Source organism: Nesterenkonia sp. NBAIMH1, assembly GCF_007922635.1.
Lineage (GTDB): Bacteria > Actinomycetota > Actinomycetes > Actinomycetales > Micrococcaceae > Nesterenkonia > Nesterenkonia pannonica.
In genome coordinates this window covers 2,210,709-2,266,889 of sequence record NZ_CP042335.1, presented here as the reverse complement: position 1 = coordinate 2,266,889, position 56,181 = coordinate 2,210,709, and the positions used below count along the sequence as shown (strand labels likewise).

55 protein-coding genes, 5 tRNA genes and 1 riboswitch (2 of these 61 running past the window's edge) are annotated in these 56,181 nt (G+C 67.2%); of the genes, 15 read left to right on the top strand and 45 right to left on the bottom strand.

The genetic code is table 11. The features are described 5' to 3' along the window. From FS388_RS10890 to FS388_RS10795, 20 genes are all read right to left on the bottom strand, one after another. Positions 1-1,376: the 5' portion of a glutamate synthase subunit beta gene (locus FS388_RS10890; protein ID WP_146341433.1), read on the bottom strand. 88 nt of this gene lie to the left of the window's left edge; only the first 1,376 of its 1,464 coding nucleotides appear in the window; its start codon is at positions 1,374-1,376; its stop codon lies off the left edge, out of view. Then, positions 1,369-5,970 carry a glutamate synthase large subunit gene (gene gltB / locus FS388_RS10885; protein WP_146341432.1) on the bottom strand — a complete coding sequence of 1,534 codons (4,602 nt, stop codon included), beginning with the start codon at positions 5,968-5,970 and terminating at the stop codon, positions 1,369-1,371. Before gltB ends, FS388_RS10890 begins: the two co-directional genes overlap by 8 nt. A 217-nt stretch (positions 5,971-6,187) precedes the next feature. Then, positions 6,188-7,213: a prolipoprotein diacylglyceryl transferase gene (lgt, locus tag FS388_RS10880; RefSeq protein ID WP_146341431.1), complete on the bottom strand. Its 1,026-nt coding sequence runs from the start codon at positions 7,211-7,213 to the stop codon at positions 6,188-6,190. 13 nt (positions 7,214-7,226) lie between these two features. Further along, positions 7,227-8,003 carry a tryptophan synthase subunit alpha gene (gene trpA, locus FS388_RS10875; protein ID WP_146341430.1) on the bottom strand — a complete coding sequence of 259 codons (777 nt, stop codon included), beginning with the start codon at positions 8,001-8,003 and terminating at the stop codon, positions 7,227-7,229. Continuing rightward, positions 8,000-9,304 (bottom strand): tryptophan synthase subunit beta, encoded by a 1,305-nt coding sequence (trpB, locus tag FS388_RS10870; protein ID WP_146341429.1) that lies wholly within the window; start codon positions 9,302-9,304, stop codon positions 8,000-8,002. Before trpB ends, trpA begins: the two co-directional genes overlap by 4 nt. Beyond that, complete coding sequence (gene trpC / locus FS388_RS10865; protein ID WP_146341428.1) at positions 9,305-10,120, bottom strand: indole-3-glycerol phosphate synthase TrpC; 816 nt, start codon at positions 10,118-10,120, stop codon at positions 9,305-9,307. Between the two features lie 20 nt (positions 10,121-10,140). After that, positions 10,141-10,515 (bottom strand): HGxxPAAW family protein, encoded by a 375-nt coding sequence (locus FS388_RS13145; protein WP_210410191.1) that lies wholly within the window; start codon positions 10,513-10,515, stop codon positions 10,141-10,143. Positions 10,516-10,607: 92 nt separating this feature from the next. Then, the gene (locus tag FS388_RS10855; protein WP_146341427.1) at positions 10,608-11,243 is read right to left on the bottom strand and encodes a Trp biosynthesis-associated membrane protein; all 636 of its coding nucleotides are present in this window, start codon (positions 11,241-11,243) and stop codon (positions 10,608-10,610) included. Beyond that, positions 11,240-12,799, bottom strand: a complete 1,560-nt coding sequence (locus FS388_RS10850) for an anthranilate synthase component I (protein ID WP_146341426.1) — start codon at positions 12,797-12,799, stop codon at positions 11,240-11,242. Before FS388_RS10850 ends, FS388_RS10855 begins: the two co-directional genes overlap by 4 nt. Then, a complete protein-coding gene (hisI, locus tag FS388_RS10845; RefSeq protein ID WP_146341425.1) occupies positions 12,796-13,164 on the bottom strand; it encodes a phosphoribosyl-AMP cyclohydrolase in 369 nt (122 codons plus the stop codon). Before hisI ends, FS388_RS10850 begins: the two co-directional genes overlap by 4 nt. Positions 13,165-13,172: 8 nt before the next feature. Further along, on the bottom strand, positions 13,173-13,937 hold the full coding sequence (gene hisF / locus FS388_RS10840; protein WP_146341424.1) for an imidazole glycerol phosphate synthase subunit HisF: 765 nt from the start codon (positions 13,935-13,937) through the stop codon (positions 13,173-13,175). A 15-nt stretch (positions 13,938-13,952) separates the two neighbouring features. Beyond that, positions 13,953-14,819, bottom strand: coding sequence for an ATP phosphoribosyltransferase (gene hisG, locus FS388_RS10835; protein ID WP_146341423.1), 867 nt, complete (start codon positions 14,817-14,819; stop codon positions 13,953-13,955). A 33-nt stretch (positions 14,820-14,852) separates the two neighbouring features. Continuing rightward, complete coding sequence (locus FS388_RS10830) at positions 14,853-15,116, bottom strand: phosphoribosyl-ATP diphosphatase (protein ID WP_146341422.1); 264 nt, start codon at positions 15,114-15,116, stop codon at positions 14,853-14,855. Positions 15,117-15,145: 29 nt separating this feature from the next. Next, on the bottom strand, positions 15,146-15,646 hold the full coding sequence (ribH, locus tag FS388_RS10825) for a 6,7-dimethyl-8-ribityllumazine synthase (protein WP_146341421.1): 501 nt from the start codon (positions 15,644-15,646) through the stop codon (positions 15,146-15,148). Between the two features lie 3 nt (positions 15,647-15,649). Further along, positions 15,650-17,650 carry a 3,4-dihydroxy-2-butanone-4-phosphate synthase gene (gene ribB / locus FS388_RS10820; protein WP_146341420.1) on the bottom strand — a complete coding sequence of 667 codons (2,001 nt, stop codon included), beginning with the start codon at positions 17,648-17,650 and terminating at the stop codon, positions 15,650-15,652. Next, a complete protein-coding gene (gene ribD / locus FS388_RS10815; protein WP_246836197.1) occupies positions 17,651-18,763 on the bottom strand; it encodes a bifunctional diaminohydroxyphosphoribosylaminopyrimidine deaminase/5-amino-6-(5-phosphoribosylamino)uracil reductase RibD in 1,113 nt (370 codons plus the stop codon). Continuing rightward, a riboswitch (FMN riboswitch) is annotated at positions 18,754-18,876 on the bottom strand. It overlaps the preceding gene by 10 nt. A 70-nt stretch (positions 18,877-18,946) precedes the next feature. Next, positions 18,947-19,020: transfer RNA gene (locus FS388_RS10810), tRNA-Gly, on the bottom strand. 32 nt (positions 19,021-19,052) lie between these two features. Continuing rightward, positions 19,053-19,124, bottom strand: a tRNA-Val gene (locus FS388_RS10805). Between the two features lie 32 nt (positions 19,125-19,156). Then, positions 19,157-19,227 (bottom strand) — tRNA-Cys (locus FS388_RS10800). Positions 19,228-19,357: 130 nt separating this feature from the next. Further along, positions 19,358-19,431: transfer RNA gene (locus FS388_RS10795), tRNA-Gly, on the bottom strand. A gap of 123 nt (positions 19,432-19,554) precedes the next feature. On the opposite strand from FS388_RS10795, the gene FS388_RS10790 reads away from it, so the two are divergent. Both FS388_RS10790 and FS388_RS10785 read left to right on the top strand, forming a co-directional pair. After that, on the top strand, positions 19,555-20,448 hold the full coding sequence (locus tag FS388_RS10790) for a cytochrome (protein WP_146341419.1): 894 nt from the start codon (positions 19,555-19,557) through the stop codon (positions 20,446-20,448). Between the two features lie 32 nt (positions 20,449-20,480). Continuing rightward, positions 20,481-20,717, top strand: a complete 237-nt coding sequence (locus FS388_RS10785; RefSeq protein ID WP_146341418.1) for an NINE protein — start codon at positions 20,481-20,483, stop codon at positions 20,715-20,717. A 56-nt stretch (positions 20,718-20,773) separates the two neighbouring features. On the opposite strand, the gene FS388_RS10780 is transcribed toward FS388_RS10785, so the two are convergent. Continuing rightward, positions 20,774-21,460, bottom strand: a complete 687-nt coding sequence (locus FS388_RS10780) for a response regulator transcription factor (protein ID WP_256369550.1) — start codon at positions 21,458-21,460, stop codon at positions 20,774-20,776. Here FS388_RS10780 and FS388_RS10775 point away from each other — a divergent pair. Both FS388_RS10775 and FS388_RS10770 read left to right on the top strand, forming a co-directional pair. Next, positions 21,450-22,763: a histidine kinase gene (locus FS388_RS10775; RefSeq protein WP_168198691.1), complete on the top strand. Its 1,314-nt coding sequence runs from the start codon at positions 21,450-21,452 to the stop codon at positions 22,761-22,763. The genes FS388_RS10780 and FS388_RS10775 overlap by 11 nt on opposite strands. Positions 22,764-22,825: 62 nt before the next feature. Then, the gene (locus FS388_RS10770; RefSeq protein WP_146341416.1) at positions 22,826-23,968 is read left to right on the top strand and encodes an acyl-CoA desaturase; all 1,143 of its coding nucleotides are present in this window, start codon (positions 22,826-22,828) and stop codon (positions 23,966-23,968) included. A gap of 25 nt (positions 23,969-23,993) precedes the next feature. Here the strand turns inward: FS388_RS10770 and FS388_RS10765 are convergent, their stop codons facing one another. Then, complete coding sequence (locus FS388_RS10765) at positions 23,994-24,797, bottom strand: methyltransferase domain-containing protein (RefSeq protein WP_146341415.1); 804 nt, start codon at positions 24,795-24,797, stop codon at positions 23,994-23,996. An 83-nt stretch (positions 24,798-24,880) separates the two neighbouring features. Here FS388_RS10765 and FS388_RS10760 point away from each other — a divergent pair, with 83 nt between their 5' ends. Further along, complete coding sequence (locus FS388_RS10760; RefSeq protein ID WP_146341414.1) at positions 24,881-25,426, top strand: hypothetical protein; 546 nt, start codon at positions 24,881-24,883, stop codon at positions 25,424-25,426. Here FS388_RS10760 and FS388_RS10755 read toward each other — a convergent pair. Together FS388_RS10755 and glpX are read right to left on the bottom strand one after the other, a co-directional pair. Beyond that, entirely contained in the window at positions 25,417-26,109 is a 693-nt protein-coding gene (locus FS388_RS10755) for a YoaK family protein (protein WP_246836196.1), read from the bottom strand. The genes FS388_RS10760 and FS388_RS10755 overlap by 10 nt on opposite strands. A 36-nt stretch (positions 26,110-26,145) precedes the next feature. Continuing rightward, positions 26,146-27,189, bottom strand: a complete 1,044-nt coding sequence (glpX, locus tag FS388_RS10750; protein ID WP_146341413.1) for a class II fructose-bisphosphatase — start codon at positions 27,187-27,189, stop codon at positions 26,146-26,148. 99 nt (positions 27,190-27,288) lie between these two features. On the opposite strand from glpX, the gene FS388_RS10745 reads away from it, so the two are divergent. Both FS388_RS10745 and FS388_RS10740 read left to right on the top strand, forming a co-directional pair. Continuing rightward, positions 27,289-27,972: a DUF4245 domain-containing protein gene (locus FS388_RS10745; protein ID WP_168198690.1), complete on the top strand. Its 684-nt coding sequence runs from the start codon at positions 27,289-27,291 to the stop codon at positions 27,970-27,972. After that, positions 27,965-28,582: a carbonic anhydrase gene (locus FS388_RS10740; RefSeq protein WP_146341411.1), complete on the top strand. Its 618-nt coding sequence runs from the start codon at positions 27,965-27,967 to the stop codon at positions 28,580-28,582. Before FS388_RS10745 ends, FS388_RS10740 begins: the two co-directional genes overlap by 8 nt. Before the next feature lie 34 nt (positions 28,583-28,616). On the opposite strand, the gene FS388_RS10735 is transcribed toward FS388_RS10740, so the two are convergent. After that, on the bottom strand, positions 28,617-29,081 hold the full coding sequence (locus FS388_RS10735) for an acyl-CoA thioesterase (RefSeq protein WP_210410190.1): 465 nt from the start codon (positions 29,079-29,081) through the stop codon (positions 28,617-28,619). 56 nt (positions 29,082-29,137) lie between these two features. On the opposite strand from FS388_RS10735, the gene FS388_RS10730 reads away from it, so the two are divergent. Both FS388_RS10730 and FS388_RS10725 read left to right on the top strand, forming a co-directional pair. Next, positions 29,138-29,647, top strand: a complete 510-nt coding sequence (locus FS388_RS10730; protein WP_168198689.1) for a prepilin peptidase — start codon at positions 29,138-29,140, stop codon at positions 29,645-29,647. Positions 29,648-29,651: 4 nt separating this feature from the next. Continuing rightward, positions 29,652-30,149 carry an NUDIX domain-containing protein gene (locus FS388_RS10725; RefSeq protein WP_146341408.1) on the top strand — a complete coding sequence of 166 codons (498 nt, stop codon included), beginning with the start codon at positions 29,652-29,654 and terminating at the stop codon, positions 30,147-30,149. Here the strand turns inward: FS388_RS10725 and FS388_RS10720 are convergent, their stop codons facing one another. Then, complete coding sequence (locus tag FS388_RS10720) at positions 30,150-31,559, bottom strand: class II fumarate hydratase (RefSeq protein ID WP_146341407.1); 1,410 nt, start codon at positions 31,557-31,559, stop codon at positions 30,150-30,152. A 173-nt stretch (positions 31,560-31,732) separates the two neighbouring features. Between FS388_RS10720 and FS388_RS10715 the strand changes: the two genes are divergently transcribed. Beyond that, the gene (locus FS388_RS10715) at positions 31,733-32,449 is read left to right on the top strand and encodes a rhomboid family intramembrane serine protease (protein WP_146341406.1); all 717 of its coding nucleotides are present in this window, start codon (positions 31,733-31,735) and stop codon (positions 32,447-32,449) included. Positions 32,450-32,470: 21 nt separating this feature from the next. On the opposite strand, the gene FS388_RS10710 is transcribed toward FS388_RS10715, so the two are convergent. Next, entirely contained in the window at positions 32,471-33,832 is a 1,362-nt protein-coding gene (locus FS388_RS10710; RefSeq protein WP_146341405.1) for a PhoH family protein, read from the bottom strand. 244 nt (positions 33,833-34,076) lie between these two features. Continuing rightward, complete coding sequence (gene uppS / locus FS388_RS10705) at positions 34,077-34,913, bottom strand: polyprenyl diphosphate synthase (protein WP_246836195.1); 837 nt, start codon at positions 34,911-34,913, stop codon at positions 34,077-34,079. An 84-nt stretch (positions 34,914-34,997) separates the two neighbouring features. On the opposite strand from uppS, the gene FS388_RS10700 reads away from it, so the two are divergent. After that, the gene (locus tag FS388_RS10700; protein ID WP_146341404.1) at positions 34,998-35,714 is read left to right on the top strand and encodes a hemolysin III family protein; all 717 of its coding nucleotides are present in this window, start codon (positions 34,998-35,000) and stop codon (positions 35,712-35,714) included. Between the two features lie 15 nt (positions 35,715-35,729). Here FS388_RS10700 and FS388_RS10695 read toward each other — a convergent pair whose 3' ends face one another. From FS388_RS10695 to mca, 3 genes are read right to left on the bottom strand one after another with little or no spacing between them, the layout of a single operon-like run. Then, complete coding sequence (locus FS388_RS10695; protein ID WP_146341403.1) at positions 35,730-37,865, bottom strand: thioredoxin domain-containing protein; 2,136 nt, start codon at positions 37,863-37,865, stop codon at positions 35,730-35,732. 31 nt (positions 37,866-37,896) lie between these two features. Then, positions 37,897-38,295 (bottom strand): hypothetical protein, encoded by a 399-nt coding sequence (locus FS388_RS10690; RefSeq protein WP_146341402.1) that lies wholly within the window; start codon positions 38,293-38,295, stop codon positions 37,897-37,899. Positions 38,296-38,329: 34 nt separating this feature from the next. Next, positions 38,330-39,325 (bottom strand): mycothiol conjugate amidase Mca, encoded by a 996-nt coding sequence (mca, locus tag FS388_RS10685; protein ID WP_146341401.1) that lies wholly within the window; start codon positions 39,323-39,325, stop codon positions 38,330-38,332. A gap of 19 nt (positions 39,326-39,344) precedes the next feature. On the opposite strand from mca, the gene FS388_RS10680 reads away from it, so the two are divergent. Together FS388_RS10680 and greA are read left to right on the top strand one after the other, a co-directional pair. Beyond that, complete coding sequence (locus tag FS388_RS10680) at positions 39,345-39,800, top strand: DUF4307 domain-containing protein (RefSeq protein WP_146341400.1); 456 nt, start codon at positions 39,345-39,347, stop codon at positions 39,798-39,800. Positions 39,801-39,850: 50 nt separating this feature from the next. Then, positions 39,851-40,354 carry a transcription elongation factor GreA gene (gene greA, locus FS388_RS10675; protein WP_146341399.1) on the top strand — a complete coding sequence of 168 codons (504 nt, stop codon included), beginning with the start codon at positions 39,851-39,853 and terminating at the stop codon, positions 40,352-40,354. 78 nt (positions 40,355-40,432) lie between these two features. On the opposite strand, the gene ilvA is transcribed toward greA, so the two are convergent. The 3 genes from ilvA to FS388_RS10660 all read right to left on the bottom strand — a co-directional run bounded on the left by ilvA (position 40,433) and on the right by FS388_RS10660 (position 44,254). Continuing rightward, the gene (ilvA, locus tag FS388_RS10670; RefSeq protein ID WP_146341398.1) at positions 40,433-41,722 is read right to left on the bottom strand and encodes a threonine ammonia-lyase; all 1,290 of its coding nucleotides are present in this window, start codon (positions 41,720-41,722) and stop codon (positions 40,433-40,435) included. Beyond that, positions 41,719-43,245 carry an AI-2E family transporter gene (locus tag FS388_RS10665; RefSeq protein WP_146341397.1) on the bottom strand — a complete coding sequence of 509 codons (1,527 nt, stop codon included), beginning with the start codon at positions 43,243-43,245 and terminating at the stop codon, positions 41,719-41,721. Before FS388_RS10665 ends, ilvA begins: the two co-directional genes overlap by 4 nt. 103 nt (positions 43,246-43,348) lie before the next feature. After that, complete coding sequence (locus FS388_RS10660) at positions 43,349-44,254, bottom strand: Bax inhibitor-1/YccA family protein (RefSeq protein ID WP_146341396.1); 906 nt, start codon at positions 44,252-44,254, stop codon at positions 43,349-43,351. 217 nt (positions 44,255-44,471) lie between these two features. Here FS388_RS10660 and FS388_RS10655 point away from each other — a divergent pair, with 217 nt between their 5' ends. Continuing rightward, the gene (locus FS388_RS10655) at positions 44,472-45,311 is read left to right on the top strand and encodes an aldo/keto reductase (protein WP_146341395.1); all 840 of its coding nucleotides are present in this window, start codon (positions 44,472-44,474) and stop codon (positions 45,309-45,311) included. A 56-nt stretch (positions 45,312-45,367) separates the two neighbouring features. Here the strand turns inward: FS388_RS10655 and FS388_RS10650 are convergent. The 9 genes from FS388_RS10650 to FS388_RS10605 all read right to left on the bottom strand — a co-directional run bounded on the left by FS388_RS10650 (position 45,368) and on the right by FS388_RS10605 (position 53,699). Further along, positions 45,368-45,441: transfer RNA gene (locus FS388_RS10650), tRNA-Leu, on the bottom strand. Between the two features lie 54 nt (positions 45,442-45,495). Next, complete coding sequence (locus FS388_RS10645) at positions 45,496-46,872, bottom strand: NAD(P)/FAD-dependent oxidoreductase (protein ID WP_146341394.1); 1,377 nt, start codon at positions 46,870-46,872, stop codon at positions 45,496-45,498. Between the two features lie 54 nt (positions 46,873-46,926). After that, positions 46,927-48,411, bottom strand: coding sequence for a S8 family serine peptidase (locus FS388_RS10640; protein ID WP_246836194.1), 1,485 nt, complete (start codon positions 48,409-48,411; stop codon positions 46,927-46,929). Continuing rightward, complete coding sequence (locus tag FS388_RS10630) at positions 48,408-49,430, bottom strand: Ppx/GppA phosphatase family protein (protein ID WP_146341393.1); 1,023 nt, start codon at positions 49,428-49,430, stop codon at positions 48,408-48,410. The genes FS388_RS10640 and FS388_RS10630 overlap by 4 nt, the downstream gene beginning before the upstream one ends. Before the next feature lie 2 nt (positions 49,431-49,432). Further along, positions 49,433-50,047 (bottom strand): DUF501 domain-containing protein, encoded by a 615-nt coding sequence (locus FS388_RS10625; RefSeq protein ID WP_210410189.1) that lies wholly within the window; start codon positions 50,045-50,047, stop codon positions 49,433-49,435. A 29-nt stretch (positions 50,048-50,076) separates the two neighbouring features. Continuing rightward, positions 50,077-50,691, bottom strand: a complete 615-nt coding sequence (locus tag FS388_RS10620) for a septum formation initiator family protein (RefSeq protein WP_146341391.1) — start codon at positions 50,689-50,691, stop codon at positions 50,077-50,079. Between the two features lie 184 nt (positions 50,692-50,875). Continuing rightward, complete coding sequence (gene eno / locus FS388_RS10615; RefSeq protein ID WP_146341390.1) at positions 50,876-52,156, bottom strand: phosphopyruvate hydratase; 1,281 nt, start codon at positions 52,154-52,156, stop codon at positions 50,876-50,878. 2 nt (positions 52,157-52,158) lie between these two features. Further along, the gene (locus tag FS388_RS10610) at positions 52,159-52,545 is read right to left on the bottom strand and encodes a MazG nucleotide pyrophosphohydrolase domain-containing protein (RefSeq protein WP_246836193.1); all 387 of its coding nucleotides are present in this window, start codon (positions 52,543-52,545) and stop codon (positions 52,159-52,161) included. Between the two features lie 11 nt (positions 52,546-52,556). Further along, the gene (locus FS388_RS10605; protein WP_146341388.1) at positions 52,557-53,699 is read right to left on the bottom strand and encodes an adenosine deaminase; all 1,143 of its coding nucleotides are present in this window, start codon (positions 53,697-53,699) and stop codon (positions 52,557-52,559) included. A gap of 60 nt (positions 53,700-53,759) precedes the next feature. Here FS388_RS10605 and FS388_RS10600 point away from each other — a divergent pair, with 60 nt between their 5' ends. After that, complete coding sequence (locus FS388_RS10600; RefSeq protein ID WP_246836192.1) at positions 53,760-55,238, top strand: NCS2 family permease; 1,479 nt, start codon at positions 53,760-53,762, stop codon at positions 55,236-55,238. 6 nt (positions 55,239-55,244) lie between these two features. Here the strand turns inward: FS388_RS10600 and FS388_RS10595 are convergent, their stop codons facing one another. After that, the gene (locus tag FS388_RS10595; RefSeq protein ID WP_146341387.1) at positions 55,245-55,958 is read right to left on the bottom strand and encodes a DedA family protein; all 714 of its coding nucleotides are present in this window, start codon (positions 55,956-55,958) and stop codon (positions 55,245-55,247) included. Between the two features lie 13 nt (positions 55,959-55,971). Then, positions 55,972-56,181 carry the final stretch of a thymidine phosphorylase gene (locus FS388_RS10590; protein ID WP_146341386.1) on the bottom strand. Its footprint extends 1,107 nt past the window's final position, so 210 of the gene's 1,317 nt are visible here — the last part of the coding sequence; its start codon lies off the right edge, out of view; its stop codon occupies positions 55,972-55,974.

Below are 56,181 nucleotides of genomic sequence, written 5' to 3'. Positions count from 1 at the left end.
GCCGCACGGCCCTCTGCGATCGCCCAGACCACCAGAGAGGCGCCCCGGCCAGCATCGCCGACGGTGAAGATTCCCTCGACATTGGTCTGGTAGTCCTCTGTGCGGCCGACCGCCCCGCGAGAGGTGAACTCCATGCCCACCTGGCTGTCCAGGGTCTCCTGCTCGGCGCCCGTGAAGCCCAGTGCGAGGAAGACAAGATCCGCTGGGATCTCACGCTCGGTTCCGGGCTTGGGACCGCGGGAGCCGTCCTCGCGGTACTCCGTCTCAGCGACCTTCAGTGCGCGCACATTGCCGTTCTCGTCACCGCTGAACTCGACCGTGGACGCGAGCCACTGCACCTCGCCGCCCTCCTCGTGGGCACTGGACATCTCGAAGATGCGCGGATCCATGGGCCACGGCTCGTGGCCCGGGCGCTCCCGAGGCAGCTCCTTGCCGATGGCCAGGGTCGTCACCGATTTGGCGCCGTGTCGGTGTGCGGTGCCGATGCAGTCCGCTCCGGTGTCTCCGCCGCCGAGAATGACGACGTGCTTGCCGTCGGCCCGGATCTGGTCCGGAACCTCGTCGCCGGCCACGGCCTTGTTCGACTGCACCAGGTAGTCCATGGCGAAGTGGATGCCGCCCAGGCTCCGTCCGGGCACTGGGAGATCGCGCGGAACCATAGCCCCCGTCGCCACGACGACCGCGTCGTAGGACTCACGCAGCGCGGCCCAGGTGATGTCCGCGCCGATCTCTGTCGAGGGGTAGAACCGGGTGCCTTCGGCCTCCATCTGCTCGATGCGGAAGTCGACGAGGTGCTTCTCCATCTTGAAGTCAGGAATTCCGTAGCGGAGCAGGCCGCCGACACGGTCATCCCGCTCGTAGACGGCGACGGTGTGTCCGGCGCGTGTCAGCTGCTGGGCTGCGGCCAGCCCAGCCGGTCCGGAGCCGACGACAGCGACGGTCTTGCCGGTGAGCCGGGAAGGCACCACGGGCTCCACGTAGCCGCGCTCGAGGGCGGTGTCGGCGATCTCAACCTCGGACTGCTTGATCGTCACAGCCGGCTGGTTGATTCCCAGCACGCAGGAGGTCTCGCAGGGCGCCGGGCAGATACGGCCTGTGAACTCCGGGAAGTTGTTCGTCATGTGAAGCCGCGCCGAGGCCTCCTCCCACTGGTCCCTCCACACGAGGTCATTCCAGTCAGGGATGAGGTTGCCCAGGGGGCAGCCCGTGTGGCAGAAGGGAATTCCGCAGTCCATGCACCTGGATGCTTGCGTCTGCGTGGTGCTCTTGTCTTGGCGCTCATAGACCTCGTTGAAGTCCATGATGCGCACCGGCACCGGCCGGGAGGGCCGGCCTTCACGCTCGGGGTATTTCAGGAATCCGCGCGGATCAGCCACGGGTCACCTCCAGAATCTTCTGCCATGCGGCGTCGCCATTGGGGTCCAGTCCCTCATCGAGGGCATCCGCCCGGGCGCGCAGCACAGCGTCGTAGTCGCGGGGCAGGATCTTGGTCATACGGTCGAGCGTGGCCTCAGGCGTCTCCAGCAGCCGCTCGGCGAGCGACGAGCCGGTCTCCTCCTGGTGCCGCCGAAGGAGGTCCAGCACAATCTGCTTGTCCTCCTCGTCGAGCTCGCTGAGCAGCAGCGCTTCGGTCCGGATGGCCTGGTCGTTGAGCCTGCCGCGGTCGAAGTCGAGGATGTACGCCGTTCCCCCTGACATTCCCGCACCGAAGTTGCGCCCGGTCGGGCCGAGGATCAGCGCCTGTCCCCCGGTCATGTACTCGCACCCGTGGTCGCCGATGCCCTCGACGACGGCGGTGGCTCCGGAGTTCCTGACCAGGAACCGTTCCCCGACCTGGCCGCGCAGGAACATCTCGCCCTGGGTGGCCCCGTAGCCGATGACGTTGCCCGCGACCGTGTTCTCCTCGGCCACGAAGGGCGCGCTGGGGTGCGGGTGAATGATGATTCGGCCGCCCGAGAGGCCCTTGCCCACATAGTCGTTGGAGTCGCCGGTGAGCCTCAGCGTGATGCCGTGCGGCAGGAACGCGCCCAAGGACTGGCCCGCCTCTCCGTGCAGGTCGACTTGGATCGTGTTGTGGTCCAGCGTCGAGAGGCCCAGTGCCTTGGTCACTTCGTGGCCGAGCATGGTGCCCACAGCCCGATCAGTGTTGACCACACGAGACTCGATGCGCACCTGCTCACCCTGGTGAATGGCTGCCTGTGCCTTCTCGATCAGTGCGACGTCGAAGTGCTTCTCCAGACCGTGGTCCTGCTCAGAGGTGCGCCGCAGCATGCCCGCGGTCTTCTCCTCGTGCGGGTCCCAGCCTGTCAGCACTGAGGTGAGGTCGAGGCCCTCCGACTTCCAGTGGCGCTTGGCGTCGTCCATGTCGAGCCGGTCGATCTGTCCGATGGCCTCGTCCAGGGTCCGGAAGCCGAGCTCGGCCAGGTATTCCCGGACTTCCTGGGCGATGAATTCGAAGAAGTTCACCACGTGGTCGGCTTTGCCGGTGTACCGCTCTCGAAGCACCGGGTTCTGAGTCGCGACGCCCACCGGGCAGGTGTCCAGGTGGCAGACGCGCATCATGATGCACCCTGAGACGACCAGCGGCGCGGTGGCGAAGCCGTACTCCTCGGCGCCCAGAAGCGCGGCGATGACGACGTCCCTTCCGCTCTTCATCTGGCCGTCGACCTGCACGGTGATGCGTTCACGCAGACCGTTGAGCATCAGTGTCTGCTGCGCCTCGGCCAGACCGAGCTCCCATGGGGTGCCGGCGTGCTTGAGCGAATTCAGCGGGGAGGCGCCCGTGCCGCCGTCGTGCCCTGAGATCAGCACGACGTCGGCGCTTGCCTTGGCCACACCCGCCGCCACCGTGCCCACACCGTGCAGGGAGACGAGCTTGACGTTGACCCTCGCCGCAGTGTTGGCCCGCTTGAGGTCGTAGATCAGCTGCTTGAGGTCTTCGATCGAGTAGATGTCGTGGTGCGGCGGGGGCGAGACCAAGGAGACGCCAGGGGTTGAGTGGCGGGTCTCGGCCACCCAGGGGTACACCTTCTTGCCCATGAGCTGGCCGCCCTCGCCGGGCTTGGCGCCCTGAGCCATCTTGATCTGCAGGTCATCGGCGTGGGTCAGGTACTGGCTGGTCACGCCGAAGCGGCCGGAGGCGATCTGCTTGATGGCGCTGCGCCGCTCAGGGTCGATGAGGCGCTGCGGGTGCTCCCCGCCCTCGCCGGTGTTCGAGCGCCCGCCGAGGCGGTTCATTGCGATGGCGAGGGTCTCGTGCGCCTCCTGGGAGATCGAGCCGTAGCTCATCGCGCCTGTGTTGAAGCGCTTGACGATCTCGCTGACCGGCTCGACTTCGCTGATCGGTATGGAGCGCCCGTTCTCCTTGAACCTGAAGAGCCCGCGCAGCGTCATCAGAGCTTCCGACTGGTCGTCCACTGCCTTGGTGTACTGCTTGAAGATGTCGTACCGGCGGGTGCGCGAGGCGTGCTGCAGCCGGAATACCGTCTCAGGGTTGAACAGGTGAGGGGGGCCGTCGCGCCGCCACTGGTACTCGCCGCCGACTTCAAGCTCTGAGCCGCGGCCCAAGTCGTTGCCGTCCTGCGGGTACGCGAGTGCGTGCCGGTCCTGCGTCTCCCGCGAGATGACGTCGAGGCCCACACCGCCCATGAGGGAGTCGGTTCCGGAGAAGTACTGGTCGACCAGCCGCTGCGACAGGCCCACGGCCTCGAAGGTCTGAGCCCCGCAGTAGGACGCGACGGTGGAGATGCCCATCTTGGACATGATCTTCAGAACACCCTTGCCCAGGGCGGTGATCAGGTTCTTGACCGCCTGCTGCTCATCGACGTTGGTGATCTCGCCGCGATGCACCATGTCCTCAGCGGACTCCATGGCCAGGTAGGGGTTGACGGCCGCCGCGCCGTAGCCGATCAGCAGCGCCACGTGGTGAGTCTCGCGGACATCTCCGGCCTCGACGATCATGCTCGCCCGCGTTCTGTTCGCGGACTTGAGCAGGTGGTGATGCACCGCAGAGGTCAGCAGCAGAGACGGGATCGGAGCCCACTGGGCGTTGGAGTCGCGGTCGGACAGGACGATGTAGTTCACGCCGCGATTGACGGCCGCAGAGACCTTTTCGCAGATCTCGCGAATGCGCTGGCGGAACTCCTCCTCAGTGGAGCCCACGCGGAAGAGCCCGCGAATCTTCAGCGCCACCTTCTGGCCTTCGCCGTTGCGGATGTTGGCGATCTTCGCCAGCTGATCATTGTCGATGACGGGGAAGTCCAGCTTCACCTGCTGGTGCCGCACATGCTCTGAGCTCAGCACGTTGCCGTTGGGGCCGATGTATACGCCCAGTGAGGTGACGAGCTCCTCGCGAATCGCGTCAAGGGGCGGGTTGGTGACCTGCGCGAATGCCTGCACGAAGTAGTCGAACAGCAGCCTGGGACGGTCTGCCAGGACGGCGATGGGAGTGTCCGTGCCCATCGCGCCCAACGGCTCAGCACCCGTGGAGGCCATCGGGCCGACCAGCGTCTTGAGCTCCTCGTGCGTATAGCCGAAGGTCTGCTGCCGCAGCCGGACCGAGCCCGAGGGATGCTTCACGTGCAGCCGCTCGGGAAGGTCCTTCAGCTCGACGAGGTTCTCGGCGACCCAGTCCTCCCACGGCCGGCCTGAGGCCAGATCCTGCTTGATCTCCTCGTCCTCAATGATGCGGCCCTCGGCCGTATCGGCGAGGAACATCATCCCGGGGGCGACGCGGCCCTTGCGGACCACGCGTGCCGGATCGAGGTCCATCACGCCGACCTCGGAGGAGAGGACGACGAGACCGTCGTCGGTGACCCAGTAGCGCGCCGGGCGCAGGCCGTTGCGGTCCAGGACGGCGCCCAGCTGATTGCCGTCCGTGAAGGCCATGGCGGCCGGGCCGTCCCAGGCCTCCATGAGCATCGCGTGGTACTCGTAGAACGCGCGGAGCTTGGGATCCATGGAGGCATGGTTCTCCCACGCTTCCGGAATCATCATCCGCATAGCCTGCGAAAGCGGCCGCCCGGACAGCATGAGCATCTCGGCAGCCTCGTCGAAGCTGGTCGAGTCGGATGCTCCCGGCGTGCAGATGGGAAAGAGGTACTCGGGGTCGTCCCCGAGGAGCTCTGAGGACATCATGGACTGGCGTGCTCGCATCCAGTTCCGGTTGCCCTCAACAGTGTTGATCTCACCGTTGTGCGCCACCTGCCGCAGCGGCTGGGCCAGCGGCCACGAGGGGAAGGTGTTGGTGGAGAAGCGGGAGTGCACGATGCCGAGCGTCGACGTGTACCGCTCGTCGGAGAGGTCAGGGTAGAAGGGCTCGAGCTGAGCTGTGGTCAGCATCCCCTTGTACGTGATGGTCTTCGAGCTCAGCGAGGCGAAATAGACGCCGAGCCTGTTCTGCGCACGCTTGCGCAGCCTCCAGGCCCGCTGGTCCAGGCTGCCCGCAGCGGAGCTCGCATACTCCTCCGAGTCTTCGGGCGCCACAGTGACGAAGGCCTGCTTGAAGTAGGGCATGGCCGCGCGAGACATCGAGCCGATCATGGAATCGTCGATCGGAACATCGCGCCAGCCCAGGAACGTCAGGCCCTGCTCCGCAGCCATCTCCTCGAATGCGGCGGTGACCTGATTGCGCTCGGCCTCATCCTGGGGCAGAAAGGCGGTGCCTGCGGCGTAGTCGCCCTGCTGGGGAAGGTTGAAGTCCACCACTGCGCGGAACAGCTCATCCGGAATCTGAGTCAGAATTCCCGCCCCGTCTCCCGTGCCCACGTCGCCTCCGACGGCACCGCGGTGCTCAACGCAGCGCAGAGCGTAGAGCGCGTGGTCGACGATGTCGTGCCCCGGAGTGCCCCGCAGGGTCGCCACCGCGGCCATTCCGCAGTTCTCATGCTCGTTGGCAGGGTCGTAGAGGCCCTGCTTCTCAGGGAATGCGGCGAAGCGTTCAAATGGGCTGATGACCTGCGGTGCGGACATGATCAGTTCCTTCCTCCACTCAGGGGGAGACCTTCGCGCGCTCAGCACGCATGACGGGAGTCAGGCGCTGGGGGTGGGCGCGCTCGGCATGGATGCACTCGGGGTGCGTGCCTCGGAAAGGATTGGGTGCGACCCGATCCGGGGCGTTCGTAGAAGCCTGACCCTCGAGGGCTATCAGGCCTATTTTCCGCTCGAGGGTCGAGCGGCGCAAATTGCGTTACGTTCGGGGCGGACCGTCAGTGGGCTCCGGCGATGGGTCCTCAGCCTCGGTCGACCCCTCATCGGGCTCAGGCTCCCCCTGAGCCGGGACGGTCGCGAGCTGCTGCTGATCGCCGTCCGAACGCATACGCGAGTCGGGACGGTATCCCTGGAGCTGCTCGTCGAGCTGCTCGTCGGTCCGGGGACGTTTGGTCCAGAGCCAGATCATGGCGGCCACGGCCGCGATGAACAGCACAAAGACGATGATCTGGTTGAGCCGCCAGTCGAGACCGATCTCGGAGAGGGGGTACTGGGTGGATTTGGTGGCCTCATCGATGCGCAGGGATTCGATCCAGAACCGGCCCAGCGAGTAGTACGCCACGTAGGTCAGGGCCACGATCCCCGGCCGGAAGCGGAAGCGTCGATAGAGCCACAGAAGGGCGACGAAGCCGATGAGGTTCCACACTGATTCGTAGAGGAATGTGGGGTGGAAAAGCGTGTCCTCAGTGGTGCCTCTCGGCGCCTGCGAGGCCTGGTCCAGGTCGATGCGCAGGCCCCAGGGAAGGTTGGTGGCACGGCCGAAGAGCTCCTGGTTGAACCAGTTGCCCCAGCGGCCCACTGCCTGTGCCAGGATGACGCCCGGCACGACGGCGTCCGCGAGTGCTGGAAACTTCATTCCGTGCCGGCGGCAGGCGATGTAGACCCCCAGAGCGCCGAAGATGACAGCCCCGATGATCGAGAGGCCGCCCTCCCACACCCGGAAGGCTCGCATGGGGTCTCCATCCGGTCCGAAGTAGGGATCGGGGGAGCTCACCACGTGGTAGAGCCTTGCGCCGATGATGCCGAGCACCACGGCCCACAGGGTGGCGCTCATCACGTCCTCAGGGTCTCCCCCGCGCGACTTCCAGAGCTTGGAGGCCACGACGACGGCGAGGATGCCGCCCAGCACGATGCAGAGTGCGTACATTGCGATCTCGAACGGGCCTGGGAGGTCCAATGTTCGGAGCGGCGGCGGCGGAAAGCCAGAGGCGAGCGTTGCAGTCACGGCGGTCACGCTATCAGGCACGACCGCTCAGCTCGGCGGCCAGACCGCTGAGAGCCGGAACCCCGCCGTCGCGCAGGGCCGCGACCAGAGCGGTGCCGACGATCACGCCGTCGGCGTAGCGGCCGATCTCCTCGACATGGGCGCGCGTGGAGACGCCCAGGCCCACGCAGACCCGCGAGGCGCCTGCCGCCTTCGAGGCCCGCACCACGCGGGCTGCGGCGTCCGATACGGCGGTTCGCTTGCCGGTCACACCCATGAGGGAGACGCCGTAGACGAATCCGCGCGAGCTCTCCGCGATGGACCGGTGCCTCTCCTCAGTGGAGGTCGGTGCTGCCAGGAAGATCCGGTCAAGATCGTACTTCTCCGCCGCCGCGATCCAGTCGGATGCTTCGTCGGGGATGAGGTCGGGGGTGATAGCCCCCGCTCCGCCTGCCTCCGCAAGTCGTCTGGCGAAGGTCTCGGCCCCCATCCGATCGATCACGTTGTAGTAGGTCATCACGACCACGGCGGCGTCCGTCGCCTCTGTCACGGCTTTGACCACCTCGAACACCTCGTCGAGGCGGAATCCTCGACCCAGCACCTCCGTGGTGGCCTGCTGAATGACCGGCCCGTCCATGACGGGGTCCGAATAGGGGATGCCGATCTCGACGACATCGGCGCCGTTCTCGGCCAGAGCGATGGCGGCAGCGATGGATGTGTCGCGATCGGGGTAGCCCGCAGGCAGGTATCCGATGAACGCCGCTCCTTTGCGCTCCTTGGCCCTGTCGATGGCTGCTGCAGTGATGCTCACGCTTCGACCCCCTCGTCCGGCGCCTTCGCACCGGAATCGTCGGCGACCGGGTCGTTCTCCTGGCCAGGCAGCATTCTGAACCACTCCGCGGCCGTTGCGACGTCCTTGTCGCCGCGACCGGAGAGGTTCACCATGATGATGCGGCCGGCTCCCTCATCACCCCAGGAGGCCGAGAGCCTGGCGGCGCCCGCGAGTCCGTGGGCCGTCTCGATGGCAGGAATGATGCCCTCTGTCCGGCAGAGCAGCTGGAAAGCATTCATGCATTCGGTGTCGGTCACCGGCTCGTAGGAGACGCGCCCGGCGTCGGCCAGGTAGGCGTGCTCAGGTCCGACCGACGGATAGTCGAGGCCCGCAGAGATGGAGTGTGAGTCGACCGTCTGCCCATCCTCGTCCTGCATGAGGTAGGAGCGCGCCCCGTGAAGCACGCCCGAGCGTCCCAGGGTGATGGAGCTGGCGTGCCGGCCTGTCTCCACGCCGTCGCCGCCGGCCTCGAAGCCGTACAGCGCCACTGACTCGTCGTCGAGGAAGCCGTGGAAGAGCCCGATGGCGTTGGACCCTCCGCCCACGCACGCCGCCACGGCGTCCGGGAGCCGACCTGTCTGCTCGAGGATCTGCTCTCGAGCCTCATCTCCGATGACCTGGTGGAAGAAGCGCACCAGCTCAGGGAAGGGATGGGGGCCGGCCACGGTGCCCAGGACGTAGTGCGTCTCGTCCACACTGGCCACCCAGTCGCGCAGGGCCTCGTTGATGGCATCCTTCAGCGTCTTGGCTCCGGCCTCGACAGGAACCACCTCAGCTCCGAGAAGGTTCATCCGCGCCACATTGAGCGCCTGCCGGCGCGTGTCCTCCGCACCCATGTAGACGACGCACTCCATGCCCATGAGGGCAGCGGCGGTCGCTGTGGCGACGCCGTGCTGGCCCGCTCCCGTCTCCGCGATCAGTCGGGTCTTGCCGAGCCGCTTGGCGAGCAGGGCCTGACCCAGAACGTTGTTGATCTTGTGGGATCCCGTGTGGTTGAGATCCTCGCGCTTGAGAAAGATGCGCGCGCGCCCTGCGGCTGCCGCGAAGCGAGTCGCCTCGGTGAGCAGGCTGGGTCGTCCGGTGTAGTCGCGGCACAGACGCTGGTACTCGGCCGTGAAGTCCGGGTCCGCCTTGGCGCTGCGAAAGGCAGCCTCCAACTCGTCCAGGGCCGCGACCAGGGACTCCGGCATCCAGCGTCCGCCGTAGGCTCCGAAGTACGGCCCCTCGGCGTCGCGGTAGCGCTGCTGAGCGGGAGCATCGTGCGATTTCTGCTCAGTCATTTACAGACCCTCCTTGGCACTGCTGTATCGGCGGTATTCACGCACGGCTGCTTCGGGGTCCCCGTGCTTGACCAGGGCTTCCCCGACGAGCACCGCATCAGCGCCCTGCTGTGCGTAGCTGCGCACCATGCCCGGCCCATCGACTCCCGACTCCGCGACCCGCACGGCGTCATCAGGCAGGTGCGCGGCCATGTCGTCGTAGTGCGCCGGGTTGACCTCAAGAGTCTTCAGGTTGCGCGTATTGATGCCTACGATGCCGGCCCCGGCATCCACGGCTCGGTGTATCTCAGCCTCCGTGTGCGCCTCGACGAGAGCGTCCATGCCCAGCTCGCGCGTCAGGGACAGATAGTCGCGGAGCTGATAGTCGTCCAGAGCCGCGACGATCAGCAGCACGAGGTCTGCGCCGTGGGCCCGAGCCTCGTGGAACTGATACTCGTCGACCATGAAGTCCTTGCGCAGCACAGGGATGCTCACAGCGCGGCGAACGGCGTCGAGATCCTCGAGGCTGCCGCTGAAACGGCGACGCTCGGTCAGCACCGAGATGACGCTGGCTCCGCCGGCGGCGTAGGAGCGTGCCAGCCTCGCGGGATCCGGGATGCCGGACAGGCTGCCCTTGGACGGGGACTTGCGCTTGACCTCGGCGATGATCTTCACGCCGTCCTCGTCGTCGCGTCCTCCGGCCAGGGCCTCACGCACGTTCAGCGCTGGCTCCGTGTCGGCCAGGCGGGCCGTGATCTCACGTGGGGGCACGGCTGCACGACGGTCCGCGAGATCCTCGCGGACGCCCTCAATGATCTGTTCGAGAATGTTCGGCATTCAGAAACCGGCAGCCCTGCTCAGCTGGTGCCGCTGCCCGGCTGCCGAGCCTCGGCGCCGCGCGTACGGTCCGGCTGCGCCGGCCCCTGGTGGCTGCGCGGGTCCGCACCGCGATTCAGGACCGCCTTGGTGTCCAGCTCGACGCCGTACCCCATCTTCTTCATGACGATGCCGGCGATGATGGCCAGGGGCAGGATGGCGACGCCGATCCAGATGAGCACCTCGACCCAGATGATCATTCCGACGCCGATGATCACGGATCCGAGGATGACGCCCAGAACGAGCGTCCACGCAGCGGGGGTGGACCCGTGGCCGATGTGATCGTGGTGGATGAACTCGTCGTCCGCCACGGGCTCCTGCTCAACATCACGGACCTTGGTGCTGGTGCTCGCCATAAGAATCTCCTCTGCGCTGCTCTTCCGGTCGCCGCCTCTGCGGGGCGTCACTGGTTCTAGGTGTCCATTCTGCCATGGGAGGGCAGTTCGGCTCAGTCGCGTCCCTCGGTGGGATCATCGCCCTGCGACAGTCCATCCCACAGATCGAACTCGTCCGGCTCGTCGGCCGATGCGCCGTCCACGGCGCCGGTGCGGCTGTACTTCTTCGACGCCTTGGCGTCCTGCCATCGGTGCGCGACCATGAGCAGCGCCGCTCCGGAGATGAGCATCAGGCCCGCGCCCGCTGCGGCCGCATAGGCGGCGACGCCGACGCCGTAGCTCTCGGCCGGCTCCGTCGTACCGGTCGTCTCTCCCAGCGCGACCATCGAGGCTCCCGCGGGATCGGCGATGACGCCCACCACCTGCACCAGTGCCAGCAGACCCGCGCCCACCAGCACAGCGCCCACCGCATAGCGGAGCACCCTGCGCGCGATCGATACAGCCACGGCCGCGGCGAGCCCCACCAGCGCCATCGCTGTCACGAGGTCAGAGATCTCGGTGCCGGGAATCTCGACCTGGGCCACCGGGGCAGTGTCTCCCAGGCCCTCCGCCAGCACCCACGTCTGGGTGGTGGCGGCGAACAGTATGCCGCTGGCCACCAGCGCCGCCAGCACCAGGGTTCGCCTCTGCAGACCGGGCGCGCGCCGGTTTGCGCCTCCCTGGTCGGCGCTCTCCGGGATCGCGGTCATAGGGTGCGCAGCCTGTCAGCCGCGAGAACCGCACGCAGCGGGGCTGCCGCCTTGTTCACCGTCTCTATCCGCTCTGCGTCGAAGTCGGAGTCGGCGACGATTCCGCCGCCGGCCTGCACGTAGGCGGTTCCGCCGGAGAGGACCGCGGATCTGATCGCGATGGCACCGTCCATGCGACCGGAGAGGTCGAAGTAGCCGACCACTCCCCCGTATACGCCCCGGCGCGTGGGCTCCCACTCATCGAGCAGCTGGAGAGCCCGAGGCTTAGGGGCGCCGGACAGGGTTCCGGCAGGGAAGGTCGCGGCGAGAACGTCGAAGGGCTCAGCCCCGTCTGCGACCCTGCCCTGCACATGGCTTGTCAGGTGCATCACGTGGCTGAAGTGCTCCACCGACATGAACCGTGTGACCTCGACCGATCCCGGCTCGCACACTTTGGCGAGATCGTTGCGCGCCAGGTCAACGAGCATGATGTGCTCGGCGCGCTCCTTCTCATCGGCCAGCAGGTCCTCGGCCAGCTCCCTGTCCTCGGCCGGAGTGGCCCCGCGCGGCCGTGTGCCGGCAATCGGGTGCGAGACGGCGATCCCGTCCTCCACGGTGACGAGCGCCTCAGGGGAGGCGCCGACCACCTGGTAGGGCTCGCCGTCGGGGGTCTCGAAGCTCATGAGATACATGTAGGGGCTCGGGTTGAGCAGACGGAGCATCCTGTAGATGCTCAGAGCATCGACGCTCGTGTCCACCTCGAACCTCCTGGAGACGACGATCTGGAAGACCTCGCCGTCCACGATGGCCTGCTTGGCCCTGCGCAGGCAGTCCATGTATTCGGACTCGTCCCAGGTATGGCGGACTCGGCTGTGCAGCTCGGCCTCCACTGCCGCGGACCAGTCGGGCTCAGCCGCTGTGAGCTCAGGGGCCACGGGACGGCTGAGATCGTCGCGCATGCGGCGCAGACGGTCTGCGGCATCCTCGTACGCCCTCTCCGCGCCCTCGGAGCGACCGTCGCCGTTGATGGCATTGGCGATGAGCGTGACCGTGCCGCTGCGATTGTCATGGACGGCCAGGTCCGACACAAGATTCATGGCCATCTCGGGGAGCCCCAAGCCCTCCGCAGGCGGGTGCGGGAGGCGCTCCCAATGGCGGACCACGTCCCACCCGATGTAGCCGACGAGCCCCGAGCTCAGGTGAGGGAGGGCTGCTGTGCGGGCGCGCCCGCTGTCGCCCGCAAGGAACCGCAGCGTGTCCCGCAGGACGTCGGCGCTGTTTCCTTGAGACGGCGTTCCGGCCGGAGGGGTGCCCAGCCAATGCGCGGCCCCGTCCTTCTCCGTCAGGACTGCGGCGGAGCGGGCGCCGATGAAGCTGTAGCGGTCCCATGCCGCGCCTGGTGCTGCCGACTCCATGAGGAACGTGCCGGCTCCGCCGTCGGGCGCCAGCGTCCGGTGAATGCTGAGGGGAGTGTGCCCGTCGGCCAGCACGGTCATCGTCACCGGGATGACGCGGTGCTCGGAAGCCAGGTCCAGGAACTCTTCGCGCGCGGGCGCGACAGTGCCCAAGTCCCTCATTCGGCCTCCTCCATCGGTGCCAGCGGCAGCTCTCGACCCGCAAAGCACGTAGGCTCCCCGGTGTGGCAGGCGGGTCCCGTCTGGTCGACGATGAGCAGCACCGTATCGCCGTCGCAGTCGATGCTCACCGAGCGGACGTGCTGGACGTTCCCGGACGTCTCGCCCTTCACCCACAGCTCAGCGCGCGAGCGCGAATAGTAGGTTCCGCGGCGCGTAGCCAGCGTCGCGGCCAGCGCCTCCTCGTTCATCCAGGCGAGCATAAGGACAGCTCCGGAGTCAGCATCCTGGGCCACAGCGGGCACCAGCCCTGCCTCATTGAAGGCGAGCTTCCCGGAAATGTCGGCCGCAGGAGTGGTCTGGCTCATCAGGGGGATCACCTTACCGGGTAGCCGGCGGCTCGGATGGCGTCCTTGACCCGCGCGAACATGTCCGTGGGGCCGAAGTGGAACACGGAAGCCGCCAGGACGGCGTCGGCCCCGGCATCGATCGCAGCAGGGAAGTGCTCCGGGACGCCGGCGCCTCCGGAGGCGATCAGGGGCACGCGGGTCACCGCACGGACAGCAGCGATCATCTCAGTGTCGAAGCCGTCCTGCGTGCCGTCAGCATCGATCGAGTTGAGCAGGATCTCACCCACCCCGCGCTCGGAGGCCTCTCTGGCCCAGTCGAGCGCGTCGATGCCGGTTCCGCGTCGGCCTCCGTGCGTGGTGACCTCATAGCCCGACTCCGTGGCGCCGGTGCGCTTGGCATCCAGCGACAGGACCAGCACCTGGTTTCCGAACCTGGCGACGATGTCGTTGATGACAGCCGGCCGCGCGACGGCCGCAGTGTTGATGCTGGCTTTGTCGGCCCCTGACTTGAGGAGCGTGTCCACATCCTCGGGGCTGCGGACTCCCCCACCGACCGTGAGAGGGATGAAGACCTCCGAGGCCGTCCGCGACACCACGTCGTACGTGGTTCCGCGATCGTCGCTGGAGGCGGTGACGTCCAGAAAGGTCAGCTCATCGGCGCCGGCGCGGTTGTATCGGTGAGCGAGCTCGACCGGGTCCCCGGCATCGCGGAGATTCTCGAAGTTCACGCCCTTGACGACCCGTCCGGCGTCGACGTCAAGGCACGGAATGACCCGAACTGCTAGCGACATCTGGGGATCCTCCTCCTACACCCGGCAGGCGTGGATGGTCGTGACGAGGATCGCCCTGGCGCCCAGGTCGTAGAGCTCATCCATCAGCTGATTGGTCTGCTGAGCAGGCACCATGGACCGCACTGCCACCCAGTTCTCGTCCGCCAGGGGCGAGATCGTAGGCGATTCCAGGCCCGGCGTGATGGCTGCCGCAGACTCGAGGTGCTCGCGCCTGATGTCGTAATCCATCATCACGTACTGCCTGGCGGTCAGCACGCCCTTGATGCGGCGAATGAGCCGATCCGCGCCGTTGCCGTCACCCACTGCCGTCCGCTCCCCCGACGCAGAGATCAGGATGGCCTCCGACTCCAGAATGGCCTCCCCGAAAGTCTCCATGCCTGCAGCCTTGAGAGTGTTGCCGGTCTCCACCACATCTGCGATCGCATCCGCGACGCCGAGGCTCACGGCGGACTCGACAGCGCCGTCCAGATGAACCACGTCGACATCCTCGATGCCCTGCTCCTCCAGCCACGAGGAGAGCAGCCCGTCATAGGTGGTGGCGACGCGCTTGCCCCGCAGCTCGGAGGCCGAGGAGAAGATGCCGCGCGGGGCGGCGAGGCGGAAGGACGCTCGGCCGAAGCCCAATCCCATGGCCTCCTCAGCCCCGTGGCCCACTCGGGCATCGGCGAAGAGGTCACGCCCGGTCAGGCCGAGATCAATGATCCCCTGCCCGACGAACACGGCGACATCCTTGGGCCTGAGGTAGAAGAACTCGACTCCATTGGCCTCATCGATCAGCCGGAGCTCTTTGCGGTCCCGGCGCTGGAGATACCCCGCCTCGGACAGCATGGACATGGCAGCTTCAGACAGGGCGCCCTTGTTGGGCACAGCAACGCGCAGCATGGTTCTAGGGGTTCCTCGTCACGATCGGTAGGGTCACAGGAAGCGGTAGACGTCCGCAGGCGTCAGACCTTTGGCAAGCATCATCACCTGCAGATGGTAGAGCAGCTGAGAGATCTCCTCGGCCGCCTCATCGCGGGACTGATGCTCGGCGGCCATCCAGACCTCCGCTGCCTCTTCCACGACTTTCTTGCCGATCTGATGCACCCCAGCATCCAAGGCTTCGACAGTGCCGGAGCCCGCGGGCCGCTCCTCCGCCTTGGCCGCCAGCTCGGCGAAGAGTTCGTCGAAAGTTTTCACCTGACCACCCTACCTTCCGCGCCTGCCGCCTACTTCTTCAGCTTGCTGATCTCCAGGGCCGCAGCCACGGCCGCATGGGCGCTGGAGCTGCCGACGTCCTCCTTGGAGCCGGACAGACCGGCCCGGGCGAGCGCCTGCTCCTCGGTGTCCACCGTCAGCACGCCGAAGCCGATCGGCTTCCCCGTGGAGATCGACAGGCGCGCCAAGCCGTCGGTCGCAGCCTGGCACACGTAGTCGAAGTGAGGAGTCTCACCGCGGATCACGACGCCCAGGGCGACGATGACGTCGAAGTTCTTGGTGGCGTGGGCAGCGACCACCGGCAGCTCGTAGGAGCCGGCGACCCTCAGCAGCGTGTAGTCGTCCAGACCCACGCTGTTCAGGTAGCGGTCCGCCCCGCCGACCAGGCCGTCCATCACCTGCTGGTGCCACTGCGCCGCCACCACAGCGACTTTGAGTTTGAGCTTCTTGGCGGCCTTGGCGATCTCTTTGAGCTCGTCCTGGTCAACCTGCGGGACACCTGCTCCGCTCATGCTCTAAGCCTCCTCGGCACTCGTCAGACTCGTCTTCTCCAGGCTCTCATTCTGCTCATTGAGCTGCAGATGATCCAGCATATGCGCCATGCGGTCGCGCTTGGTGCGCAGGTAGCGCTCGTTGTGCTCCTGGACGATGCCCGCCGAAGGAACCTGCTCCACGTCGAGCCCGGTCGCGGACAGCGCCTGCACCTTTGCGGGATTGTTGGTGAGGAGCCTCAGACGTCTGATGCCCGCGGAGTGCAGAATCGCAGCGGCGCCCGTGAAGTCCCTCAGCTCCGCGGCAAGGCCGAGCATCTCGTTGGCCTCAACGGTGTCCGCGCCCTGCTCCTGGAGCTTGTAGGCGCGCATCTTGTTGGCCAGGCCTATGCCTCGCCCCTCGTGCCCCCTGAGGTACAGCAGATGACCGCCGTCACGCTCCAGCTCCTCGAGGGCCGCAGCGAGCTGCGTTCCGCAGTCGCACCGGTGGGAGTGCAGGACGTCGCCGGTGACGCACTCGGAGTGGAGCCTGACCATCGGGTTCTTCGTGTCCGCGGCATCCGCCGAGAGCAGCATGTGCTCGTGGCCCGTCGCGTGCTCCGTCCACACCTGGGCGGTGAAGATGCCGAAGTCCGTGGGCAGCATCACCTGCGGCCCCGAGCTGACAAGGCCTGCTGCGGTCTCCGCAGGGGCGTCCCACGCTGCCGCGTGAAGCTCCCGAACAGCATGGGGAGAGGCCGTGCCCCCTCGGTATTCGATGAGGTCAGCGATGCTGATCAGGGCAAGCCCGTGCTCGTCGGCGAACTCCCGCAGCGCGGGCAGGCGCATCATGGAGCCGTCGTCATGCACCATTTCCGCGATGAGCCCCACCTCTGCATGCCCGGAGAGCCTGCACAGATCGACGGTCGCCTCAGTGTGCCCCTCCCGGCCCAGCACGCCCTGGGCATGTGCCACGAGCGGAAACATGTGCCCCGGCCGCGTGAGGTCGGAGGCGGTCGTCTCAGGGCTCGCGAGCGCCCGCGCGGTGATCGCCCGGTCCTCTGCGCTGATCCCGGTGGAGACGACTCCGGCAGCGTCGCAGCTGACGGTGTAGGCGGTTCCCTTCGGGTCAGTGTTCTCCGCGACCATCGGCGGAAGCGCCAGGTGACGGGCGCGCTCGGCCGACATCGGGGCGCAGACGACGCCGGAGGTGTGGCGAACGATGAAGCCCAGCACCTCCGCGGTGGCAGCGGAGGCAGGGAGGACGAGGTCGCCCTCGTTCTCCCGATCAGCATCGTCCACCACGACGACTGGGCGCCCGGCCGAGAGCTCGTTGAGAGCCACCTCCACCCGGTCCAGAACCGGGCCGGGAGTGTCAGGCTGGCGCACGGCGGGGATGCCCGCGAGGCCGAGCGGCTCACGCTCGGCGGGTGCTGCGGAGTCGAACGCAAGCATCCGGCGCACATACTTGGCGAGGACGTCCACCTCAATATTCACGCTGCTGCTCAGCTGCAGGAGCCCGAGGGTGGTCTCTGCCAAGGTGGTGGGAATGAGGCCGACTTCGAACCACGTCTGGCCCATCGCCTCATCGCTGCCCACCGCTGTGACGGTCAGGGAGACGCCGTCGATGGCGACTGAGCCCTTCTCTGCAAGGTACGGCGCGAGCTTTGCCGGCACAGCGAAGCGGTGGCGGCCGTCGTTGCTGTCGCGTTCGGTGAGAGTCCCCACGCCGTCCACGTGACCCTGGACCACGTGTCCGTCCAGCCTGGCCTCTGCCGGCAGGCAGCGCTCAAGGTTGACGCGGTCACCCGGCCCGGACTCCCCGAAGGTCGACCGCTTGAGGGTCTCGGGGATCAGCTCGACGGCCAGGGCGTCAGCGGTGATGTCCACGGCGGAGACGCACACGCCGTTGACTGCGATGGAACCGCCCAGAGGCAGGTCTGCTACGTGCCCGGGGGCTTCGATGACGAGGCGCTCAACGCCTCTGACGGGCTCGGGCGTCCGCTCAAGGACGGTTCCGAGGCCGGTGATGATGCCGGTGAACAACTACTGGGCTCCCTTCGGGGTGAGGTGAAGGCAGACGTCGTCCCCCATCACAGTGACGGGGCCCCCATCTGCGGGGTCGAGGCCGTATCGGGGCGCATCCGTCAAGGTCTCAACGCCGATGCTGCCGAGGGTGTTCCGGGCCGAGCCGTCCTGTCCGGTGCCGATGAGCACGGGTGCCACGTAGGCGAAGATCTCGTCGACGAGATCTGCGGCGACGAACGCCGAGAGCACGGACTGGCCGCCCTCGACCAGGACATGCCGCACTGGAAAGCCGTTGTGCTGGGCCGACGCCAGAGTCAGGAGCGCCTCGAAGGGGTCCCTGGTGCGCAGCTGGGCCCACCCGTCGCCTTCGGGACGCCCCTGTGTGAGCTTGGCACCCGGCGCCAGTTCGCGGCGGCCCATGACGCAGCGCAGAGGCTGGGTCTCAGCGAGTTCTCCGTCCGGCGTGCGCGCCGTCAGCCTCGGATCGTCGACCTGAGCAGTGTTGGTTCCGACCAGAATGGCATCGATGCGCTGTCTGATGGTGTGCGTGTGCGTACGGGATTCGGGCCCGGTGATCCATTGGCTCGTGCCGTCCGCAGCGGCGATGCGCGCATCCAGGGACTGCGCGAGGTGCACCGTGACGAACGGCCTCCCCTGCTTCTGGGCTGCGGTCCATCGGTGGTTGAGCGCCTCGGCGTCAGCGGCCATCACGCCCGCGACGACGCTGACCCCGGCCTCGGTGAGAATATCTGCGCCGCCTGTGTTGGCGGTGGGGTCCTTCGCCCCGTACACCAGCTGACCGATGCCGACCTCGTGGATCAGCTGGGTGCACGCTGGTGTTCGGCCGTAATTGCGGCAGGGCTCCAGGGTGCTGTAGAGCGTCGTTCCGCTGAAGTCGCTGATTCCGCTGCTCTGTGCCCTGGCGATGCAGTCCCGTTCAGCATGCAGACTGCCGGCGCCTCGGTGGTGGCCTACGGACAGCACCGCTCCTCTGCTGTCCGTCAGCACAGCTCCTACAAGCGGGTTCGCTCCTCGATGGCCCTGCAGGGCGGCGTCGAGCGCCTGCTGCATGAAGGGCTCGTGGGCGTGGTGCGGGGCGGTGCCCAATGCGCGCATCTCCTTCTGTGCCACTCCCATCCAGACTCTGACTGTCGGTGCTGGAGTTTCACCAGCTCAGCCTCCTGGACAGGAGGGTCGCGGACTGTCACCGCCGGTTCGGACTTTCACCGATCCCGTAGCACGTGGGGACTATCCTGCCACAGACGCAGCGAAGCCCCGAAGTCGGGGACTTCGGGGCTTCGCCTCTCTTCGCAGAGCGGATGACGAGATTCGAACTCGCGACCCTCACCATGGCAAGGTGATGCTCTAGCCAGCTGAGCTACATCCGCATCATGCGGCTCGAGGCCTTAGCCTCGTGCCGTGCGCGATACTGGGATCGAACCAGTGACCTCTTCCGTGTCAGGGAAGCGCGCTACCGCTGCGCCAATCGCGCCTTCATCAGGCTGAGCCAGTGTACTAGCTCCGAGGTGGGGACGGGAATCGAACCCGCATTGACGGTTTTGCAGACCGTTGCCTAACCACTCGGCCACCCCACCCTGCTTCGGGTGTGGGACGCCCGTCCCAACCCAGTGGACTCTCACTCCCACCGGGCCGCGGAGACAAGCCCCACGGTGAATCAGCAGCCGACTGCATCGGCCACTTCGCATCAGCCGAAGCTGATATGCGAGCGGATGACGAGATTCGAACTCGCGACCCTCACCATGGCAAGGTGATGCTCTAGCCAGCTGAGCTACATCCGCACATCGGTCGAACTCAAGGTTCCCCCCGCGTTCCGACGACATGACACTTTAACCCAAGCCGGCTCAGGTCGTCCAGTTGAACGGCTCCCAGCATGTCTGACCGACGTGGCAGACTCGTGGGCCATGACTGATCCTGCGTTGGCGCACAGCACAGAGTTCGGCCGCATGTACTCGCGGTCCCTCAACTCCCCGCCCGAAGTCCCCTCGATCACCACGGTCATAGGCCAAGAGGCCAAGGACCTGACCGGGTGGGCCGGCCACATGGCCGCAACGGCCCTGGCGCAGGACGCTCAGCTGGCCGCCTGCGTGGGGAGTCCCGGCGAGCTGCGTCGCCTGGCGCGCAATGCCTCTTCCGCCGCAGAGCGATTCCGTGACGACGCTGCCGCACGGGGGGACCGCGTCCACAGCTACGCGGAGCACGTGGCTCTGGCGATGCTCGGTGAGCCCGGGGCCGACCCCGACGGTGCGCACCGTCTCCTTGAGGAGCACGGTGAGACGGCCTTCGCCGACCGGTTCGACGAATGGTGGGACATGTACGGAGTCAGGCCCGTTGCGGCTGAGGTGACCGTCTGGAATCACCAGGTCGGCTACGCCGGGACACTGGACCTGGTTGCAGAGATCGGCGGCCGCCTGTGCCTGATCGACTTCAAGACCAAGGGCCTGACGCGCGAGGGACGGGCCAAGCCGCTCAGCGACTCGGTGGTCATGCAGCTGGTGGCAGGTCTTCGCGCAGAGGAGGAGCTCGTCGATGCCGCAGCCGGCACCTGGAAGCCCTGGCCGCACCGCGAGCGGGAGCCCGGCAGCGAGGCGCTGCTGCTCGCGGTGGCCATATCGGAGGCCGAGACGGTGGTCCACCAGGCTTCCCCTGACCATCTTGCCGCGCACTGGCGAAAGTTCTGGGCCCTCAGGCAGGCGTGGGAGCACTCCAGACAGGCTGCAGAAGCTGGGAGGCCGCTCCGACCCTTGGGCCCACCCCCGTCGAGCTCCGCGAGCGAGCCTCCGGAGGCCGCGGGATGAGCCGCGCGCCTCGGCCTGCGTAGAATGCAGCCATGGCTTCTCGTGGTGTCGACGGTCCGCAGAAGGATCCGGGGCTGGCCCTGGTTCTGACGATTCTGGGCTTCTTCTTCGTGGCAGGGCTCCAGTACTTCTACATCGGGAAGTACATCAAGGGGATCCTCTTCCTGCTGACGATCGGCTTCTTCTACGTCGGCACGATCATTTCCCTCTTCACGATCACCTCCGCGACACGGCAGGTGAACCGCGACCGGGCATTGGGCCTCCGGTGATTCGGCAGACCTGAGGGTCCTCAGCGGTCGCTGCAGGCCCCGCTGCTTCGCCTCCCCTAGTCTCCGGGCCTGACCAGGCCCGCCTCATACGCGGCGACGACGGCCTGGGTGCGATCCCTCAGATCCAGCTTCCCGAGAATTCTGGAGACGTGCGTCTTCACCGTCTGCTCGGCGAGGAACAGGTCCTCGGCGATCTCCCTGTTGGAGCGGCCGCGAGCCACCAGGCGCAGCACATCGGTCTCCCGTTCGGTGAGCACCTCGAGGGTGTGCTCACCGAACGGTGAGCTGACCGGCCTCGCTGCATAGTCAGCGATGAGGGTGCGCGTGATCTTCGGGGAGAGCAGCGATTCACCTTCGGCGACCACGCGAACCGCATGGATGAGCTCGTCGGGGGCAGCATCCTTGAGGAGGAATCCGCTCGCCCCAGCCCGCAGCGCGCCGAAGACGTATTCGTCAGCATCGAAAGTGGTGAGCATGAGGATTCTCGGCGCATCTCCAGGCATACTGAGGACCGCACGCGTCGCGTCGAGCCCATTGACCTGAGGCATCCGAATGTCCATCAGCACGACGTCAGGCCGAGTGCGCCGTACAACGTCGGTGATGCCGGCGCCGTCCTCGGCCGTCCCCACTACATCTATATCCTCCTGAGCATCCAGCAGGGCTGCGAAGCCCGCGCGGATCATGGACTGATCGTCCACAATGAGGACACGCACAGCAGAGGAGGCAGAACCGGTGGCAGGCACAGCTACAAGCTACCCCACCCATCAGGGAGCTGATCAGCAGCAGCCCCGGGCCCTCACCGGCGCCCGGGTGATCCTGTCGGGCCGTCGTGTTCTGCACATGAGCCTCTACGCGTGGATCGGCGTCATCGCGGCGGCGACCGCTCTCCTCGCGGTCGGATGGCCGGTGGTCGCCGCGGTCTACTCCCTCAACGCCGCCCTGACCATGGCCCTCGTGGCGGCCCACTGCACCGCAGTCGTGCTGACGCTGCGATGGCCCGCCGCAGGCCTCCCCCTCTCGCTGGCCGCAGGAACGGGCCTGATGATCGCCACCGCCGGTGCGGGCGTCATCGTGTGGCCCTGGCCCGTGACCGCCATCGTCACGCAGTGCGCTGTGCTGGGCGTAGCAGCACTCTCCTGGCCTTGGATATGGTCTGCCGCCGGGTGGCTGGGAGGATCCTTCATGACGGCGACCGCCCTCATCTGGGCCTCACCGGAGCTGCCGACCGGCGCACTGAGCAGCGGAATCGTCTTCAGCGCCGTGACGGCCGGGACGGTCGCCGCCGGCATCTCGCTGAGGCTGTGGATCCTCAGCGCCGGGCGCGTCGAAGCGGCCGAGGCCAGCAGCGCGCAGCAGGATCGGCGGCGGCAGGAGCTCGAAGAGCGCAACCGGATCGCCAGAGAGCTGCACGATGTCGTCGCCCACAGCATGTCCGTGATCAGTGTGCAGGCGAGCACGGCCCCATACCGGAACCCGCAGGTGGACGAGGTCTCACGCCAGGAGTTCGCCGACATCGCGGCATCGTCTCGCCAGGCGCTCAGTGAGATGCGCAGCCTGCTGAGCATTCTGCGCGATGAATCGGAGGCGCCGACCGCACCCGAGCCGGGCATCGAGGACATCGACGCCCTGATCGAGAGCACGCGGGCCTCGGGGGCGCCCATCGACTACTGGGGCCTGGACCGAGCCGACGAGGCAGCGACGCTCGCGCGCGCGAGCCCGGCGACAGGTCTTGCCGCATACCGCATCGTCCAGGAAGCGCTGAGCAACGCCGTCCGCCACGCACCTGAGGCCGCCATCACCGTGCGGCTGAGCCCGTGCCAGGTGGGCGGACGGCCCGGTGTGCAGGTGGCGGTCGAGAACGAGCCTGCGCCTTCAGGCCTCCTGCCCTCCGCGCCCGGAGCTCGGCGCGGTCTGAACGGAATGCGTGAGCGCGCGACGGCAGTCGGCGGCAGCTCTGCGGCGGCCCCCACGCGCTCAGGGGGCTTCCTGGTGTGCGCGGATCTGCCTCTCGAGCCCCGCGAGGATGCCCAGCCCCTACCGGGGTAGGGGGTCAGGTTGGCTCCGACGGGGGACGCGCGGAGCTGCGGCGGGGACATAGCGTAAGCGGTATGACGATCACTGATGAGACGCGCGCGGATGCGCCCCCGGCACCAGGCCGCACCTCTCGCCGGTCGGAGCGGCGCACAGCCGCGGGCAGCCACTCCGCCCGCAGCCAGCAGACCAATGACTTCTTCGAGCTCTCCAATAAGGTCAAAGAGGCAGGGCTGATGGACCGGCGCGCGCAGGCCTACATCGGGCGCGTCATCGCATTGGTCCTCGCCTTCGCCGGAGCCGGCGTCATGCTGGTCATGCTCGGCGAATCATGGTGGCAGCTGCTGACGGCAGTCGTCTTCGGCGTCCTCTTCACTCAGGTCGCATTCCTGTCGCACGACGCAGCCCACCAGCAGGTCTTCTCCAACGGTCGCCGAAACGAATGGCTGTCGCGCATCATCGGCAACGGCATTGTGGGACTCTCCTACGCATGGTGGGCCAAGAAGCACGGCAAGCACCACGCCAACCCGAACACCGTCGGCAAGGACGGTGACATCGAACCGGGCTTCATCGCGTTCATCCCCGAAGATGCTGAGAAGCGCACCGGCTTTGCCGCCTGGTTCGCCCGGCGACAGGGCTGGATGCTCTTCCCGCTGCTGACCATGTTCGGCTGGGCGCTGCACGTGAGCGCCGTCGATGCTGTGATTCGCGCCACGAAGGTCAAGCATCGCGGGACCGAGGCGGCCCTCCTGGCAGTGCGCCTCATCGGCTTCCCACTCCTGGTGATCTGGGCTATGGGCCCACTGGTGGGACTGGCCTTCATCGCAGTGCAGGTCGCCGTGTTCGGCGTGTACATGGGAGCAAGCTTCGCCCCCAACCACAAAGGCATGCCGGTGATCCCCAAAGACTCAAAGGTCGACTTCCTGCAGCGACAGATCCTGACCGCACGGAACATTCGAGGTGGGCGCCTCATCGACTGGGGCATGGGCGGCCTGAACTTCCAGATCGAGCACCACATCTTCCCCCGCATGCCCAGCCCCAACCTCCACAAGGTCAAGCCCATCGTGGAGGAGTTCTGCGCCGAGAAGCAGATCCCCTACGCCGAGACCGGACTCATCGAGTCATACGGAATCGTCATCCGCTACCTCAACGATGTGGGGCTCGGACAGGCCGACCCGATGGACTGCCCCATCATCGCCCAGTACCGCACCCGCGGCTGAGACTCGGAGGCTCAGGCGGGGATGCCTATGCGCCGCTCCGCCGGGCCGTGAAGAAGACCCGTCGGAACGGAAGTACCGTCCCGATCGCACTGCGCGGGTACGCCTGCCGCAGCGCCTCTTTGTACTCCGCGACGAACCGCTCACGAAGGCTGCCCTCCAGCTGATCCAGCACGGGCCTCGCCCCGGTGGACGATATCCATTCGAAGACCGGGTCCTCACCCTGAAGGACGTGGCAGTACGTGGTCTCCCACGCCTCGGCCTCCCACCCGTGCTGGGCAAGGTCGAAGAGATACTCCTCAGGCGAAGCCGTGGGTCTGATCAGCTGCGACATGTCCACGGCTGCGCGGTAGGGCACAGCTGAGGCCATCTCATAGAGAAGCCGATGGCTCGGATTCGAGAAGTTCCCCGGAACCTGGACTGCCAGGGTGCCCCCCGGTGCAACCAGCTCCATCAGCTGCGGAAGCAGCTCGCGATGCTCAGGGACCCAGTGCAGGGCAGCGTTGGAGACCAGCACGTCGGCCGGCTCGCCGTCGGGGAGGTGTGTCCGCCCGACGTCGCGAATATCCGCCTCCACGAATGACATCTGTGCATCGTCCGAGGCCTCGCGGGCCCGCGCGAGCATGTCCGGGCTGGAATCGATGCCGGTGATCAGCGCATCCGGCCACGCCGCCCTCAGGATGGGCAGCCCGTTGCCCGGACCGCACCCAAGGTCCACCACCCGGGACGCACCGGGCACCCGCGCTCGGGAGATGAGGTCGATGAGCGGCTGGGTACGTTCTGAGGCGTACGCGAGGTATGCGGAGGGCTGCCATGCGGACTGCTTCACCATGCGGCGCACATTACTACGTGAGCCCTCCAGCCGAGGGTCGACCGTCTCTGGCGTCGGCGGCCGACCGGCTCTAGGCTCGGCTCATGGTGAAGCCTCAGAGCACGTCTGGGATCGAGCAGGCCAGCGGCATCGCTTGGACAGAATGGGTCGCGCTCCTCGACGAGGCCGGGGCCGCACAGCTCCCCCACGCTGAGATTGCGAAGATCACCTTCGAGCGCATGCCGGAGCATATGGCCTCGCGCGGCTGGTGGGCTCAGGGCGCCGCGATCGCGTACGAGCATGAGAGGGGTCTGCGCGTTCCGGGGCAGTCCCACACCGGGGACTTCAGCGCCTCGGCCTCGAAGACCGTCCACGGGGATAAGGACGCCGCCCTCGCACGGCTCCTCGAGGTGGTGGCAGGCATGCAGGAGTTCGGAGGGGTCCCGGCGGAGGAGCGGCCCACCGCATCGTCAACCGACACGTGGCGCTACTGGCGCGTGAAGCTGGCCGACGGCACCCGCGCCGACGTCACCATCAGCGAGAAGTCGCCCGGAAAGGCTGTCGTGGCGGTCCAGCACAGCAGGCTGCCGACCCAGGATGAGATCCCCCGATGGAAGTCGTTCTGGAAGGAGCTCCTCGCTCAGCTCTGAGGGCGGCGCAGACCCACAGCGGCCGCACAGGCCAGCAGTCCCAGAACAGCGATCCACACCGCCCACAGGTCCCACGCCAGGTAGCAGACCGCCCCGGCCGCAGAGCCTGCCGCGATGGACGACCAGAGCGCCGCGTAGCGCAGCCACACCGTGTTCGGGCGGCCCTGCAGCAGGGCCGCGAAATGCTGGGCGGCCTTGACCAGCGCGCCAGTCATGTATGTGAGCCCCACACTGACCTCACCCCCGCGGGTGAAGGTCGCATTCACCGCACCCATCGCGGCGGCGATCAGGGGAGCCACCGCGAACCACCAGCCCTCCCCATGGCCCAGCCGAAACAGGCTGCCGCACACCGCAGCGAGCGTCAGCACCGCAGCGGCAAGCCACATGGCTCGCAGCTGAGGCTGGACCGCCGTGCCGTCGCGCGCAGCCGCGCCCTCCCCACGATGCGACACCACGGACGCCAGCACCACGCCGAACACGAAGGCAAGGACGAGCCCCAGAGCACGCGCCCATCCCAGGAGATCGCCCGAGGCAAGATCCGCCGCAGCGCGAGTGGAGTTCCCCGACATGAAGGAGACGAAGTAGCCGCCCAGGTGGATGAACCCCACCCCGTCCACGAAGCCTGCCCCTGCTGTGATCCCGCAGGCGAGCCCCAGCTGCCCGCGCGTCAGCCGCTCAGCCACGCACTCGTCCTTCGCTCACGCGACACGCCGCCCGTCTCAGCGGGACGTGTAGGACTCCCACTTCCGGGCATGGTGCTCCGCCTCGACGGTGCGCACCGTGCCGGACTTGGATCGCATCACCAAAGACTGGGTGAAGACCCTGTCGCCTTGGTAGCGCACGCCGCGGAGCAGGTCTCCGTCGGTGATGCCGGTTGCAGCGAAGTAGCAGTTGTCGCTGGTGACGAGCTCGTCGGTGGTCAGCACCTTGGTCACGTCGTGACCAGCGTCGGCCGCCTTCTGACGCTCCTCCTCGTTGGTGGGCGCCAGTCGACCCTGAATGACTCCGCCGGTGGCCTTGATGGCGCAGGCCGTCACGATGCCTTCGGGAGTCCCCCCGGTGCCCATCAGGACGTCCACGCCCGTTCCCTCACGCGCTGCGGCGATCGCGCCGGCAACATCGCCGTCCATGATGAAGCGAGTCCGGGCCCCGGCGTCTCGGATCTCCTGGACGAGCCCGGCGTGGCGCGGACGGTCCAGCACGCAGACGTTGAGCTGATCGATGCGCTTTCCCGTCGCCTTGGCGACAAGGTGCAGGTTCTGCTTCACCGGAAGGCGCAGATCCACCAGGTCGGCGGCCTCCGGCCCGGTCACCAGCTTCTCCATGTAGAACACCGCTGAGGGATCGAACATGGAGCCCCGCTCAGCCACCGCGAGCACGGCGAGAGCGTTGTCGTATCCGAGCGCGGTCAGCCGCGTGCCGTCGATCGGGTCTACGGCAACATCGGCCTCAGCGCCCGTGCCGTTGCCGACCTGCTCACCGTTGAACAGCATCGGGGCTTCGTCCTTCTCCCCTTCGCCGATGACGACGACTCCGTTGAGGTTCACCGTGTCCAGCAGGGAGCGCATCGCGTCGACCGCAGAGCCGTCAGCGGCAAGCTTGTCTCCGCGGCCCACCCATGCACCGCCGGCGATTGCGGCCGCTTCGGTCACTCGGACGAGCTCGAGCGCAAGGTTCCGGTCCGGCTCAGTGTCCCCGACGGCGAGCCGTGAGCTCAGATGCGAGTAGTGCTGGTCGGCGTTGGTCTCGTCGTAGCCGCTCATAGGAAGGCCTTTCCCGTCGTGGTTGGTGATCAACGTCGTTGTCGATGGGCCCAGCCTATCGGGCGCCCGCGCGCGCAGCTCAATGCGAGAATAGGGAGCGTGACAGATCGACCCGAGCAGAACCCGGAGAGCGGCCCGCACCATGAGGCTGAGCCAGACGCCCGTGCCGAGCACGAATCCGAGGAGGAGCTTCCCACTCCTCAGCTCACGGAGGCCCAGCACAAACGACTGACGACGCCGATGTTCGGAATGCTGATGACGATGCTGGTCCTGGTGCTCATCATGGGCGGCTTCTACTTCCTCAGCCCCGAGCCCGACTACACGTTCATCCCGGACGAGGACGTCGAGGGCGAGGCGGCTGCGCTGGACGACGCCGGAGTCACCGCCTACTCCCCCCTCTCACCGGCGGTGCCGGATGACTGGACCGCCAACTACGCCCGCTGGGAATCGCGCGTGGACCACGGAGTGGACGTGTGGGAGGTGGGCTACACCACCACGGCCATGAACTTCGTCGGCTTCGCTCAGACCGAGGACCCGCAGCCGTCCTGGCTCGCCGAGGAGATCGACCACTCGCCGGCCGCCGGCGAGCAGAGCGCGGCGGGAATGACGTTCGAGCTATACCATGACGGTGATCAGGAGCGCCGCTACTGGGTGCTCACCGAGGAGAACAACGACGTCGACGGCACCACCGTGGTGATCGGCGGCGACGCCGGGGACGACGAGTTCCTCACAGCAGTGGAGGCCGTGGTCGAATCCCTGAGAGAGGACCCTGAGAATGTCTGAGAGTCAGCCCACTCCCGCTGAGGCGTGGAAGAAGCTGCAGGACGGCAACGCCCGCTTCGTCGCGGGAGACGTTGCCCACCCGAACCAGAACGCCGCTCGCCGCTCGTCCCTGACGGACTCGCAGCACCCTGTGGCTGCCATTCTGGGATGCTCGGACTCACGACTGGCAGCGGAGATCATCTTCGACGTCGGTCTGGGCGATGTCTTCGTCGTCCGCACAGCCGGACAGGTCCTCGACGACGCAGTGATGGGTTCGCTGGAGTTCAGCGTGGACGTGCTCAACGTGCCTCTGATCCTCGTCCTGGGCCACGACTCCTGCGGGGCCGTCGCAGCGACCATGAACTCCTCTGAGACGGGCGAGTTCCCGGGCGGATACGTGCGCGATCTCGTCGAGCGGATCACCCCCTCCATCGTGGCGGCTCAGCGAGCCGGCGCGTCCACCGTGAACGAAGCCGTCGAAGAGCACGTGAAGCAGACCGTGCAGCGGATGATCTCCCGCTCCACGGTCCTCCACGACGCGGTCGAGTCCGGGAAGACGGCAGTTGCGGGCGTCACGTACCGCCTCGCCGAGGGACGAGCCGACCTGGTCACCCAGCTCGGCGAGCTCTGAGGATTCCGCGTCCGGCGCGCACCCCCTGACGCTGTCAGTCGTCGCTGTCGCCGTCGGACAGCCGCTGTCCGGGCATCCGATCCCGGTTGTAGGTGATATCCGTGAAGCCGTGCGGTGCAGGGACTCCCTCTGGGCCGATGTTGACGAAGACCAGCTTCTCGATGGTCAGGATCTTCTTTCGGGTGACCATGTTTCGCACCACGCATCGCATGGTCAGCGACGTACGGCCGAAGCTGGTGGCCAGCAGGCCCATCTCGATCAGATCGCCCTGCTGCGCGGAGGCCTCAAAGCTGATCTCGGACATGAACTTGGTGACGACCCGCTCGTTGCCCAGCTGCAGAATCGCGTAGATCGCGGCCTCCTCGTCGATCCAGCGCAGCAGGCTGCCCCCGAACAGGGTCCCATTGGGATTGAGATCCTCAGGCTTGACCCACTTGCGCGTGTGAAAGTTGATTCCGCCTTCTGAGGGATAGCGCTGTGCGCCCTGCTGCTCGTCCATGGGCCTCAGTTTTGCACAGCACCCTCGTCCGCCGTGAGTGCGCATAGGCTGTGCCCGTGGTCGAACAGATCGAAGAGCTGCTGAGCTCAGGGAGCGGCACTGGCGCAGGGGTGGTGCTGCTGATCATCGGCGCCATCTGCCTGATCTGCGCGGTGCTGCTCAGCATCGTCGATGTCCGCGAGCATCGACTGCCCAACACCATCGTCTACCCCTGGGCCGCGGTCTCGGCAGGCCTGTTCATCGCAGTCGCTGCGCTCACCGGCGACGCGTACGGCCTTCTCCGCGGAATCGTGGCCGGCATCCTGTGGTCCTTGGGATTTATGGCTGTGCGCCTCATCTTTGCCTCAGCCGTCGGCCTGGGCGACGTGAAGCTGGCCTTCATCCTCGGCCTCCACAGCGGATTCTTCGGCTGGAGCTCCGCGGTGCTCGCCGTGGCATCGACCCTGATGCTCGCCGGCTTGGCCGTTCTGACGCTTCTGGCTCTCCGCAGGGCCGAAGGCCGCTCGCGTCTGCCGCTGGGACCGTTCATGCTGACCGGCACTGCGGCGGCCCTCCTACTAGGGTGAGGCCGTGGCCACACCAGACTTCATCACAGCGCTCCGCGAGGACATCGGGCACAAAGAGCTGCTTCTGCCATCGGTCCGCGCCGCGGTCATCAGACGCCGCGACGCGGACGGCTCCGCCCTGGACGCGCCCGAGGTGCTGCTGGTTCGCAGGTCTGACAACGGGGCCTGGATGATCACCTCCGGCATCCTCGATCCCGGGGAGGAGCCCGCCGCGGGTGCGGTGCGCGAAGTGCACGAGGAGACCGGGACGGTGGTGCGGCCAGTCCGGATCGCCGGCGTGGCGGCGACCCGCCTGATCGAGTACCCCAACGGCGACAGATGCCGCTACGTGGATACGGTCTTCGAGATGGAGTGGATGTCCGGGGAGCCGCTCGTCAATGACGACGAGTCGACTGATGTCGGGTGGTTCCCGGTGGACGGGCTCCCAGAACCGCTGAGCCCCGGCCATCGAGAATCCTTGGAATGGGCTCTCGACGCCGGGGCTGCGGCTAAGTGGCGGTGATCAGCCGGGCTGGGTCATGCGCTTGACGTCCAGCGCCTCGTCCAGCTGCTCCTCGGTGAGGTCTCCTCGCTCGAGGTAGCCGAGCTCCACGACCGCCTCACGGACGGTGACCTTGCTCTTCACGGCGTGCTTCGCGATCTCGGCCGCGGCTTCGTAGCCGATGTGCTTGTTCAGAGGGGTGACGACCGAAGGCGATGCGCCCGCAAGGAACGCGGCTCGCTCCTCGTTGGCTGTCAGCCCGTTGATCATCTTGTCGGACATGACCCGTGAGGTGTTGGTCAGCAGTCGGATCGACTCCAGGACATTGGCCGCCATGACGGGGATGCCCACATTCAGCTCGAAGGCACCGTTGGTGGAGGAGAGCGCCACGGTGGTGTCGTTGCCGATCACCTGGGCGGAGACCTGGATGGCAGACTCGCAGATCACCGGGTTGACTTTGCCGGGCATGATGGAGGAGCCGGGCTGCAGATCAGGCAGCGCGATCTCCCCCAGTCCTGTGTTGGGGCCCGAACCCATCCAACGCAGGTCATTGTTGATCTTCATGAAGCTGTAGGCGATGGTCCGCAGCTGCCCGGAGGCCTCCACCAGGCCGTCCCTGTTGGCCTGAGCCTCGAAGTGGTCTCTGGCCTCAGTGATCGGAAGGCCGGAGTCTTCGGCGAGGTTCCTGATGGCTTTCTCTGCGAAGCCCAGCGGCGTGTTGATCCCGGTGCCCACTGCGGTGCCGCCCAGCGGAACCTCGGCGACGCGCGGCAGGGAGGAGTCGATCCGCTCGATGCCGTACCGCACCTGGGCCGCATAGCCGGAGAACTCCTGGCCCAGCGTCACAGGGGTGGCGTCCATCAGGTGCGTCCGTCCGGACTTGACGATGTCCTTGAACTCCTCAGCCTTGGCCTCGAGGTGCTCGGCGAGGTACGCCAAGGCAGGCTTCAGGTCATTGACCAGCGCGGAGGTGACGGCAACATGCACCGACGTCGGGAACACGTCATTGGAGGACTGGGAGGCATTGACGTGATCGTTGGGGTGGACCCGCTTCTCCGACCCCTTGGCCTCCAGGTGCTGGTTGGCCAGTGAGGAGAGCACCTCATTGGTGTTCATGTTGGACGACGTTCCGGAGCCGGTCTGGAAGACATCCACGGGGAAGTGCTCGTCAAGGTCGCCCGACTCGACCTGCTCGGCGGCGACCACGATTGCTTCGGCAAGCTCCTCGTCGAGCACGCCCAGCTCCGCGTTCGCCTTGGCCGCGGCCTTCTTCACCCGGGCGAGCGCCTCAATGTGAGCTCGCTCGAGGGTCCTTCCGGAGATGGGGAAGTTCTCCACTGCACGCTGGGTCTGTGCCCGGTACAGCGCGTGGGCCGGCACCTTCACCTCGCCCATCGTGTCCTTCTCGACCCGGTACTCGGTCTCAGCCATATGTCGCTACTCCCGTCTGTGCGGTTCGGCGCAGACCGGGGTCCCGGTCCGCTCTCCGGGTCATCCTAGTCCGGCTGTGAGCCGGATGACACGTACGGATCAGGGTGGGTTTCAGGGTCACAGCCAGGGTGCCTGGGGCGACTGCCGCCAGACGCCTCGCCTATGGTGGAGGCATGAGCCTGCACCTGCAGCCCGGGGACGATCACCACGAGCCTCAGCGTTCGCTGGGCACGGAGCTGAAGCACTCGATGGTGCGCACCTTCCTTCCGGTGCTCCTGCCGCTGGCGGTGATGTGGCTGCTGTGGCTGGTCAACATGTGGACGGGCAACTGGCTGAATCTCACCCTTCGCCTGACGCCGCGCAGTCTCGAGGGGCTCAGCGGCATCCTCTTCATGCCTGTGCTCCACGGCAGCTTCGGCCACCTGCTCGGCAATACGTTCTCCTGGCTGGTGCTCGGCGGCATGGTCTCGCTGCTCACCCGCCGGTTCACCTTTGTCATGTCCGGCATCTGGCTCGTCTCAGGCATCGTCCTGTGGCTGATCGGCACCCCGTGGGTGCTGCGTCCGGACGGCTCCTCGTGGGGCGGGCATGTGGGCGCATCCGGCGTGATCTACGGGTTCGCCGGCTTCCTCATCATCTATGGGCTCATCACGCGACGAGTGGTGGCCATGGTCTTCGCGATCTTCGTCATCGTCTTCTACGGCCTCTCCATGCTGGTCGGCATGATGCCGGTGGCCGCCGGCATGCGCGTCTCCTGGACCGGGCATCTGGCCGGGGCCGTCGCCGGCGTCGCGGTTGCCTGGATCTTCACACGAGGGGTGCGGGAGGAGCGCCGCAGCCGCCCCTCCCGCACCCCGGCCGCATCGGATGAGGCTCCTCCGTGGTTCTGAGCCTCCGGGGCGGTCAGCGCCTCACTCCTCCAGCAGCTCTGTGACCAGGGCGGCGATGCGGCTGCGCTCCGATCGGGTGAGGGTGATGTGGCCGAACAGCGCGTTTCCCTTCAGCGTCTCGACGACGGCTGCGATGCCGTCATGGCGGCCGACCCGCAGATTGTCGCGCTGAGCAACATCGTGCGTCAGAACGATCTTCGAGTTCTGCCCCATGCGGGACATCACGGTGAGCAGGACGTTCTTCTCCAAGGACTGGGCCTCATCGACGATGACCCACGCATCATGGAGGGAGCGCCCGCGGATGTGGGTCAGCGGCAGCACCTCCAGCAGGCCGCGGGCCATAATCTCCTCGAGCACGTTCTCGGAGACCAGGGCGCTGAGCGTGTCATAGACGGCTTGGCCCCACGGGTTCATCTTCTCGGCCTCTGAGCCAGGGAGGTAGCCCAGCTCCTGTCCGCCCACCGCGTAGAGCGGACGGAAGACGACGATCTTCCGGTGCTCCCGGCGCTCCAGCACTGCCTCCAGTCCGGCGCACAGGGCGAGCGCAGACTTGCCGGTGCCCGCTCGGCCTCCCATGGAGACGATGCCGATCTCGCGGTCCATCAGCATGTCGATCGCCAGCCGCTGCTCGGCAGAGCGGCCGTGGAGGCCGAACACGTCGCGGTCCGCCCGGGCCACCTGCACGTACTTCTTCGATGCGGCATCCTGCTTCACCCGGCCCAGTGCGGACCCGCAGCCGGACTGGATGACCAATCCCGTGTTGGTGGGCAGATCATCAGCCTCCTCCAGCTCGACGCGCTCGCCGTCGTAGAGCTCGGCGACCTGGTCGTCGGCCGCAGTCACCTCTGCGAAGCCCGTCCACCCGGAGTCCGCCACCCACTCGCTGCGGTACTCATCGGCGTCGAGCCCCATGGCTGAGGCCTTCACCCGCATAGGAAGGTCCTTCGAGACCACTGTCACCGCCCGCCCTTCGTCGGCGAACGACTTCGCCACCGCAAGAATTCGGGCGTCATTCTCCGGCCCCCGGAAGCCGGCCGGCAGAACCTCCTGGCTGATGTGGTTGAGCTCGACCAGCAGGTGACCGCCCTGGCTGTTCAGCGGCACCGGCTGGTTCAGGGCTCCATGGGCGGTGCGCAGCTCGTCCAGCAGGCGCAGGGCCGAGCGGGCGTAGTAGCCCAGCTCCGAATCGTGGCGCTTCTTCTCCAGCTCGGAGATCACGACGATCGGAATGATCACTTCGTGCTCGGCGAAGCGCAGGACTGCCTTCGGATCGGAGAGCAGAACTGAGGTGTCTAGCACGTAAGACTTCTGTGCGACCTCCTGCGATACGGCTGTTTCGAGTGCAGCGGCATCAGCGGGGGCGGCGAGCGGGGTGGTGGCCACAGTGTCTCCAGACGGGTCTCAGATGCGCCGCAGGCGTCATAGTCTCGACGCATCCTCGGTCGGATGATGGTCGGCCGACCCATGGCCGCACTGACGGCCAGGGACCAGACCGGCCCCTTCTGCCATAGCGCATATGGTCTGGGCCTTCCGGTCAGGGTTCTGACACTTCTAATCTAAGCCTGCGCGCGGCCGTATGAGGGAGAACACACGAAACGGCAGGTGACGAACAGGTGAACAGCTGCTCTCAGCTGCCGAAGCGCCTCTGCCGCTTGGCGAAGTCCCTCAGGGCTCGGAGGAAGTCCACCCTGCGGAAATCGGGCCAGAGCGCCTCAGCGAAGTAGAACTCCGAATAGGCCGACTGCCACATGAGGAAGCCGGAGAGACGCTGCTCGCCGGAGGTGCGGATGATCAGATCAGGATCCGGCTGACCGCGGGTGTAGAGCCGTTCGCCGATCTGATCGGGAGTGAGCCGGTCTGCGACCTGCCGCAGATCCTCACCCTCGTCGGCGGCCTTCAGAAGGAGGTCCTTCACCGCGTCGGTGATCTCCTGCCGTCCGCCGTAGCCCACGGCGACGTTCACATGGACGCAGGGCTCCTCATCCGCACCCCCTTCAGGGCTGACGAGCGGGATGGAGCCGGTCGCGGTCGTGACGCACCACAGCTTCTGGGCCAGGGGCTCCGGAAGGAGCTCGGGCTGGCCCACCGGGTGCACACGGAGCGGGCGTCCGCCCGGCCGGGATTCGGCGAGCTGGTCCAGCAGGTCCCCGATGATGCGCATGAGCTGGTCCAGCTCCTCCCCCGAGCGGCTCATGTTGTCGGTGGAGAGCATGTAGAGAGTGACGGTGGGGACGCCGAGCTCAGCACACCAATCGATGAACTCCACGATCTTCTGGGCTCCGGCCGCGTGGCCCTCGGCGGTCTCTGCGCCGGCGAGCTTGGCCCATCTGCGGTTTCCATCCACCACGACCCCGATGTGCTGGGGCGCCGGCTGGGAGGAGAGGTCGGCGAGGAGCCTTCGCTCGTACAGCGAGTAGGCCAAATGCTTCAGCCCCTGGCGGGGCCCGGACTGCGGGCGCTTCACACCCGCCACCCTATGCCACTCCGTCGCCCGCACCCTTGTGACAGCTTGTTACCGACCAGTCACTCTCTCGATAGAATTCAGCCTATGGAAAGCACCGCCAAGGAGTCGCTGACCGCCGACGGACGAGCGTCCGCCCCTGCGGAGCAGCTCCTGAGCCCCCAGCAGCCGCTGAAGCCCAAGCTCCGCGGCTGGCTGCACGCCGGCATGGTTCCCGCGGCCCTGGCGGCCGGAATGGCCGCGGTGGCCTGGGCGCCCACGCCCGGCCTCACCGTCGCTGCGGCGATCTACGCCATCACGGGACTGCTGCTGTTCACCGTCTCCGCCGTGTACCACCTGGGGCGGTGGAGCCCTCGGGCCAAAGTGATGCTCAAACGCGTGGACCACGCGAACATCATGCTGCTGATCGCAGGCACCTACACTCCCATGACTCCGGCGCTGCTGCCCGAGCCGCAGTCCACCATCCTGCTCACAGGCGTGTGGGTCGGGGCCATCGGCGGGGTCCTCTTCCGAGTCTTCTGGACCAGCGCTCCACGATGGCTCTCCACACTCGTCTACGTGGTGCTGGGCCTTTCGGCCATGTGGTTCATCGCCGATTTCTTCGCCGCAGATGCAGCAGCGGCAGTCCTCATCTGCGCCGGCGGCGCGGCCTACGTGACAGGTGCCGTCTTCTACGCCCTCAAGAGGCCGAACATCTCACCTCACTGGTTCGGCTTCCATGAGCTGTTCCACGCCTGCACCCTCATAGGCTTCGGCCTCCACTACGCAGCGATCATGATCAGCTTCTCTGCCGTCGTCGGCTGAGCGCACCGTGCACGATCAGCTCAGCGGCGCGAGAGCTGCGCGGAGGTCTCCCTGCGGGACGAGGCACATCGAGGTCTCCGGGCCGTTGAGGCACACCGCCACGCGAAGCTCCGCCCCCTTGGACACGGTCCCCGGGGCCGGGGGCTCCACCGGGATGCCGAGAAGCGCCCCAGTGCGACGCACCTGAGCGGCATCTTCCGGGGACCCGCCGAAGAGCCGCAGCGCCGGCGACTGCTGCACGGAGCGCCGGAGCGCCAGCAGACTTGAGCCCACCGCGATCGGTGCCCGGGGAGCTGCCGGTGCCACGTGCTGGAGGAGCTCCCCGGAGCGCATCGGAAGATCGACGTCGACGGCGAATGCCTCGGCCTGCTGCACCGCCGCAGCCAGAGCTGCGATGGGGCTCGGCTCGGAGCCGTCGAACGGCGAGGCGTGCGCCGCGCCGGCCTGGGCGGCGTGCAGCAGCCCCTCCTCATCGAGTGTGTCCAGCACCTCAAGCCCCGCATCCGAGCGCTGCACAAAGTGCGTCGCCGTGAAGCGCAGGGCATGAGCAGCGCGCGCAGCCCACTCGGAGCCCGCGCCGGCGGAGGCCAGGGCGAAGCATGCCGAGATCAGATGCGCATGATCGCTCAGCGTCCCGACGCCCGTTCCCCGCTTCCCGGCGTAGGAGGTGCGGCAGACCCGACCCTCCTCATCCGTGTGCGTCTCCCAGAGGCGTTCGGCGAGGCTCTCCGCAAAGTCCAGAAGCTCTGCATCCTCCCACAGAGCAGCTGCCTCGGCGACTGATTGCACGGCCTGCGCGTTCCAGGAGGCGACCACCTTCCTGTCCAGGGAGGCTTGGCTGCGGCTGGCCCTCCGACGGCGCAGCGCGGGCATCATGGCGTCCCACAGGGCGCGCTCCTCATCGTTCAGGGGTGCGTCGAAGTGGACGGTGCGGGGCGTCTCCGCAGTGATGCTCAGCGGGGCTCCCGACGCGACCGCATGCTCGTCGGCGGGCACACCGCGGTTGAGCTCGACGGCTCTCCGCGCCTCCTCGTCGCTGAGGCCTGACTCGCGCGCGGCCTCTGCCAGTTCGGCATCGCTGAAGATGTATGTGCCGCCCTCCGCATGCGTGCCGTCCGGCAGGACCGTGTCAGCGTCGAGGCTGGAGGCCAGGAGCCCGGAGTCATCCAGCAGGAGCCGTTCCCTGAGCCATTCGATCGTCATCCGCGCGATGCGCTCAGCGTCTGCCCGGGCGCCCGCGTCAGCAGCCGTGTGACGCGAGAGCCTGGCATAGTGGCCCAGCAGCTGAGCATTGTCGTAGAGCATCTTCTCGAAGTGCGGCAGGGCCCACGCGCGGTCTGTGGCATAGCGCGCGAACCCGCCCTCGACGTGGTCGAACAGGGCGGAGCGTCCCATGGCGGCCATCGTCCGCAGCGCCAGCTGCCCTGAGGGATGCTCCGGATTCCATGCGGAGTCTTCGAGGAGCCACCCCAGAAGCGGCGAGGGCGGAAACTTCGGAGCGGCGCCGAACCCGCCGTGACCTTCGTCCTCCTGCTCGGCCAGGACGTCCAAGGTCCTGGCGCGAAGGTCGGCGTACACCTCACCGCTCATGCTGAGGGATGACCCCTCGCGATCGGTCTGCACTGCTGTGGCCATCTGAGACTGCTGGCGACGCTGGCCCGCGAGCGCCTCGGCAATGTCTTCGGCTTGGCTCTCCACCTGGTCGCGGCGCTGCGTCCACGCCTCATGCACCGCGTCGCACACTTCGGAGAAGCTGGGCACCTGACCCCTGCGCTGCGGCGGGAAGTAGGTCCCCGCATGAAAGACTCTGCCCTGCGGGGTGGCGAAGACGCTCATCGGCCAGCCGCCCATTCCCGTCATCGCCTGCACCGCTGCCATGTAGGTGTCATCGACGTCGGGACGCTCCTCCCGGTCCACCTTGATCGCCACGAAGCGCGCATTCAGCAGCTCCGCCGCTGCGTCGTCCTCGAATGACTCCCTCGCCATCACGTGGCACCAGTGACATGCCGCGTAGCCGATCGAGATGAAGACCGGCACGTCTCGTCGCTGCGCCTCGGCGAACGCCTGCGCGGACCACGGCCACCAGTCGACAGGATTGTCAGCGTGCTGGCGCAGGTACGCGGACTGCGCAGAGGCGAGACGATTGCTCATCCCATCACCCTACGGACTGGGAGGCCTCGCGTCAGCGGGGTGCTTCCGGCCCGCCCGGAGTCTCTTCCCGGCCCTCATAGGCCTCGTTCGGCTCAGCGGGGCCGAATCGGGCCTCAGCAGCGGCGGCGCGGGCACGCTGCTGCGACTCCGAGATCTCGGCGGGGACGATCTCGTGGGGGAAGTCAGCCTCGAGGCCCTCGTTCTCGGCCTCGACCTCCGAGGCGTACTTCATGCGGCGCATCCTCTTGACCAGGTCACGGATGACCAGCACGGCGAGGCCGACCATGAGGGCGGTGAAGAGGAAGCCGGCGATGCCGGGGGTGATGTCCTCCTCCTCCAGCCCTGGCCGCAGGTTCGGGGATTCGCCTCCCCCGCCTCCGGGCCACCACTGGGTCAGCAGCGGCATCAGGTCCGCAGAGAAGAAGTCCATAGTGCCCCTATTCTACGCGCACCCTCGGCGTGGGTCAGGTCCTGGGTATTCCTTCGAAGAGGTCATACTCAGGTGCGCCGGCGTCCACCTTGGAGTCCACCAGCACGTAGTCGTCGTAGGGCCAGATCCTTCTCAGGAAGTCATTGGGCGTGGCGAAGAAGAAGCCGTGCGGCTCGACCTGCGTGCGATGGGCGCGCAGGGCCTCATCGCGCGCCTCCAGGTAGTCCCCGACCGGCACCTGCGTGGTGACCGTGTGCTGAGTGAGCCAGTCCGGACGCTGCGACTCATCCTCCCACCGGGCCAGCCGCTCCCCGTAAGGCGATTCGAAGCCCGCCTCGAGCAGCGCCTCGTGGATGGCCCTGAAGCGCCCAGGATTGAACGCACGGTCGTAGTAGAGCTTCTGCGGCTGCCACGGCTCACCGAGCCCCGGATACCGTGACGCGTCTCCGGCAGCCTCATAGGCCTCGATGCTGACGCGGTGCGTCATAATGTGGTCGGGATGCGGATAGCCGCCCGACTCGTCGTAGGTGGTGATCACGTGGGGCCGGAACCGGCGGATCAGCCGAACCAGCGGCGCAGCGGACTGCTCCAGCGGCAGGGTGGCGAAGCTGCCGAATGGCAGCGGAGGCATCGGATCGCCCTCAGGCAGGCCCGAGTCTGTGAAGCCGAGCCACACCTGCTCGATGCCGAGGGCACGTGCGGCCTGCGCCATCTCCTCGCGGCGCACACCGGGCAGGTCCCGGTGGCATCGGCGGATCTCGGCCGCGTCAGGGTTCAGCAGGTCCCCCGCCTCTCCGCCTGTGGCGGTCGCCACGATCACCTCCGCGCCGGCGGCGGCATATGCCGCCATCATGGCCGCACCCTTGGAGGACTCATCGTCGGGGTGGGCGTGCACGGCAAGGAGCCTGAGGCCTCTCGAGTCAGGCACCTTCTGCGGGGCCTGCGGCAGACGCGCCTCCAGCTCGTCGGCCGCGGCCTCGACGGCGGACTCTTCGGGAGCGGATTCAGTACGACGGGTCAGCTGACTCATGGCGACTAGAATATAGGTGATGACGGTGACCTATGAGCAGCGCGGTTCTGAGCAGCACGAGCTTGACCAGCGATACGGCGCTCCGCGGCGCCGCCTCTCCGCCCGGACGAAGCGGTGGTCGATCATCGGTGCCCTCGCCGCCGCTGTCGGCGCCGCCGCATGGTTCACGATCGACCTGGCCTTCGGCGAGCTGGAGTACAACGATGTCGGATATCAGATCGTCTCCGACACCCGTGCCGTCGTGGACTACGAGGTGACCAAAGACTTCGACGCGACCGCCCAGTGCGCCCTGCAGGTGCTCGATGAGTCCTATGCGGTCGTCGGGCACCGCATCGTAACCATCGGCCCCCACGAGGGGCAGGGAGCAGGCGAGCGCAGGCAGTACCTGCGCTCTGAGGTGCGCACCGAATACGGCGGGGTGACGGGCATCGCGGAGTCCTGCTGGCTGGTGGATCAGCCCTCATCAGAAGGCTGAGCCCTCCGTGGGAAGTGTCATCAATGAGCCGGGAGGCCTATGATGGCTCAATGACCATGAACAGCCCAGAGACCGCCGAGAACGCCAACTGGCTGAGCCAAGAGGCCTACGACCGCCTCTCAGGGGAGCTGGAGCATCTCCGAGGCCCCGGACGCCAGGAGGTCGTTGACCGCATCGCTGCGGCACGCGATGAGGGCGACCTCAAGGAGAACGGCGGCTACCACGCCGCCAAGGAGGAGCAGGGCAAAGCTGAGGCCCGCATCCGCTACCTCGAGCAGCTTCTGGAGAATGCCGTCGTCGGCGATGCGCCGGAGAGCGACGGCACGGTGAAGCCGGGCACCCTCGTGAAAGCCAATGTGGCCGGCCGCGAGCTGGAGTTCCTGTTCGGCAATCGTGAGATCGCCGGTGACTCGGACCTCACCGTGTACTCCCCCACCTCCCCTATGGGAGAGGCCATCAACGGCACGCAGGCGGGTGACCAGGTCTCCTACACCGCGCCCAACGGACGCGAGCTCGAGGTCAAGATCATCTCGGCCGAGACCTACACCGGCTGACGGCCGGCACGAACTCACAAGGAGGCGACCTCCTTCGGCCTCTGGCCGGGGAGGTCGCCTCCTGTGTATGCAGGCTGTCTAGTTGAGCACCATGGGCTCGTAGCCTTCGGCCCGCAGCGTGTCCAGCACCTGCGAGGAGTGCTCGGTGCCTTTGGTCTCCATGGTGATCGTGATCGAGACATCTCCCATGGAGAGGTCGCTGCCGATGGGGCTGTGGTCCACACCGGTGACGTTGGCATCCGTCGAGGCGATGAGCCGTGAGATGGTGGCGAGCTCGCCGGGGCGGTCGCGCAGCATGATCTTCACCCGCAGGAATCGCTGAGCAGCAGCGAGTCCGTGCTGGATGACGCGCATCATCAGCATCGGGTCGATGTTGCCCCCGGAGAGGACGGTCACGATGTTCTTCGCATCGACGCCGAGCTCTTCGAGCTTGCCCTCCATCAGGGCCGCCACTCCTACCGCCCCCGCAGGCTCCACCACCATCTTGGATCGCTCGAGGAGGAAGATCAGCGCCTGTGCGATGGCGTCCTCGGACACCGTGACCACGTCGTCGACGAGCTCCCGGATGATGTCGAAGGGGATCTCTCCCGGCTGGCCCACAGCGATGCCGTCTGCGATGGTGCGCTTGGCAGCCTTGATCTGCACCACGGAGTCGGCCGCGAGGGACGGAGGGTAGGCGGCCGCGTTCTCCGCCTGCACCCCGATGATCCGTATCTCGCGCCCCTGCTCGGCAGCCTTGGCCTTCAGCGCCACTGCTGCGCCCGCGATGAGGCCGCCTCCCCCGATGCTCATCAGGACGGTGTCCACCTCGGGCTGCTGCTCGAGGATCTCCAGGCCGATGGTGCCCTGGCCTGCCACCACGTCAGTGTGGTTGAAGGGGTGGATGATGACGGCGCCCGTCTCATCGGCGCAGCGCTGGGCTTCGGCAAGGGCCTCGTCCACGTTGGAGCCGTGCAGCACCACTTCGGCGCCGTGATCCTTGGTCGCCGCAATCTTGGGCAGCGCGGCCCCGTGGGGCATGAAGATTCGGGCGCTGATTCCCAGCTTCTTGGCCGCCAGAGCCACGCCCTGGGCGTGGTTTCCGGCGGAGGCGGCCACGACGCCGCATGCCTTCTCCTCCGCGGAGAGGCGGCTCATCCTGATGTAGGCGCCGCGCACCTTGAACGAGCCGGCACGCTGCAGGTTCTCTGCCTTGAAGTGGACGGTGGCGCCCAGCATGCGCCCCATCGCCCGGGAGTGCTCCATCGGGGTGGGAACAATGACGCCCTCCAGCTCGCTCCGAGCAGCGACGACGTCATCCAGCGTCACGGACAGCTGCCGCTCTTCGGAACGGGGTGACGGGGCGGCGGCCTGCGAGATGATGCTCATGATTCTTTGTCCTCACGATGATCTTCGGCGGCGGGCTTGGGGGCGGGCACTGACGGGGAGCTCTCGTCGCGGCGCGGCCTCGAGCCGTCTCCTGCGGGGCGGCCCACCGGCACGGACCGGCCTGGGTCCTCGCTCGCGCCGGCGGAGCCCTGACGGCTGAAGACGGGCCGATCGGGGTGCAGGCCGGGCACCGTCTGCTTCACCCGGCGTTTGAGAGTCTCCATGCTGGCCTGCTCCTCGGCCTCGACTGCCTCTTTGTGGGCCTCCCGGGCGAAGGCTTCCTCGGTCTGCACGCGCCGCATCTCCAGCGCTTCGGGGTCTCCCCGCCACTCCTCCTTGTTCAGGTACTGGGTGGCTCGCTTGATGAAGGCGAGGATGGGAACGGCGATCAGCGCGCCGAGGATGTTCATCAGGGTGGTGCCGGCGGTCACCGCGAGCACCACTGCCAGGGGATGCAGCTTCACGGCCTTGCCCATGACGATGGGCTGCAGGACGTTGGACTCGATCTGCTGCACCAGGACGACCACGCCCAGCATGATCATCGCCGTGACGAATCCCTGGTCCACCAGCGCGACGATGACGGCCACGGCTCCGGTGACCACTGCGCCGACGACCGGCACGAAGCCGCCGAAGAAGACCAGCACAGCGATGGGCAGGGCCAGGGGAATGTCGAGAATGAGCGCACCGATGTAGATGCCGACTGCGTCGACGAAGGCGACGAACACCTGCACGCGCATGTAGGTGCCGACGGCCGTCCAGCCGCGCCGGCCGGCTCCGTGGATCGCAGGGCGGTGCTTGCCGGGGACGAAGAGCGTCATGTAGTCCCAGAGCCTGCGGCCGTCCGAGAGGAAGAAGATCAGCGTGAACAGGATCAGGACCGCGCCCACGCCCACGTTGGCGGCTGCGGAGCCGAAGGCTCCTGCAGACGACATGATCGTCTCCTGGTTCTCCTGGATCCAGCCGATGACTTCGTCGACAGCCTGGTTGAAGTCATCGCCGGAGAACTGGAACCCGAAGCTCTGGGCGGTCTGCTCACCCCAGTCGATGAGCTCATAGATGCCCTCTTCGACCTGATCCGCCATCTCAGCGAAGCCGCTGACGAGCTGCTGGCCCACGAGCACGAGCACCCCGGTGATGAACGCCAGCATGGTGAGGATCGTGGTGATCGCCGCCAGCACCCTGGGGAACTTCAGCTTCACGAACACGTCGTGCAGCGGTCGGATGAGCGTGGAGAGCAGACCTGCGATGAGCAGAGCGATCAGGATCAGCATGACGTGGCTGATCAGCCATATCGCCACGCCGGCCGCGATAAGAATGATGATGACGCGCCACGACCACGACGCCGCGATGCGCACACCCCAGGGGATGTCCTCCTGGATTCGCTCCTCCTCCGCCAGACGAGGAGAGGAGTGCGGCTGCTGCGGCGGGTGGGTCCCAGGCTCAGTCGGAGCAGAGGCGCCGCCCGTTGGGGTCGTGGGCGTCTCTGCGCTGAGGTCTGACGAAGGCGGGCCGGGCACGGTCATAGGTACTATCCTGCCACGCTGCGGCTGAATGCCCGGTGAGCGTCCGCCACGTGAGAAGCGGCCCGCCGGATGATCCGACGGGCCGCTTCTGCATGAGGACGTATCAGTCCTGCATACCTCGCAGGATGGCGAGCAGCCGCAGGATCTCGATGTACAGCCACACCAGGGAGACCGTCAGGCCGAAGGCGGCGGTCCACCCGTACTTCTGGTGGACTCCGGCTCGGACGCCTTCATCGATGTTGGTGAAGTCCAGGACCAGGGAGTAGGTGGCCAGGGCGATGCCCAGCAGGCCGATCGCCACACCGAGCCAACCGGTCCGCAGGCCGAACATGGCGTCGGTGGCGCCGAAGAGCATCATGCCGAAGTTCACCATGGAGAAGATGAAGTAGCCCAGCACTGCCACCATGAAGATCTTGTTCAGCTTCGGGGTGGCGCGCACCTTGCCGGACTTGAAGAGGATCAGGATCGCGGCGAAGACCGAGACCGTGGCGAGCACTGCCTGCAGCACGATGCCGGGGTACTGGGCCTCCAGAATCATGGAGAACGCCCCGACGACGAAGCCCTGCAGCAGGGAGTACGCCAGGATCAGGCCCGGATTGGGCTCTCGCTTCACAGCGTTGACGATGCCGAGCGCCAGTCCGCCGAAGATGCCGACGAGGAGCAGCGTCGAAAGGACCCCGAAGTTCGGAGCCTCCACGCTGCCGCCGAGCGTCACCGTGATGCCGGCGCCGAGCAGGACGACCACGAAGCTGATCGCTGTCTTGCGGATGACGTCGTCGAACGTCATGGGGGCGCCCTCGGAGCCGGCTGCGTCCTGCATGCCGTAGGACCGTTCGAGGGACTCGGCCTGCCCCTTCGGCATTCCGTGCTGCTGGGCGTAGGTCTTATCCTGCCGGCGGTCCTCAGACACCGTGCCGGAGTCTGAATTCATGTAGAAGCGGCGGCGCTCGCGCTTCTGCTCGTTGAACTGGTCCGGAAATGCTCCGGTATTGAAGATCGGGTTGGACATGAGTTTCCGGTCTCCTTCTTCCTCAGGGGTGCCGCCGGACCGGAAAGGGCCAGCGAACGCGACTGCGTCGGTGTGTTCTCACCCCATCCTAACGGCTGAGCGGCCCATATTATGCCGCTCGTCGAAGGGCGAAATAACCGACGCCCCTCCGAGGTTCACCATACTTACGTGTCGAAGGTCACCCTTCGAGCCGACAGAAACTGACCCTAGGAGCACAATGAGCACAGTTCCGCAGATCACCCTCAACAACGGCGTCACCATTCCGCAGCTGGGATACGGCACCTTCCAGATCACACCGGAGACGACGAAGGACGCCGTCCTCACCGCCCTCGAGGTCGGCTATCGACACATCGACACTGCCGAGATGTACGGCAACGAGGCCGGTGTCGGCGAGGCCCTCCGGGCATCGGGCCTGGCGCGGGAGGAGGTCTTCATCACCTCGAAGCTCAACAACTCCTTCCACCGGCGCGACGACGCACTGCGCGCGACGCAGGACTCACTCTCGGCCCTGGGCGTGGAGGCTATGGATCTCTTCCTCATCCATTGGCCGCTTCCCACCATCGACGTCGACTACCTCGAGACGTGGAAGGCCATGATCGAGATCTACGAGGCAGGACAGTCGCGGTCGATCGGCGTCTCCAACTTCCAGATCCCGCATCTTCAGCGCCTCATCGACGAGACCAGCGTGGTGCCGGCGGTCAACCAGATCGAGGTCCACCCATACCTGACGAATGACGCGGTCCGCACCTTCGGCTCAGAGCAGGGCATCGCCACCGAAGCGTGGTCGCCCATCGCTCAGGGAGGGGTCCTGGAGGACCCGGTGCTGGTCGACATCGCCGAGCGTGTGGGCAGGACGACGGCTCAGGTGACGCTGCGCTGGCACATCCAGCGCGGAGACATCGTCTTCCCGAAGTCCGTGACCCGGTCCCGCATCGAAGAGAACTTCAGCCTGTTCGACTTCGAGCTCTCCGACCAGGACGTCGCCGCGATCAGCGGGCTGAACAAGGATGAGCGCACGGGGCCGAACCCGGATACGTTCGACTACGTCCCTGAGTAGCTCTGAGCAGAGGGGGCCCGATCAGCGACCGCTGACCGGGCCCCCTCTGTGTTGTGTCCCCCCGGTGGGGTTCGAACCCACACTGGACCGATTTTAAGTCGGCTGCCTCTGCCGATTGGGCTACGGGGGGCAAGAAAGAAGGGCCGTCCGCAGACGACCCTTCCATCCTAGAACGCACGCAGAACTACTTGGCGGCGTCCTTCTTCTTGCCGGCTGCGGCGCGGAACGCTTCGCGCGGCTGTTCGAGGTCGCGGATAGGGGTGAAGTCGCGGCCGAAGATCATCTCGGCGGCCCATCCTCCGGCCACTCGGGCGGTCCGCTCGAGAGTGGGGATCGCCATGCCGTGGTAGCCGCGGTGCGCCACCCACGCGGGGAAGCCCTTGAGCTTCACTCCGAGCGGGTTGCCGACGCCCTTGTACATGCCCAGGCCCGCCACGGTGCCGAGGGACTCGTGCTTGTACTGCTGGATCTCGCCCGACCCGTACCGGACCGAGAAGAGGTTCTTGGCCAGCACCTTGGCCTGGCGCAGCGCGTGCTGCGCGTTCGGGACGCAGAACCCGCCGGGGCCTGCGCCTGTGAGGTCAGGGATGGCGGCGACGTCGCCTGCAGTCCATGCGCCTTCGATGGCCTCGCCCTCCTCGTTGAGGATCTGCAGCGTCGCGGAGCCGGTGATTCGACCCCGCTCGTCCACAGGGAAGGAGGAGGCGCGGCCCACGGGGCTGGCTGCCACGCCGGCGGTCCACACCAGGGTGTCGGCGGCGAACGTGTCGACCACCGACTTGTCCTTCATCGATGTCAGGGTCAGCTCGCCGTCCACGGCGGAGCCCAGGGAGGTGTTCAGAAGAACCTCCACGCCCCTGCCGCGCAGGTGCTCGACGACGCCTTCGGCCTGCTCCTCGGTGACCTCGGGCATGATGCGGCCCATGGCTTCCACCAGGACGATCCGCACATCGGACTGCGCCAGGCGGGAGTTGGCATCCACCGCGTCGCGGATGATGTCCTCCATCTCAGCCACGGCCTCGGTCCCGGCGTATCCGCCGCCGACCACGACGAAGCTCAGTGCACGTGCCTTCTGCGCCTCATCGGTCATGAGGGAGGCGGTCTCGAGCCGCTCCAGGATGCGGTTGCGCACCGCGACGGCCTCTTCGATGGTCTTCAGGCCGATGCCGACATCGGCAAGCCCCTCGATGGGGAAGACGCGGGTTCCCGCGCCGGCGCCCATGACGATGTCCTGGTAGGGAATCTCGATGCTCTCCCCCTCCTCCAGGCCTACGACGGCGGTCTTGGCGGCATGGTCCACGGAGGTCACTTTGCCGTTGATGATCTCTGTGTCCTTGAGGTGCTGACGGTGGCTCACCACGGCGTGCCGCGCTTCGATGTGACCGCCGACGACCTCAGGCAGGAAGGGCTGGTACGTCATGTACGGAAGCGGGTCCACGAGCGTGACGACGCCGCCGGCCGCCTTGACCTTCTTCTGCAGCCGCTGGGCCGCAGTCAGTCCGACGTAGCCGCCGCCGACAAGCAGGATGCGAGGTTTGTCCGAGAGGATGGTTTTTGCCATGCCTCTCATCCTATAGGTATGCGTCGCTGCCCTGTCGCACGCACACGCGCCGGCTCACTGATGCTTGGAACGGCGGTAGAGGAGGTGCACGACCGCGCCCGTCAGCATCAGAACCACCAGCAGCCCGCCGATGCCCAGCGCCGCGGGGCCTGCCCATTCCTGAGCGCCTCCGACCTCTGCAGCCCGCGGAAGCTCACGCGGCTCGCCCTCCGGGCCGGGCTCCACGCCGGCGGCCTCCGGGATGTCCTCGTGCGCCTGCTCGTCCTCCGCATCGGCTCTGCGGTGGACCCGAATCCAGTCCTCGAGGGTGGGATAGTCGGCGGCGCTGAACTCCGGCACGCTGCCGCTGACGGCCTCGCCCACATCGAGCACGCCGTGCCCGTACTCCGGGTCCACGCCCTCCGAGCCCTGGGAGTCCGCTGTCGAGACCAGGCGGTGCTTGACCTCACGGGCCGAGAGGTCCGGGTGAGCGGCCATAACCAGAGCGGCGGCCCCTGAGACGATCGGCGCCGCACCGGAGGTGCCCTCCCAACGGGCATATCCCCCGCCCGGAAGCGCGCCCACCAGCGGCTCCGAGGATGCCGCGAGGTCCACTGCAATGCCCTGCGACGATGAGTCCCGGCTGATGCTCCGGGCCTCATCCACACCGGCCACCGTCAGCACCCCAGGAATGGTGGCGGGAGCTCCGACGCTCAGATGCCCCGCAGCGCGATTGCCGGAGGCCGCCACGATCAGGACGTCCTGCTCCTCGGCGTAGAGGAATGCCTCGTCCCAGGATTCGGGCCAGTCCTGGACTCCGGAGCCGATCGACATGTTGATGATGTCGGCTCCCTGATCGACGGCCCAGGTGACAGCCTCTGCAATCTGCTCCTCGGTCCCCGGGCCGTAGGGATTGGGGTCCTCAAGCACCAGTGATGCCGACAGCAGATCCGCGCCGGGGGCCACACCGATCACGCCTGCTCCGCGCGGGTCGGTGTCCTCGTCCTCCTCGTCGCCCCCGGACTCCTCGAGGTCCTCGTCGAGCGGAAACTCCCTGGTCTCGTAGAACTCATCCAGGGCCTCCTCATCGATCTCGTCCTCCCAGTCGTCGCCGTAGGCGTCCTCCAGGTCCGCCTCGAAGTTCTCGAACCACTCGTCCCACTCGTCGTCGTCCATGTCGTCGAAGAGGTCCTCGTCGGCCATGCCCTCGTCGGGATCTGTGCCGCGGCCGGCAGCCAGAGAGGCGACCAGGGTGCCGTGCTCGGTGGCGGCCTGCGTGACCGGCGCTCCGGAGGACTCTCCGCCGCCGGAGAAGTCGGCGCCGCCCACCACAGCTCCTTCCAGGGTCGGGTGTCCGCCGTCGACGCCGGTGTCGATGACCGCGATCGTCACGCCCTCCCCCTCGGTGGTCTCCCAGGCCTCTTCGACGCCGTAGTCGTCAAGCCAGAACTGCATGTCGCGATAGGTGTCCGCGCCGGCGGGCGCTGCGGCCGTCGGCAGAATCAGCGCGGCAGCCGCGGCGGCGGCAACCAGGCCCGAGGGACGGCTGCGCAGACTCATCGCTGCACCGCCGTCCGCTGCTCGCCGATCGAGAGCGCGATGCCGTCGAGAATGTCGTGCTCGCTGGCCACGCAGGATCCTGCTGCCTCGCCGGTCACGTCGTTGACATGCTCGAGGATCAGGGACCAGATCAGTGCTCCTGCGCCGATGACGTCCACCCTTCCCGGGTGCATGAATCCGAGCTGCGCCCGGTCGGCGCGCTCCATGGAGACGAGATCCTCAGCGGCTTCGGTGACCGCGGCGACGGGAAGCCGAGCCCCATTGATCCGGGCCGGGTCGTACTCGGTGAGCGCCAGGGCGTGAGCGGTGATGGTGGTGACCGTTCCCGCCACCCCGACAACGGCTCGCACCTCGTGCAGCGGCACGCTCAGGGCACCGAGGATGCGGCGCACCTCGGCCGTCGCGGCACGGATCTCGTCGTGAGTGGGAGGGTCGGATCGCAGGTACCGCTCGGCGAAGCGCACGCACCCCATGTCGGTGGATTCGCCGTGCTCAGCTCCGGCTGCTGTTCCCAGGACGAACTCGGTGGATCCCCCGCCGAGATCGACGACGAGCACCTTCCCCTCCGGATGGGCGGCGAGCAGAGCATCCCAGTCGAGCACGCCCGCGGCGCCCGCGAACGACAGGGCCGCCTCCTCGTCGCCGTCGACGACTTCGGGCCCGTCGAAGTCCGGCACGGCTGCGCGTACCCGCTCCGTGACCCCGGAGAGGAACTCGTCCCTGTTGGCCGCATCTCGGCTGGCGGAGGTGGCGACGAAGCGCACGCGCTCAGCGCCGTGGGCGGCGATGCGGGCGGCGTAGTCCTCCACTGCGGCGAAGGTGCGCTCCAGCGCGGCGGGCGAGAATTCTCCTGAAGTGTCGACGCCCTCGCCGAGCCGCACCACCGTCATCCGACGGTCCACGTCGCTGAGCACGCTGGGGGCGGCCTCTGACGCGCTGGTGACGTCGGCGATGAGCAGGCGGATGGAGTTGGTTCCGCAGTCGATGGCGGCCACCCGCCGGGCTTCCGTTCCGGCCATGTCTACTCCTGGTCTCCGCTTCTGAGCCTCTTCACGTGCCGTGACAGATCCTTCTTCGGGACATCAGCCCCATGGTCCCAGGCGCTGCGGCACGTGCAGGTCTCGAGGGTCCAGTCGGCTGCGATGCGCTGCAGAGCCTCATCGCCGATGGGGTTGACGCCCGGCCCCGCGGCGAGGGAGTGGCCGACGTGGACGTGGAGGCACTTCACTCTGGGCTCCGGCATCCCTCCGGCACTGATTCCCTCGATCTCCCACACGGGCTCCAGGCCGGCAGCAGTCCGCACACGCTCCCGATCGGCCAGGTACGCCTCGTGCGCGGCCCGGTACGCGTCTGCGAGCGCGGAGTCCTCCTGCAGACGCTCGCTCATCTCGGCCATGACACCGGCGGCCTCCAGCCGCGAGACCGCAGCGGTGATGGTGGGGTGGGTCAGGTAAAAGGTGGTGGGAAAGGGTATGCCGTTCGACAGGCGGGGGGCCGTCGTCGCCACCAGGGGACTTCCGCAGCGGCATCGCGCGCCGATCTCTACGACGTCGCGCACGGGCCGGCCGAGCTGCAGACTCAGGGTGTCGAGATCCTCGGCGGCGGGCGTCTTGGCCTCAGGTGCGTTCTCTTCCACAGCGAACCAGGGTACCGGTGATCGAGCGCTCACTCGTCGGCATCCGCAAGAATGCCGTCCCACAGCCGTTCGGCCCAGGATTCGCTCTGCTCCTCCTGCGCCTCCTCCTCCACCGGCTCATCGGCGGAGGCATTCATCACGTGATACCGACGGTCGCCGGGCTGCACGAGGTTCAGCCGCTCCCGGGCCTGCTGGGTGACGAACTCCGGGTCCTCCCACCGGGCCAGCTCTGCGTAGAGGTCGGCCTGCTCCTGCTGCTCGGCGCGGATCTGGACGGAGAGCTCCTCGAGCTCGCTCTGCTGCTGGAAGTACGTCCGGACCGTGGGAACCAGGAAGGAGACGACGACGAGGGCCACGATGGTCAGCACGATCGCGCGGCCTGAGAGGGTCCGCTCGGGGACGGCGGCCGATGCGCTCACCGGGGAGCGGCGCGAGGCCCCGGCGGATGGCCGGTCAGGGCGATCCACCCGGCGCGCTCGACGCGCGGCGATGTGGGCCGGCGTGCGGATCTCGCCGGAGACCTGCTCGCGCTCGCTGAGCCTGCGCCGCTCGTCGCGCTCGGTGCGCGAAGGCCGGCGGCCCTGCTTCTCCTCGGATCGAGGAGTGTGGCCGGCATCGTCGGCTGACTGAGCGTCTCGGGCCATGTGGCATGTCCTCGGTGTGCGTAATGGGAAGGTGTACACAGGTTAAGGGGGCCGCCGCACCGGCAGCACCTTTGACACGCGGCGGCCCTCAGGCCGGACCCCCTGGACTGCTGCGAATGCCCGGAGGCCCGGTCCTCATATGAGGCCGGACCTCCGGGCATTCGGGGATCAGTGCGAGGTCTGATCAGGGGGTGAAGCGCGGAAATGCGCTGCGTCCCGCGTAGGCCGCAGCGTCGCCCAGCTCCTCCTCGATGCGCAGAAGCTGGTTGTACTTGGCGACCCGCTCGGAGCGCGCGGGAGCACCGGTCTTGATCTGGCCTGCGTTGGTGGCCACGGCGATGTCCGCGATGGTGACATCCTCGGTCTCGCCTGAGCGGTGGCTGATCATGGTGGTGTACTGGCTGCGCTGGGCGAGGCTGATCGCATCCAGAGTCTCCGTGAGGGAGCCGATCTGGTTGACCTTGACGAGCAGGCTGTTGGCGGTGCTGCTCTCGATGCCCCGGGCCAGGCGAGTGGGGTTGGTCACGAACAGGTCGTCGCCGACGAGCTGGACCTGAGCACCGATCGCGTCGGTGAGCGTCTTCCAGCCCGACCAGTCGTCCTCGTCGAGGGGGTCCTCGATGGAGACCAGGGGGTAGGACTCGACGAGCTCCCTGTAGTACTCGCTCATCTGCTCGGGCGTCTTCGACTCGCCCTCGAAGGTGTAGGCGCCGTCGGAGTAGAACTCCGAGGCGGCCACGTCGAGGGCCAGGGCCACATCCTTGCCGGGCTGGTAGCCGGCCCGGGTGATCGCCTCGGTGATCAGGTCAAGGGCTGCTCGGTTGGACGGCAGGTCGGGGGCGAAGCCGCCCTCATCGCCCAGTCCGGTCGAGAGCCCCTTCTCCTTCAGGAGCGCCTTGAGCGCGTGGTACACCTCCGCGCCGGTGCGCAGCGCCTCGGTGAAGGTGGAAGCGCCGACCGGGGCGATCATGAACTCCTGGATGTCGACGTTGGAGTCCGCGTGCGAGCCGCCGTTGAGGATGTTCATCATCGGCACCGGCAGCACGTGTGCGTTGGGACCCCCGAGGTACTTGTACAGCGGCAGGTCGGAGGCGTCGGCGGCGGCCTTGGCAACGGCGAGCGATACCCCGAGGATCGCGTTGGCTCCCAGCGAGCTCTTGTTCTCGGTGTCGTCGAGCTCGAGGAGCAGGTGGTCGATCAGGCGCTGCTCGGTGGCGTCCAGGGCCTCCAGGGCCGGAGCGATGACTTCGTTGACGGCCTTGACGGCCTTGGTCACGCCCTTGCCGAGGTAGCGGGAGGTGTCCTCGTCCCGCAGCTCGACGGCCTCGAAGGCACCGGTGGATGCGCCCGACGGCACGGCGGCCTGGCCGAAGCTGCCGTCGTCCAGCAGGACGTCAACCTCCACCGTGGGGTTCCCGCGGGAATCGAGGATCTCGCGCCCATAGACGCTGGCGATGAGGGACATGGCTATTCTCCTTCTTCCGATTTCTCTTGAGCTTTGATGCGCTGCCAGGCAGCCTCGATCTCCTCGAGACTCGCCCGGCGAGGGTCGAGGGTGCCGTCAGGCCGGTAGACGTGGGGACTGCGGCGGACCAGCTTGGAGTACATGGCCTCAGCGACATCGTCGAGGGTGAACTCTCCGCGCTCCGCTGCGAGCTGGGCGTGGAGGACGACCTGAAGCAGGACGTCGCCCAGCTCCTTGCGCAGCGGATCGCCCATCGATCCCGCGCGGATCTCCTCCGAGACCTCTTCGGCCTCCTCCGTGAGGTATCCGGCCAAGGCCTGGTGGTCCAGGGCGCGCGTCCATGGGCAGTGCTCCCGCAGCTCGGCGACGGTGCGCTGCAGCGCGGCCATGTGCTCCATCGCTACTGCCAGGCCTCCAGGATGAAGGCCGAGAGCGCCTCCCGCTCCTCGTACCCGAGGAAGCTCGCCTCCAGGGCGTTGATCTGAAAGTCGACCAGCTCGGCCATGCCGTAGTCGAAGGCCTCAGCAAGAGCGGCGAGCTCGCCGGAGAGCGTCACGCCGGAGACGAGCCGGTTGTCCGTGTTGACGCCCACGTTGAAGCCCAGCTGGTAAAGCATGTCGAAGGGATGGTCAGCCATGGTGCTGCTGCCGTCGCCCGACAGGGCAGCCACGGCGCCTGTCTGCAGGTTCGACGTCGGGCTGGTCTCCAGGTGGACCTGGCGGTCCCGGACCCAGCGGGCGGTCTCTCCCAGGTTCACCTCGACGAGCTCCTCGTCTCCGCCCTCCGCAGCCCGAGAGCGCGAATCGGTGCCCTCGGTGAGCGTGATGTCCTCGGCGATGCGTATTCCGTGCCCGAGCCGGCAGGCGCGCCCGGAGACCAGCGCGTCCCTGACCGAGTCCACGCCTGCCGCCTCTCCGGCGTGCACCGTGACGGGCAGCATGTTCTGGGCGAGGGTGGTGAAGGCCGATTCGAAGCGGCTCGGCAGGAAGCCGTCCTCGGGCCCGGCGATGTCGAACCCGACGACGCCCCTCTCTCGGTGCCGCAGGGCGAGCTCGGCGATCTCATCGGCGCGGTCGTTCATCCTCATGGCGCACAGCAGCTGGCCGACCACGATGATGCCGTCCTGGTCCGAGACGGACTCCACGCCGTCGGTGAGTCCGGCCTGCACTGCCTCCACGGCCTCGTCCAGGCTCAGGCCGCCCTCAGCATGCTGCTCCGGCGCCCAGCGGACCTCCGCGTAGACGACCCCGTCGGCTGCGAGGTCCTCCACATATTCGCGAGCCACCCGGCGTAGGTTCTCAGCGGACTGCATCACTGCGGTGGTGTGCGCGAAAGCTTCCAGGTACCTCATGAGATCACCGGAGTCGGCGTTGGAGCGGAACATCTCCGCCAGCTCCTCGGGGTCCTGGGTCGGCAGCTCGTGGCCGACCTGCTGCGCCAGCTCGATGAGCGTGGCGGGGCGCAGCGCACCGTCCAGGTGGTCGTGGAGGGAGACTTTGGGGAGGTCGCGGATCTGGGTCTCGAGGCTGGTTATCATGGCCATGCCCTCAGCCTACCGGTGCGGATCGCCAGGCAGGGGCCGGTGCGAATAGAGTTCCCCCTCGTGAGCTCTGCACAGACTTCCCAGCAGCCGTTTCCGCCTGAGCCCCGCGGCCGCCTCGACCGCTACTTTGAGATTTCGGCTCGCGGATCCACGGTCAGCCGAGAGATGCGCGGCGGCATCGCCACATTCCTGGCGATGTCGTACATCATCGTCCTGAACCCGCTCATCATCGGCGCCTCCGCCGATTCCACCGGGCAGTACCTGGGAGGGGGCAGCGAGCCCAACCTTCCCGCTGTCGCAGCGGCCACGTCGCTGGTGTCAGGCACGCTGACGATCCTCATGGGCGTGCTGGGGAAGTTCCCGATGGCCGTGTCATCGTCGCTGGGACTGTCAGCGTTCATCACCTACGGGATCGTGATCCTTCCCGGGATGACCTGGGCCGACGCCATGGGCCTGGTGGTGATCGAAGGCGTCATCCTGCTCATCCTGGTGCTGACTGGCTTCCGGTCAGCGATCTTCAACGCAGTCCCGCCTGAGCTCAAAGTGGCGATCAGTGTGGGGATCGGCCTGTTCATCGCCCTCATCGGCATGGTCAACGCCGGATTCATCCAGAACGCCGGAGGCACAGGCCTTGAGCTGGGCGTCGACGGGTTCGTCTTCGGCTGGCCGCTGCTGATCTTCCTGGTGGCCCTCTTCGCCCTGTTCGTGATGTGGTCGGCGAACGTGCGGGGCGCCATCCTCTATTCGATCGTCTCGGCGACGGTGCTGGCCATCACGATCGAGGCGGTCCTCAGCGTCGGTCCCGCGAGCGAGGACCAGCCGTACGGCTGGGACCTCAACGTGCCCTCCCTGGACCAGGAGTGGTTCGCCCTCCCCGACCTCTCCCTGCTGGGAGAGTTCAATCTGCTGGGCTCCTGGGAGTCGGTGGGGGTCGTCGCCGCAGCCCTTCTGGTCTTCACCCTCCTGCTGGCCAACTTCTTCGACCTGCTCGGGACCATGGTCGGGGTCTCCAACACCGGCGGGATCCGGGACGAGCGCGGGGAGATTCCCCACTCGCGCCGCATCATGGTCTCCGATGCGGTCGGCACCATCGGCGGCGGCATGGGCGGCACCTCGGTGAACTCCGGATTCATCGAGTCCACCGTGGGCGTCGGGGACGGAGCCCGGACCGGGCTGGCCAACGTCGTCACCGGCGCACTGTTCCTCGCCACGATCGTGCTGGCGCCGCTCGCTGCCGTCATCCCCACCGAGGCAGCCTCCGCGACCCTCGTCCTCGTCGGGTTCCTGATGATGCAGCAGATCACCAGGATCGACTGGACCGACGCCGAGATAGCCATCCCGGCCTTCATGACCATCGTGATCATGCCCTTCAGCTACTCCATCACCAACGGGATCGGAGCCGGTTTCATCACATTCACGGTGATCAAGGCGCTCCGCGGAAAGTTCACGGACGCGCACCCGCTGATGTACGTCACCTCCGCGATGTTCCTGCTGTACTTCGTCTCCGGACCCATTCAGGACGCCCTGGGCGGGGGCTGAGCAGGCTCACTCCTCATCCTCACGGTGCCGGCGCAGGCGCACCGGCGGAGGCAGGTCGATGGCTGAGGTGTCCTGATACCCCTCGGGATCCAGATGCACGCCGCGGCGGTCCAACCACCGGGTGATCCAGGAGAAGATCCGCTCGCAGACCAGGCCGACCACGACGGCGAAGGCTATGCCGACCACCATCGCCAGCAGCATGTGCCCAAAGATGGCATCTCCCACAGCGCCCAGGGTCACGAGCCACGAAGCCCACAGCAGGGACGCGACGGAGTCGATCAGGACGAAGCGCGGCAGCGAGTAGCCGGTCGACCCCGCCACGAAGTTGATGCCCACGCGGGCGCCGGGGATGAAGCGGCCGACGAAGATCACCGGCACTCCGCGCTTGTCCAGCCCATGCCTGGCCCATGCCAGAGTTCGCTGCATGGCAGGGCGCCGCATCCACCGGAAGCGATCCGTTCCGATGGCCCGGCCGAGCCGATACGCCACGATGTCCCCCAGGATCGCAGCCGCACCGGCCGTCATGATGACCCACGGCCACCACGGGGTCCCGGGCTGATCCTGGACGGAGCCGAGCGCGATGATCAGGGAGTCCGAGGGCAGGGGCGGGAAGAACCCGTTGACGGTCACGAACCCGAAGAGGCCGAGCAGCGTCCACCATCCCGAGGCGGCGTCGAGCACCCACTCCTGCAGGGAGTCCAGGAATTCGAAGATTCTCACGGCTCAGCGTCCCTCAGAGATCGGCTGCGGTGATGCGCGCCGTCACCAGCGGCTCCGGCTGGTCTGCCGTGCCGGTGATCTCCCACGCTCCCTCCAGAGCTGCTTCGGCTCGAGCGATGCGCGGCTCATCATCCGTGGTGAGGGTCAGCAGGGGCTGCCCCGCCGTGACCCTTTGGCCGGGCTTGGCATGCATGCGCACGCCCGCCGCCGCTTGGACAGGGTC

Bases quoted from the DNA above. Each gene is read 5' to 3' on its own strand.
- FS388_RS10790 (WP_146341419.1), top strand. From the start codon at position 19,555: ATGACTGATCCTGCGTTGGCGCACAGCACAGAGTTCGGCCGCATGTAC.
- FS388_RS13145 (WP_210410191.1), bottom strand. From the start codon at position 10,515: ATGGCGAGCACCAGCACCAAGGTCCGTGATGTTGAGCAGGAGCCCGTG.
- greA (WP_146341399.1), top strand. From the start codon at position 39,851: ATGACCATGAACAGCCCAGAGACCGCCGAGAACGCCAACTGGCTGAGC.
- FS388_RS10610 (WP_246836193.1), bottom strand. From the start codon at position 52,545: ATGGCCGCGCTGCAGCGCACCGTCGCCGAGCTGCGGGAGCACTGCCCA.
- trpC (WP_146341428.1), bottom strand. From the start codon at position 10,120: ATGCCGAACATTCTCGAACAGATCATTGAGGGCGTCCGCGAGGATCTC.
- eno (WP_146341390.1), bottom strand. From the start codon at position 52,156: ATGTCCCTCATCGCCAGCGTCTATGGGCGCGAGATCCTCGATTCCCGC.
- FS388_RS10720 (WP_146341407.1), bottom strand. From the start codon at position 31,559: ATGGCTGAGACCGAGTACCGGGTCGAGAAGGACACGATGGGCGAGGTG.
- FS388_RS10660 (WP_146341396.1), bottom strand. From the start codon at position 44,254: ATGTCCAACCCGATCTTCAATACCGGAGCATTTCCGGACCAGTTCAAC.
- FS388_RS10680 (WP_146341400.1), top strand. From the start codon at position 39,345: ATGACGGTGACCTATGAGCAGCGCGGTTCTGAGCAGCACGAGCTTGAC.
- FS388_RS10770 (WP_146341416.1), top strand. From the start codon at position 22,826: ATGACGATCACTGATGAGACGCGCGCGGATGCGCCCCCGGCACCAGGC.
- gltB (WP_146341432.1), bottom strand. From the start codon at position 5,970: ATGTCCGCACCGCAGGTCATCAGCCCATTTGAACGCTTCGCCGCATTC.
- FS388_RS10700 (WP_146341404.1), top strand. From the start codon at position 34,998: ATGGAAAGCACCGCCAAGGAGTCGCTGACCGCCGACGGACGAGCGTCC.
- mca (WP_146341401.1), bottom strand. From the start codon at position 39,325: ATGAGTCAGCTGACCCGTCGTACTGAATCCGCTCCCGAAGAGTCCGCC.
- hisF (WP_146341424.1), bottom strand. From the start codon at position 13,937: ATGTCGCTAGCAGTTCGGGTCATTCCGTGCCTTGACGTCGACGCCGGA.
- hisG (WP_146341423.1), bottom strand. From the start codon at position 14,819: ATGCTGCGCGTTGCTGTGCCCAACAAGGGCGCCCTGTCTGAAGCTGCC.
- ribH (WP_146341421.1), bottom strand. From the start codon at position 15,646: ATGAGCGGAGCAGGTGTCCCGCAGGTTGACCAGGACGAGCTCAAAGAG.
- FS388_RS10655 (WP_146341395.1), top strand. From the start codon at position 44,472: ATGAGCACAGTTCCGCAGATCACCCTCAACAACGGCGTCACCATTCCG.
- FS388_RS10765 (WP_146341415.1), bottom strand. From the start codon at position 24,797: ATGGTGAAGCAGTCCGCATGGCAGCCCTCCGCATACCTCGCGTACGCC.
- FS388_RS10620 (WP_146341391.1), bottom strand. From the start codon at position 50,691: ATGGCCCGAGACGCTCAGTCAGCCGACGATGCCGGCCACACTCCTCGA.
- FS388_RS10740 (WP_146341411.1), top strand. From the start codon at position 27,965: ATGTCTGAGAGTCAGCCCACTCCCGCTGAGGCGTGGAAGAAGCTGCAG.
- FS388_RS10695 (WP_146341403.1), bottom strand. From the start codon at position 37,865: ATGAGCAATCGTCTCGCCTCTGCGCAGTCCGCGTACCTGCGCCAGCAC.
- FS388_RS10665 (WP_146341397.1), bottom strand. From the start codon at position 43,245: ATGACCGTGCCCGGCCCGCCTTCGTCAGACCTCAGCGCAGAGACGCCC.
- FS388_RS10645 (WP_146341394.1), bottom strand. From the start codon at position 46,872: ATGGCAAAAACCATCCTCTCGGACAAACCTCGCATCCTGCTTGTCGGC.
- hisI (WP_146341425.1), bottom strand. From the start codon at position 13,164: ATGAGCCAGACCACTCCTGCGGCCGACATTTCCGGGAAGCTCGCCTTC.
- ilvA (WP_146341398.1), bottom strand. From the start codon at position 41,722: ATGAGCATCATCTCGCAGGCCGCCGCCCCGTCACCCCGTTCCGAAGAG.
- FS388_RS10735 (WP_210410190.1), bottom strand. From the start codon at position 29,081: ATGGACGAGCAGCAGGGCGCACAGCGCTATCCCTCAGAAGGCGGAATC.
- FS388_RS10640 (WP_246836194.1), bottom strand. From the start codon at position 48,411: ATGAGTCTGCGCAGCCGTCCCTCGGGCCTGGTTGCCGCCGCCGCGGCT.
- FS388_RS10630 (WP_146341393.1), bottom strand. From the start codon at position 49,430: ATGGCCGGAACGGAAGCCCGGCGGGTGGCCGCCATCGACTGCGGAACC.
- FS388_RS10690 (WP_146341402.1), bottom strand. From the start codon at position 38,295: ATGGACTTCTTCTCTGCGGACCTGATGCCGCTGCTGACCCAGTGGTGG.
- trpB (WP_146341429.1), bottom strand. From the start codon at position 9,304: ATGACTGAGCAGAAATCGCACGATGCTCCCGCTCAGCAGCGCTACCGC.
- FS388_RS10855 (WP_146341427.1), bottom strand. From the start codon at position 11,243: ATGACCGCGATCCCGGAGAGCGCCGACCAGGGAGGCGCAAACCGGCGC.
- FS388_RS10715 (WP_146341406.1), top strand. From the start codon at position 31,733: ATGAGCCTGCACCTGCAGCCCGGGGACGATCACCACGAGCCTCAGCGT.
- FS388_RS10605 (WP_146341388.1), bottom strand. From the start codon at position 53,699: ATGGCCATGATAACCAGCCTCGAGACCCAGATCCGCGACCTCCCCAAA.
- FS388_RS10850 (WP_146341426.1), bottom strand. From the start codon at position 12,799: ATGAGGGACTTGGGCACTGTCGCGCCCGCGCGCGAAGAGTTCCTGGAC.
- FS388_RS10785 (WP_146341418.1), top strand. From the start codon at position 20,481: ATGGCTTCTCGTGGTGTCGACGGTCCGCAGAAGGATCCGGGGCTGGCC.
- glpX (WP_146341413.1), bottom strand. From the start codon at position 27,189: ATGAGCGGCTACGACGAGACCAACGCCGACCAGCACTACTCGCATCTG.
- FS388_RS10760 (WP_146341414.1), top strand. From the start codon at position 24,881: ATGGTGAAGCCTCAGAGCACGTCTGGGATCGAGCAGGCCAGCGGCATC.